The sequence below is a fragment of the Microbacterium oxydans genome (assembly GCF_000956405.1).
GTDB classification, from domain to species: Bacteria; Actinomycetota; Actinomycetes; order Actinomycetales; family Microbacteriaceae; genus Microbacterium; species Microbacterium oxydans_C.
The window spans coordinates 113,099-169,647 of record NZ_JYIV01000029.1 but is presented as its reverse complement, the minus strand read 5'-3'; the positions used below and the strand labels follow the sequence as shown (position 1 = coordinate 169,647).

55 protein-coding genes and 1 tRNA gene (2 of these 56 running past the window's edge) are annotated in these 56,549 nt (G+C 67.8%); 26 read left to right on the top strand and 30 right to left on the bottom strand.

Annotated features, from left to right (window positions below):
• Window positions 1-93 carry the end of a DsbA family oxidoreductase gene (locus tag RN51_RS15250; RefSeq protein WP_045264934.1) on the top strand. Its footprint begins 591 nt before the window's first position, so the window shows 93 of its 684 coding nt (coding positions 592-684); its start codon lies beyond the left edge, outside the window; its stop codon occupies window positions 91-93.
• Between the two features lie 62 nt (window positions 94-155).
• On the opposite strand, the gene RN51_RS15245 is transcribed toward RN51_RS15250, so the two are convergent.
• The 3 genes from RN51_RS15245 to RN51_RS15235 all read right to left on the bottom strand — a co-directional run bounded on the left by RN51_RS15245 (window position 156) and on the right by RN51_RS15235 (window position 3,985).
• On the bottom strand, window positions 156-1,349 hold the full coding sequence (locus RN51_RS15245) for a metallophosphoesterase family protein (RefSeq protein ID WP_045264886.1): 1,194 nt from the start codon (window positions 1,347-1,349) through the stop codon (window positions 156-158).
• A 215-nt stretch (window positions 1,350-1,564) separates the two neighbouring features.
• Window positions 1,565-2,938 carry a hypothetical protein gene (locus tag RN51_RS15240; protein ID WP_045264885.1) on the bottom strand — a complete coding sequence of 458 codons (1,374 nt, stop codon included), beginning with the start codon at window positions 2,936-2,938 and terminating at the stop codon, window positions 1,565-1,567.
• Window positions 2,939-3,490: 552 nt separating this feature from the next.
• On the bottom strand, window positions 3,491-3,985 hold the full coding sequence (locus RN51_RS15235; RefSeq protein ID WP_045264884.1) for a glutathione peroxidase: 495 nt from the start codon (window positions 3,983-3,985) through the stop codon (window positions 3,491-3,493).
• A gap of 59 nt (window positions 3,986-4,044) precedes the next feature.
• Here RN51_RS15235 and dusB point away from each other — a divergent pair, with 59 nt between their 5' ends.
• From dusB to RN51_RS15210, 5 genes are all read left to right on the top strand, one after another.
• Window positions 4,045-5,199 (top strand): tRNA dihydrouridine synthase DusB, encoded by a 1,155-nt coding sequence (dusB, locus tag RN51_RS15230; RefSeq protein ID WP_045264883.1) that lies wholly within the window; start codon window positions 4,045-4,047, stop codon window positions 5,197-5,199.
• Window positions 5,189-6,574 (top strand): deoxyguanosinetriphosphate triphosphohydrolase, encoded by a 1,386-nt coding sequence (locus tag RN51_RS15225; RefSeq protein ID WP_045264882.1) that lies wholly within the window; start codon window positions 5,189-5,191, stop codon window positions 6,572-6,574. The genes dusB and RN51_RS15225 overlap by 11 nt, the downstream gene beginning before the upstream one ends.
• Window positions 6,574-8,433, top strand: a complete 1,860-nt coding sequence (dnaG, locus tag RN51_RS15220; RefSeq protein ID WP_045264881.1) for a DNA primase — start codon at window positions 6,574-6,576, stop codon at window positions 8,431-8,433. Before RN51_RS15225 ends, dnaG begins: the two co-directional genes overlap by 1 nt.
• Before the next feature lie 36 nt (window positions 8,434-8,469).
• Window positions 8,470-9,243, top strand: coding sequence for an ATP-binding cassette domain-containing protein (locus RN51_RS15215; protein ID WP_045264880.1), 774 nt, complete (start codon window positions 8,470-8,472; stop codon window positions 9,241-9,243).
• Between the two features lie 97 nt (window positions 9,244-9,340).
• Window positions 9,341-9,416: transfer RNA gene (locus RN51_RS15210), tRNA-Asn, on the top strand.
• A gap of 128 nt (window positions 9,417-9,544) precedes the next feature.
• Here RN51_RS15210 and RN51_RS15205 read toward each other — a convergent pair.
• Both RN51_RS15205 and RN51_RS15200 read right to left on the bottom strand, forming a co-directional pair.
• Complete coding sequence (locus RN51_RS15205; protein WP_045264879.1) at window positions 9,545-10,981, bottom strand: APC family permease; 1,437 nt, start codon at window positions 10,979-10,981, stop codon at window positions 9,545-9,547.
• Window positions 10,982-11,025: 44 nt separating this feature from the next.
• A complete protein-coding gene (locus RN51_RS15200) occupies window positions 11,026-12,123 on the bottom strand; it encodes an alcohol dehydrogenase catalytic domain-containing protein (protein ID WP_045264878.1) in 1,098 nt (365 codons plus the stop codon).
• A gap of 113 nt (window positions 12,124-12,236) precedes the next feature.
• Here RN51_RS15200 and RN51_RS15195 point away from each other — a divergent pair, with 113 nt between their 5' ends.
• Window positions 12,237-13,655 (top strand): PucR family transcriptional regulator, encoded by a 1,419-nt coding sequence (locus RN51_RS15195; protein WP_045264877.1) that lies wholly within the window; start codon window positions 12,237-12,239, stop codon window positions 13,653-13,655.
• A gap of 60 nt (window positions 13,656-13,715) precedes the next feature.
• Here RN51_RS15195 and RN51_RS15190 read toward each other — a convergent pair whose 3' ends face one another.
• Together RN51_RS15190 and def are read right to left on the bottom strand one after the other, a co-directional pair.
• Window positions 13,716-14,231, bottom strand: coding sequence for a hypothetical protein (locus RN51_RS15190; protein ID WP_045264876.1), 516 nt, complete (start codon window positions 14,229-14,231; stop codon window positions 13,716-13,718).
• Window positions 14,232-14,351: 120 nt separating this feature from the next.
• Entirely contained in the window at window positions 14,352-14,918 is a 567-nt protein-coding gene (gene def / locus RN51_RS15185) for a peptide deformylase (protein ID WP_082066616.1), read from the bottom strand.
• A gap of 61 nt (window positions 14,919-14,979) precedes the next feature.
• On the opposite strand from def, the gene RN51_RS15180 reads away from it, so the two are divergent.
• Window positions 14,980-16,056 (top strand): DMT family transporter, encoded by a 1,077-nt coding sequence (locus RN51_RS15180; protein ID WP_045264874.1) that lies wholly within the window; start codon window positions 14,980-14,982, stop codon window positions 16,054-16,056.
• Window positions 16,057-16,098: 42 nt separating this feature from the next.
• Here RN51_RS15180 and pgl read toward each other — a convergent pair whose 3' ends face one another.
• The 6 genes from pgl to tkt are packed head-to-tail and all read right to left on the bottom strand — an operon-like array spanning window position 16,099 to window position 24,212.
• Window positions 16,099-16,878, bottom strand: a complete 780-nt coding sequence (gene pgl, locus RN51_RS15175) for a 6-phosphogluconolactonase (protein ID WP_045264933.1) — start codon at window positions 16,876-16,878, stop codon at window positions 16,099-16,101.
• Window positions 16,879-16,883: 5 nt separating this feature from the next.
• A complete protein-coding gene (locus RN51_RS15170; RefSeq protein WP_045264873.1) occupies window positions 16,884-17,819 on the bottom strand; it encodes a glucose-6-phosphate dehydrogenase assembly protein OpcA in 936 nt (311 codons plus the stop codon).
• Complete coding sequence (gene zwf, locus RN51_RS15165; RefSeq protein ID WP_045264872.1) at window positions 17,816-19,366, bottom strand: glucose-6-phosphate dehydrogenase; 1,551 nt, start codon at window positions 19,364-19,366, stop codon at window positions 17,816-17,818. Before zwf ends, RN51_RS15170 begins: the two co-directional genes overlap by 4 nt.
• Window positions 19,367-19,387: 21 nt before the next feature.
• Window positions 19,388-20,995, bottom strand: coding sequence for a glucose-6-phosphate isomerase (locus RN51_RS15160; protein ID WP_045264871.1), 1,608 nt, complete (start codon window positions 20,993-20,995; stop codon window positions 19,388-19,390).
• Complete coding sequence (gene tal / locus RN51_RS15155) at window positions 20,992-22,104, bottom strand: transaldolase (RefSeq protein WP_045264870.1); 1,113 nt, start codon at window positions 22,102-22,104, stop codon at window positions 20,992-20,994. Before tal ends, RN51_RS15160 begins: the two co-directional genes overlap by 4 nt.
• Window positions 22,101-24,212 carry a transketolase gene (tkt, locus tag RN51_RS15150; RefSeq protein ID WP_045264932.1) on the bottom strand — a complete coding sequence of 704 codons (2,112 nt, stop codon included), beginning with the start codon at window positions 24,210-24,212 and terminating at the stop codon, window positions 22,101-22,103. Before tkt ends, tal begins: the two co-directional genes overlap by 4 nt.
• Before the next feature lie 203 nt (window positions 24,213-24,415).
• Between tkt and RN51_RS15145 the strand changes: the two genes are divergently transcribed.
• Window positions 24,416-25,336, top strand: a complete 921-nt coding sequence (locus tag RN51_RS15145) for a heme o synthase (RefSeq protein WP_419865801.1) — start codon at window positions 24,416-24,418, stop codon at window positions 25,334-25,336.
• Window positions 25,337-25,426: 90 nt separating this feature from the next.
• Here the strand turns inward: RN51_RS15145 and RN51_RS15140 are convergent, their stop codons facing one another.
• Window positions 25,427-25,912 (bottom strand): hypothetical protein, encoded by a 486-nt coding sequence (locus RN51_RS15140; RefSeq protein ID WP_045264868.1) that lies wholly within the window; start codon window positions 25,910-25,912, stop codon window positions 25,427-25,429.
• Window positions 25,913-25,979: 67 nt separating this feature from the next.
• Entirely contained in the window at window positions 25,980-27,086 is a 1,107-nt protein-coding gene (locus RN51_RS15135) for a COX15/CtaA family protein (RefSeq protein WP_045264867.1), read from the bottom strand.
• Window positions 27,087-27,319: 233 nt separating this feature from the next.
• Here RN51_RS15135 and sufB point away from each other — a divergent pair, with 233 nt between their 5' ends.
• The 7 genes from sufB to RN51_RS15100 all read left to right on the top strand — a co-directional run bounded on the left by sufB (window position 27,320) and on the right by RN51_RS15100 (window position 33,986).
• Complete coding sequence (gene sufB / locus RN51_RS15130; protein ID WP_045264866.1) at window positions 27,320-28,738, top strand: Fe-S cluster assembly protein SufB; 1,419 nt, start codon at window positions 27,320-27,322, stop codon at window positions 28,736-28,738.
• On the top strand, window positions 28,739-29,938 hold the full coding sequence (sufD, locus tag RN51_RS15125) for a Fe-S cluster assembly protein SufD (RefSeq protein ID WP_045264865.1): 1,200 nt from the start codon (window positions 28,739-28,741) through the stop codon (window positions 29,936-29,938). It abuts the gene before it with no gap.
• Window positions 29,935-30,261 carry a non-heme iron oxygenase ferredoxin subunit gene (locus RN51_RS15120; RefSeq protein ID WP_045264864.1) on the top strand — a complete coding sequence of 109 codons (327 nt, stop codon included), beginning with the start codon at window positions 29,935-29,937 and terminating at the stop codon, window positions 30,259-30,261. The genes sufD and RN51_RS15120 overlap by 4 nt, the downstream gene beginning before the upstream one ends.
• A 3-nt stretch (window positions 30,262-30,264) precedes the next feature.
• Window positions 30,265-31,035: a Fe-S cluster assembly ATPase SufC gene (sufC, locus tag RN51_RS15115; protein ID WP_045264863.1), complete on the top strand. Its 771-nt coding sequence runs from the start codon at window positions 30,265-30,267 to the stop codon at window positions 31,033-31,035.
• A gap of 9 nt (window positions 31,036-31,044) precedes the next feature.
• Complete coding sequence (locus RN51_RS15110; RefSeq protein ID WP_021200756.1) at window positions 31,045-31,374, top strand: metal-sulfur cluster assembly factor; 330 nt, start codon at window positions 31,045-31,047, stop codon at window positions 31,372-31,374.
• 90 nt (window positions 31,375-31,464) lie between these two features.
• Window positions 31,465-32,619, top strand: coding sequence for a MalY/PatB family protein (locus RN51_RS15105; RefSeq protein ID WP_045264862.1), 1,155 nt, complete (start codon window positions 31,465-31,467; stop codon window positions 32,617-32,619).
• Window positions 32,616-33,986: an MFS transporter gene (locus RN51_RS15100; protein WP_045264861.1), complete on the top strand. Its 1,371-nt coding sequence runs from the start codon at window positions 32,616-32,618 to the stop codon at window positions 33,984-33,986. Before RN51_RS15105 ends, RN51_RS15100 begins: the two co-directional genes overlap by 4 nt.
• On the opposite strand, the gene RN51_RS15095 is transcribed toward RN51_RS15100, so the two are convergent.
• Window positions 33,949-34,536 carry a TetR family transcriptional regulator gene (locus RN51_RS15095; protein WP_045264860.1) on the bottom strand — a complete coding sequence of 196 codons (588 nt, stop codon included), beginning with the start codon at window positions 34,534-34,536 and terminating at the stop codon, window positions 33,949-33,951. The genes RN51_RS15100 and RN51_RS15095 overlap by 38 nt on opposite strands.
• A 79-nt stretch (window positions 34,537-34,615) precedes the next feature.
• Here RN51_RS15095 and RN51_RS15090 point away from each other — a divergent pair, with 79 nt between their 5' ends.
• Together RN51_RS15090 and RN51_RS15085 are read left to right on the top strand one after the other, a co-directional pair.
• The gene (locus tag RN51_RS15090; RefSeq protein ID WP_082066614.1) at window positions 34,616-35,314 is read left to right on the top strand and encodes an energy-coupling factor ABC transporter ATP-binding protein; all 699 of its coding nucleotides are present in this window, start codon (window positions 34,616-34,618) and stop codon (window positions 35,312-35,314) included.
• Window positions 35,311-35,904: a CbiQ family ECF transporter T component gene (locus tag RN51_RS15085; RefSeq protein WP_045264859.1), complete on the top strand. Its 594-nt coding sequence runs from the start codon at window positions 35,311-35,313 to the stop codon at window positions 35,902-35,904. The genes RN51_RS15090 and RN51_RS15085 overlap by 4 nt, the downstream gene beginning before the upstream one ends.
• 1 nt (window position 35,905) lies before the next feature.
• Here the strand turns inward: RN51_RS15085 and RN51_RS15080 are convergent, their stop codons facing one another.
• The 4 genes from RN51_RS15080 to RN51_RS15065 all read right to left on the bottom strand — a co-directional run bounded on the left by RN51_RS15080 (window position 35,906) and on the right by RN51_RS15065 (window position 39,937).
• Window positions 35,906-37,231, bottom strand: a complete 1,326-nt coding sequence (locus RN51_RS15080) for an acyltransferase family protein (protein WP_052674746.1) — start codon at window positions 37,229-37,231, stop codon at window positions 35,906-35,908.
• 137 nt (window positions 37,232-37,368) lie between these two features.
• Window positions 37,369-38,040 (bottom strand): response regulator, encoded by a 672-nt coding sequence (locus RN51_RS15075; RefSeq protein WP_045264858.1) that lies wholly within the window; start codon window positions 38,038-38,040, stop codon window positions 37,369-37,371.
• Entirely contained in the window at window positions 38,037-39,314 is a 1,278-nt protein-coding gene (locus RN51_RS15070) for a sensor histidine kinase (protein WP_045264857.1), read from the bottom strand. The genes RN51_RS15075 and RN51_RS15070 overlap by 4 nt, the downstream gene beginning before the upstream one ends.
• 5 nt (window positions 39,315-39,319) lie before the next feature.
• Window positions 39,320-39,937 (bottom strand): DedA family protein, encoded by a 618-nt coding sequence (locus RN51_RS15065; protein WP_045264856.1) that lies wholly within the window; start codon window positions 39,935-39,937, stop codon window positions 39,320-39,322.
• 163 nt (window positions 39,938-40,100) lie between these two features.
• Here RN51_RS15065 and RN51_RS15060 point away from each other — a divergent pair, with 163 nt between their 5' ends.
• The 4 genes from RN51_RS15060 to RN51_RS15045 all read left to right on the top strand — a co-directional run bounded on the left by RN51_RS15060 (window position 40,101) and on the right by RN51_RS15045 (window position 45,868).
• Window positions 40,101-41,699, top strand: coding sequence for an ABC-F family ATP-binding cassette domain-containing protein (locus tag RN51_RS15060; protein WP_045264855.1), 1,599 nt, complete (start codon window positions 40,101-40,103; stop codon window positions 41,697-41,699).
• Between the two features lie 92 nt (window positions 41,700-41,791).
• A complete protein-coding gene (locus tag RN51_RS15055; protein ID WP_045264854.1) occupies window positions 41,792-44,959 on the top strand; it encodes an InlB B-repeat-containing protein in 3,168 nt (1,055 codons plus the stop codon).
• Between the two features lie 25 nt (window positions 44,960-44,984).
• Window positions 44,985-45,608, top strand: coding sequence for a pyridoxamine 5'-phosphate oxidase family protein (locus RN51_RS15050; protein ID WP_045264853.1), 624 nt, complete (start codon window positions 44,985-44,987; stop codon window positions 45,606-45,608).
• Window positions 45,605-45,868: a hypothetical protein gene (locus RN51_RS15045; RefSeq protein WP_231579318.1), complete on the top strand. Its 264-nt coding sequence runs from the start codon at window positions 45,605-45,607 to the stop codon at window positions 45,866-45,868. The genes RN51_RS15050 and RN51_RS15045 overlap by 4 nt, the downstream gene beginning before the upstream one ends.
• Window positions 45,869-45,930: 62 nt before the next feature.
• Here the strand turns inward: RN51_RS15045 and RN51_RS15040 are convergent, their stop codons facing one another.
• The 4 genes from RN51_RS15040 to RN51_RS18275 are packed head-to-tail and all read right to left on the bottom strand — an operon-like array spanning window position 45,931 to window position 47,933.
• The gene (locus RN51_RS15040) at window positions 45,931-46,743 is read right to left on the bottom strand and encodes an SURF1 family protein (protein ID WP_045264852.1); all 813 of its coding nucleotides are present in this window, start codon (window positions 46,741-46,743) and stop codon (window positions 45,931-45,933) included.
• Entirely contained in the window at window positions 46,740-46,934 is a 195-nt protein-coding gene (locus RN51_RS15035) for a hypothetical protein (protein ID WP_045264851.1), read from the bottom strand. Before RN51_RS15035 ends, RN51_RS15040 begins: the two co-directional genes overlap by 4 nt.
• Entirely contained in the window at window positions 46,931-47,278 is a 348-nt protein-coding gene (locus RN51_RS15030) for a DUF3099 domain-containing protein (protein ID WP_045264850.1), read from the bottom strand. Before RN51_RS15030 ends, RN51_RS15035 begins: the two co-directional genes overlap by 4 nt.
• 55 nt (window positions 47,279-47,333) lie before the next feature.
• Entirely contained in the window at window positions 47,334-47,933 is a 600-nt protein-coding gene (locus RN51_RS18275) for a DUF4190 domain-containing protein (protein ID WP_231579317.1), read from the bottom strand.
• A gap of 139 nt (window positions 47,934-48,072) precedes the next feature.
• Between RN51_RS18275 and RN51_RS15020 the strand changes: the two genes are divergently transcribed.
• Entirely contained in the window at window positions 48,073-48,783 is a 711-nt protein-coding gene (locus RN51_RS15020; protein ID WP_045264849.1) for a beta-ketoacyl-ACP reductase, read from the top strand.
• Window positions 48,784-48,798: 15 nt separating this feature from the next.
• On the opposite strand, the gene RN51_RS15015 is transcribed toward RN51_RS15020, so the two are convergent.
• The 3 genes from RN51_RS15015 to glgC are packed head-to-tail and all read right to left on the bottom strand — an operon-like array spanning window position 48,799 to window position 51,466.
• On the bottom strand, window positions 48,799-49,494 hold the full coding sequence (locus RN51_RS15015) for an alpha/beta fold hydrolase (RefSeq protein ID WP_045264848.1): 696 nt from the start codon (window positions 49,492-49,494) through the stop codon (window positions 48,799-48,801).
• A gap of 46 nt (window positions 49,495-49,540) precedes the next feature.
• Window positions 49,541-50,176, bottom strand: coding sequence for a phosphoserine phosphatase SerB (serB, locus tag RN51_RS15010; protein WP_045264847.1), 636 nt, complete (start codon window positions 50,174-50,176; stop codon window positions 49,541-49,543).
• 48 nt (window positions 50,177-50,224) lie between these two features.
• Window positions 50,225-51,466 (bottom strand): glucose-1-phosphate adenylyltransferase, encoded by a 1,242-nt coding sequence (glgC, locus tag RN51_RS15005; protein WP_045264846.1) that lies wholly within the window; start codon window positions 51,464-51,466, stop codon window positions 50,225-50,227.
• A 46-nt stretch (window positions 51,467-51,512) separates the two neighbouring features.
• Between glgC and glgA the strand changes: the two genes are divergently transcribed.
• The 3 genes from glgA to RN51_RS14990 all read left to right on the top strand — a co-directional run bounded on the left by glgA (window position 51,513) and on the right by RN51_RS14990 (window position 53,849).
• Window positions 51,513-52,697, top strand: a complete 1,185-nt coding sequence (glgA, locus tag RN51_RS15000) for a glycogen synthase (protein ID WP_045264845.1) — start codon at window positions 51,513-51,515, stop codon at window positions 52,695-52,697.
• Between the two features lie 17 nt (window positions 52,698-52,714).
• The gene (locus tag RN51_RS14995; RefSeq protein ID WP_045264844.1) at window positions 52,715-53,500 is read left to right on the top strand and encodes an ABC transporter ATP-binding protein; all 786 of its coding nucleotides are present in this window, start codon (window positions 52,715-52,717) and stop codon (window positions 53,498-53,500) included.
• Window positions 53,501-53,591: 91 nt separating this feature from the next.
• Window positions 53,592-53,849, top strand: coding sequence for a type B 50S ribosomal protein L31 (locus RN51_RS14990; protein ID WP_021200734.1), 258 nt, complete (start codon window positions 53,592-53,594; stop codon window positions 53,847-53,849).
• A 99-nt stretch (window positions 53,850-53,948) separates the two neighbouring features.
• On the opposite strand, the gene RN51_RS14985 is transcribed toward RN51_RS14990, so the two are convergent.
• The 3 genes in view from RN51_RS14985 to RN51_RS14975 are tightly spaced (at most 56 nt apart) and all read right to left on the bottom strand, a layout consistent with a single transcriptional unit that may run on beyond the window.
• Complete coding sequence (locus RN51_RS14985) at window positions 53,949-54,233, bottom strand: hypothetical protein (RefSeq protein WP_231579316.1); 285 nt, start codon at window positions 54,231-54,233, stop codon at window positions 53,949-53,951.
• A 56-nt stretch (window positions 54,234-54,289) separates the two neighbouring features.
• Entirely contained in the window at window positions 54,290-55,543 is a 1,254-nt protein-coding gene (locus tag RN51_RS14980) for an alpha/beta fold hydrolase (protein ID WP_156149200.1), read from the bottom strand.
• Window positions 55,540-56,549, bottom strand: the 3' portion of a protein-coding gene (locus tag RN51_RS14975; protein WP_045264842.1) for a DUF262 domain-containing protein. 994 nt of this gene lie beyond the right edge of the window; 1,010 of the gene's 2,004 nt are visible here — the last part of the coding sequence; its start codon lies off the right edge, out of view; it ends in the stop codon at window positions 55,540-55,542. Before RN51_RS14975 ends, RN51_RS14980 begins: the two co-directional genes overlap by 4 nt.

Here is a 56,549-nt window from a genome sequence, read left to right as displayed (position 1 = left end):
ATCAGCGGCGCGCAGCCGCCTGCGGCCTTCGAGAACGTGCTCCGCGACCTCTGGGCCAAGCGGAATGAGCCGGTCGAGTCTGTCGAGGCCTGAGTCGACCTGACAGGACGCACGGCGGGAACCCGATCGGGTTCCCGCCGTCTCTGTGCGTCGGCTCAGACCCGCTGCTGTCGCGGGCCGAGCGGCACCGGCTCCATGGGCTGGTCGTTCGCGGTGAGATCCATCCCCAGGTCGCGCGCATAGACCACGCGCGTCGCCATCGCCACGTCGTCGCCGGCTTCCGTCAGCTCGAAGACGCGTCCGCCGCGCATGCGATTGCGCTCCGCGCCGGCGAGGCCGTACGCGCCAAAGCCGGTGCCGGGGGCGTAGCCGAGCTGGACGCCGTAGTAGTCGCCGACGTAGTCGTTGATGTGGTCGTGTCCGACGAACACGCCCTTCACATCGCCGCGCTCGAGGATCGCGTTGAACATCCCCGAGTTGAACGGACCGGGGCATTCCTCCTCGTTGCGCTCTCCGATGATCCTGTGGCGGGCACGGCCGCGCGCGGCATCGGCCTCGCTGCGCGTATCCACGCCGCCCCACCACATGAAGCGGTGCTCCCACAGTGCGATGTGCAGGAACATCAAGCCGGGCACCTTGCGGCCGCGGCGCTGCTCCAGACGCTGCGACTGCTCGCGGTACCAGGCGACCTGGTCCATCCGCAGCCAGTCCCATGCCGGGTAGCCCGAGAAGTCCTGGCCGGCGAGCGCGTCGGGCGCGTAGCGACCGGAATCCATCAGCCACAGCGCGAACGCCTCGCGGTTCTTCTTTGCCGAGGACCCGATCGTGACGATCGTGTTGCTCGTGCCCGTCACGCCGCGGGTGTCCTCGGCGTTCACGTTGTGCTCGTAGGAGCGGTAGATCTTCAGCATCCCCGCCTCGTCTACCCCCGACTGCGGCAGCGAGTCCTCGTCGTGGTTGCCGTACGTGACCGCCCACGGGATGCGGCGGGACTCCATCGGCATGACGACGTTGTTGATCGCCTGCTTCACGGCCAAGCGGGTCTCGCAGCCGCCCGTGATCACGTCGCCGTTGATGACCGCGAAGTCCGGCTTCTCCTGGTCGAGCACCTTCTCCATCAGCTCCACGGTCCGGCGGTCGGTGAGCTCGTCATCCTGCGTGTCGTTGAACTGCACCACCTTGAAGGTGCCGTCGGCTCGGAACCGCAGGCCGCGCGCGGCACCAGCTCCCGCGGGTGACGCCGGGACATCCGCGGAGGCGGCGGCGCCGAGGGGGAGAGCGGTGCCGAGAGCGCCCAGGGCTCCCGCGGTCAGGATGGTGCGGCGGCTGATCGGGAGTCGGTCGGGCATGCGTGGTCTCCTTCGTCTTCGGGCGATGTTCGCCGCGGCGAGACTAGGGGCGCGCGATGACGGGGGAACGACCGCCAGGTGAACGAGGCGCGCGGTGGCGCGCACCGCCGGAGCGAAAACGCGGGCATGGGCTCAACGGCCCAGAGCTTGGGGCGACCTCACCGATTCGCTTCGGCCCAGTGCGGTCCTCTAAGGGGCACTGCAACGAACTTGACCTACCTCATCTCCGGCCGGTTATCGGTAGCGGCGGCACTCATGGCTGCGCCCAGTTGAGCCTTTCCTAGTTCGAACTCGTGTCGCGCGTATGCGTCGTTCACGCGAATGACGAAGCGGGCCACGGTGAATACGCCGGGCCAGAAGGATAGGAAGAGGGTCAGTGTCGCGAGCGTGGCTACGGCAGTGAAAGGCAAGTAGTACGGCGTATCGTTCAACGCTGGGTACGCAAGCGGCGGAATGGAGGCGAGGGCGGACAGTACAATCGCAATGCTGAACCATGTCCACAGAATCCACCATCGGAACCAGCCTCGTCGTATCTCGATGCCCGATTGGCGAAGCGCTGTGTACTTTCCGATCCAGCCGACAACACTGAAGATCGCGTTCAGCAAGCCTAAGAAGGCGATCACATGCCCGGTGGCGTAGAGCATGGGCAGCGCGACCTCTTTCGGGGCATCGAAGATGAAGAGGATAAGCAGTGCGCCCGTCGTGGTGAATGCGATTGCGACACCTACAGCAGTGATGCGGTCACTCACCTTGATGCTCTTTGCTCGTGCCCACCGAAGAGCGCGATAGATCATGAAGATGATCACGGCGACGAGGAGAATCTTCCCGACCCAGTCGCCCACGTGAGTATCAGTCAGCACTTCTGTGAGGAACTTGCCTGCATCGCGTTGCCACTGCTCCCACGCTCCGGTCCTGACCAGGGTGATCATTCCGGCCGCGAACCCGAAGAGAAGCGTGGCGCTTAGGATGCCCTTTTTCGTCCACGTGCGAGCTGGGCCGATTGCAGCGACGGCGACCTGCCAGAACTGTCGGCCCACAGCAAGAACCAGAGCGACGACGGTGCCCACGGTCACGACGACGCCGACGAAGTTCACCCATGCGATTCCGCCTTCCTTTGACTCTCCGAGGTCGCGGCTGAATCCCCACACGAGTAGTCCACCTGCGATTCCCAGGATGGTTGCTGCGGCCATGTAGCGTTCGATCACCCTCGCGACCTGCCTGAAACATCGAGGGAGGAACCACTTCAGACCGTGCCAGAGCACAACTGACAAGGCGGCCCGACGACGAAGGACCCACACCCGGCTCGCTACGTTGAGATTGGAAATGTTCTCGACCGACTTGAAGACATCGGTGAGTGCCGTCATGAGTAACTCCTCGCTCCGCGTGTCGAGCTGCGCCTGGAGAGCGTCGTGGTCGTCGGCTCCGATGAGCACGGTGATGGTTCGTACTATTCGCGCTCGTTCTTCAAGGTCCGGTTCTTCCGCCACCTGCTTCTGCCCGATGTACCGCCGCAGGTGCAGCTCCTCGGACGTCGATAGTTTCCGGTCGTCGAGCCGACGTCTGGTCCAGTCGTGGTAAGCGAGCGCCAAGAACTCTAAATCCTAGTTGGGTGCTTTCAAGGCCAGTGAGCCGAACAGGCTGATGACGACCATGAAGAATAGAACCACGAGGGTGCAGAACCAGCCGATCCAGAGCAGAACGTCCATGCGAGGAAGATAGTGGCCGCATACGACATCCATCTCGGATACAGATCTGCAATTATGTCGTGGGACAGGTGCGAGGGTTGCCGAGAGCTACTGGTCCTCAGCGCATTGCGTAGAGTGCGGTAGGGATTCGGTCGACCGTCGGAGGTTCCCTGGTCGTGGTCCGCTGGCCGCGTGTTGAGAGACGGCACTCGACAGCTACGGAAGCGCCTCATCGACACCTCGTCGAGGCGTCAGGTACTGGGGGGCGACGCGTTCCGCGGCGCCGTCGGCTTCGATCACGACGCGTCGCCCCCCGCACGAGGACGGCCCTAAAGCGCTGGGCGGCCATTGACAGGGAGACAAACCGGGAGGGAGCGGTAGCTGCCGGGGGTCGATGAGGCGCTGACCAGCCCACGCTAGAGCCGCGAGCAGCGCCCGCCGAGCTGAGATACGGGCCTAGCGGGTCAGTGCCGCTTCGATCGCGTTGACGATCTCGGGGGCGTCCGGCTTCTGCTTCGGACGGAAGCGCAGGACGTCCCCGTCCGGCAGCACGAGGAACTTCTCGAAGTTCCACTCCACGCGTCCGGCTTTACCGCCCGCGTCGGGCGTCTCCTTGAGGGCCTTGTAGAGCTCGGCGGCGTTCTTGCCGTTCACCTTGACCTTGTCGTTGACGGGGAAGGTCACGCCGTAGGTCGTCGAGCAGAACTCGAGGATGTCGTCGACCGAGCCGGGCTCCTGACCGAAGAACTGGTTGCACGGGAAGCCGACGACGGTGAACCCGCGGTCGCCGTACAGACGCTGCAGCTCCTCCAGCTGCTCGTACTGCGGGGTCAGCCCGCACTTGGACGCGACGTTGACGACGAGAACCACGTCGGCGCCGAGATCGTCGAGCGTCTTCTCCTCGCCCTTCGCGTCGGTGAACGGGATCGTACGGAGCGAGGATTCGGTCATATGCACAGCTTAGATCGCCGCATCCCTCCGGGCTCCGCGTCTGGGAGAATGAAGAGGACATGACTCTCGCCACCGCACCCGCCCGCCCCCTTCGCATCGGCCCGATCGATCTCGACGTGCCGGTCGTCCTCGCACCCATGGCGGGGATCACCAACACCGCCTTCCGGCGTCTCTGTCGCGAGTACGGCGCCGGTCTCTACGTCAGCGAGATGATCACCTCGCGCGCGCTGGTCGAACGCAACGAGACCACCATGCGGCTCATCCGGCACCACGAGTCCGAGACACCGCGGTCCATCCAGCTCTACGGTGTCGACCCGAAGACCATCGCCGAGGCCGTGCGGATCATCGTCGCCGAGGATCACGCCGACCACATCGACCTGAACTTCGGATGCCCGGTGCCGAAGGTCACGCGCCGCGGCGGGGGAGCGGCGCTGCCGTGGAAGTCGAAGCTGTTCGCCGACATCGTGGATCAGGCCGTCAAGGCCGCCGGCGACATCCCGCTCACGGTGAAGATGCGTAAAGGCATCGACAAGGATCACCTCACGTTCCTCGACGCAGGGCGTGCGGCCGAAGACGCCGGGGCCGCCGCCGTGGCGCTGCACGCCAGGACTGCCGGAGAGTACTACTCGGGGTTCGCGGACTGGAACGCGATCGGGGAACTGAAGCAGGCTGTCACGAGCATCCCGGTGCTGGGAAACGGCGATATCTGGTCCGCCGACGACGCGGTGCGGATGATGGCGCAGACCGATTGCGACGGCGTCGTGGTCGGTCGCGGATGCCTGGGGCGCCCGTGGCTGTTCGGCGAGCTGGCGACGGCCTTCGGTGGAGAGGGCAAGACCGTCGATGCGACGCTCGGTTTCGTCGCGAACGCCTTCCGTCGTCATGCCGAGCTGCTGGTCGAGTTCTTCGAGGACGAGGACCGAGGGTGCCGAGACATCCGCAAGCACGTGTCCTGGTACTTCAAGGGCTACCCCGTCGGGGGCGACATCCGCACCGGATTGGCCACGGCCTCGAGCCTCGCCGAGATCGACGACCTGCTCGGACGCCTCGATCACACCGCGCCCTATCCTGGTGCGGATGCCGAGGGGCAGCGCGGGCGGGCAGGGCACCCGAAGCGCACGGCCCTGCCGGACAAGTGGTTGGAGTCGAGGGAGATCGCGTCCGATACTTCCGAGATGATGCGTGGAGCGGAGATCGAGAACAGTGGCGGTTGACCCCCAGGGCGGCCTGCGCGCCGACGGCTACGACGCACGGGACGCCGAACGCTTCTTCGCCGAGACCCATCGTTCGGAGCGCAACGATTTCGCTCGCGATCGCGCCCGGGTCCTGCACTCGGCTGCGCTGCGCCGACTCGCCGCCAAGACGCAGGTGCTCAGCCCTGCCAGCACCGCGGACTTCGCACGCAACCGCTTGACGCATTCGCTCGAGGTCGCTCAGGTCGGGCGAGAGCTCGCGGTCGCTCTCGACGTGTCGGCTGACGTCGTCGACACGGCGTGCCTGAGTCACGACCTGGGGCATCCTCCGTTCGGACACAACGGCGAGCGGGCATTGAACGAGTGGGCAGAGCCGATCGGCGGGTTCGAGGGGAACGCCCAGTCGCTGCGTATCCTGTCTCGGCTCGAGGCGAAGGTCCTCGACGACCAGGACCGTTCGGTGGGCCTGAACCTGACCCGTGCGAGCCTCGACGCGACGTGCAAGTACCCCTGGACGGTCGACAGTCCCATCCCCGATCCCGGCGGACGTCTGAAATTCGGCGTGTACCCGGAGGACGAGGCGGTGTTCCGCTGGATGCGAGAGGGTGCCCCCGGGCGGCTCCGGTGCATCGAGGCCGAGATCATGGACCTTTCGGACGATATCGCCTACTCGGTCCACGACTTCGAGGACGCGATCGTCAACGGCTACGTCGACGTCGCCCAGCTCGCCGACCCCGCTCAGCACGACGCGCTCGTCGGGCGTATCCAGCAGTGGGTCGGGTATGACTTCACGCGGGACGAGCTCGCCGATGCGCTCTACCGTCTCGCATCGCAGCCGATGTGGCTCTCGTCGTTCGACCGCTCGCGCCAGGCTCTCGCGCGCCTCAAGAACCTCACGAGTGACCTGATCGGACGCTTCGCCCGTGCCTCGGTCTCCGCCACGAGGGAGGCGTATGGTGCCAAGGCTCTGGTTCGCTACAACGCCCACGTCATCGTCCCGCGCGTGATCGAGGTCGAGATCGCCGTGTTGAAGGGCATCATGGGCCAGGCGATAGTCACGATCGAGGCGCGCAAGGGCGTGTACAAGGAGCAGCGGCGAGTGCTCAAGCGGCTGGCCGACGCGCTCTGGTCGACCGATGCGCTGTGGTCCGCCGGCTCCGATGTGCTCGAGCCCGCGTTCGCCGCCGACTTCATCGCGGCGGAGAGCGACGCGGAGCGTGCCAGGGTCGTGGTGGATCAGATCGCGAGCCTCACGGACCAGAGTGCGATCGACTGGCACAACCGTCTCGTCGGCGAGATCGATCCGGCAGAGGTGGGCATCTGGACGCCCCGTCACGCCCGGCCAGGAGCGCGGCCGCACACCGAGCGCGTGCCGGTCGCTGAAAGAGCGCACTGATGCCGCGGATCCGTCAGGCCGATGTCGACGAAGTGAAGGCGCGGACGAACATCGCCGACATCATCGGTGAGCGCGTGGCGCTGAAGCCGGCCGGGGTCGGGTCTCTCAAGGGGCTGTGCCCTTTCCACGACGAGAAGAGCCCGAGTTTCCATGTGCGGCAGCAGGTGGGGTACTACCACTGCTTCGGCTGCGGCGAATCTGGGGACGTGTACTCCTTCCTGCGGGAGATGGACCACGTCAGCTTCACGGAAGCGGTCGAGCGTCTCGCCGGCCGCATCGGGTACACGTTGCACTACGAGGACGGCGGAGCCGCCCCCGAGACGAGCGGGCGCAGTCGCCTGTACGCGGCCAACACGGCGGCCGCGGAGTTCTTCCGCGCACAGCTGCTCACCCCGGACGCTGAGGCAGGACGCCGTTTCCTCGGGGAGCGCGGGTTCGACGCAGGTGCTGCCGCGCACTTCGGAGTCGGCTTCGCTCCGCGCGGCTGGGACGGCATGCTCAAGGCGCTCACCGCGCAGGGGTTCACCCGCGAGGAGCTCAGCAACGCCGGCCTCGTCTCCACGGGACAGCGCGGCGTCTACGACCGATTCCGCGGGCGTCTGGTGTGGCCGATCAGGGACGTGTCGGGGCAGACGATCGGCTTCGGTGCACGCAAGCTGTTCGACGACGACCAGGGACCGAAGTATCTGAACACCCCGGAGACGCCGATTTACAAGAAGGCGCAGGTGCTCTACGGACTCGACCTCGCCAAGCGCGACATCGCCAGAGGTGATCCTCGCCGAGTCGTCGTCGTCGAGGGCTACACCGACGTGATGGCCTGCCATCTCGCCGGCCTCACGACGGCGATCGCGACCTGTGGAACGGCGTTCGGCACCGAGCACATCAAGGTGCTGCGCCGCGTGATGGGCGATGACAACGCGTCAGGCGAGGTGGTCTTCACCTTCGACGGTGACGAGGCCGGTCAGAAGGCTGCGCTGCGCGCCTTCACGGAAGACGATCGGTTCAACGCGCAGACGTTCGTCGCCGTCGCGCCCGACGGCCTCGACCCGTGCGATCTGCGCCTCCAGCGCGGAGACGCCGCCGTTCGTGGGCTGATGGACACCAAGCAGCCGATGTTCGAGTTCGCGATCGATCGCAAGCTCGGCGGCTTCGACCTCTCCACCGTCGAGGGGCGGGTCGGCGCTCTGCGCGCGGCGGCTCCGATCGTGGCCGAGATCCGGGACCAGCTTCTGCGCCCGGGATACGAGCGTGTGCTGGCCCGCCGGCTCGGCATGGACCCCACCGAGGTGCGCAGCGAGGTCGAGCGTGCAGCGCGAGGCGGTTCGGCGCCGCAGCAGGCGCGACGGGAGACTCCGCAGATCGATTCGACGACCGGCGCGCCCGTCGTCGCTCCGGTCACGTTGGCGAGTCTGCCGCGCAGCCCCGACGTCGCCGTCGAGCGCGATGCGCTCATGGGCGCCCTCCAGTACGGGCACCAGGTCGATCAGGGTCTTCTCAACAGGGCGCTCGAGGCCCCGTTCCGCACTCCCGGTCTGGACGCGGTCCGTGAAGCCGTGGCCGCCGCTCCCGACCGCACCAGGGCAGGCTGGGTGACCGAAGCCGTCAACAGCGTCCGGGAGCCATACCGTTCTCTCGCGGGGGAGCTGCTGATGACCCCTTTCCCGGAGCGCACGGAGGAGCGCGCTGTCGCCACCGTGGCCGACCTCGCGCGGCGGCTCGTGCTCCGGCAGCTCGAGCACGAGAAGCAGGAGCTCCTCGGCGCGGTGCAGCGGGTGCCCGCCGACTCCGACGGCGGTCGTGCACTGCGGATGCGCCTGCGTGATATCGACGCAGAGCGTCAGCGCTTCACCGAGTCGTAACGCCGAGCGGCATCCCGCAGGCGGCAGTATGGAGTCATGTCCCGCAGGCCCGAATCAACGAACGCGATCGATTGCTCCGATCTGGTGATCGATCGCATCGGCCACGGGATGCCGACGCGCGCCGTCGACGGCGTCACCTTCTCGCTCGCTCCCGGCGGGCTCATCTGCGTCGCCGGTCCCACCGGTTCGGGCAAGTCAACACTGGTCGCAGCCCTCGCGGGTTCCACCGATCCCTCGGTGAAGGTCGTAGGAGGCAGGGCGCAGGTCTGCGGCGTCGATGTTCGTCGTCCTGGACGCAAGCACCGCATCCTCACCTATCGCACCGGCTTCGTGCCGCAGGGTGCCGGGGCCGACCTGCCACCACGCCTCACCGTGAACGAGGTGATCGCGGAGCCGATCCTCATCCGCGAGCGACGGGTGAACACCAAGGCCCTGTCGATCCGCGTGGCCATGCTGCTCGACGAGTTGCACCTGCCGTTGGGCACGGCGACGAAGTTCCCCTACGAACTCAGCGCCGGCATGCGCCAGCGTGTGGCCATCGCCCGGTCGTTCGTGCTCGAGCCGAAGGTTCTCATGGCGGACGAGGTGCTCGCGAACCTCGACCTCGAGGTGCGACCGGTCGTCTTCGACGCGATCACCCGTCGGCGCAAAGAGCAGTCGATGGCTGCCCTTCTCGTGACCAACGATGCCGATTTCATCCGCGAGTTGAACGCCGAGACGCTCATGCTCCGCAGCGGACACGTCGTCGCGCGCGGGGTCGGCAAGGATCTGCTCTGGGTGCCGAACGCGGAATCGGATTCGCGGCACTGACCCCGACACGCCCGGCAACCCGGAACGGCGCTCTCGTGTCGTGAACACCTCCGGGAGTTTGCTAAGCTTGTCGAGTTGCCCGCTCAGCGGTGCACATTCCTCGGTAGCTCAATTGGCAGAGCAGCCGGCTGTTAACCGGCAGGTTCTTGGTTCGAGTCCAAGCCGGGGAGCCAACGAGAAAAGCCCCCTCCACGGAGGGGGCTTTTCTCGTTCTCCGTTGCGCTGACAGATCGTGTCGAATGCCGAATCGACAGAAGGAGCCCCTCCCGATGGAGGGGCTCCTTCTGTCGGCGACATCGGTTCAGCCGACGCCCTCCATCGCGCTCGTCTCGGTGTTGCCGATGCGGGCGATGACGTCAGGGCGACGTCGTGCCAGGTAGGCGTACCGGGTGAGCGCCAGGGCCACCGTCACGAGGAATACGTAGGGGATCACGTTGTACGGGAACGCCGGCACCGGCCACACGTTCGCGAAGAAGACGTAGCCCATGGTGCCGACCGCGACGGTCGCGCACACCTTCACCAGGCCGTTGCGCATCTTCGCCCGCTGCGTGTAGACCACGCAGGCGATCGCGACGAGCGCGTACGCCACCATGTAGCCGTACGTGCCCCAGGTGTTCACCCAGACGAGGATCTCGCCGGTCGCCGCGCCCGAGAGCAACAGCACGATGTCGACCGCGACGGCCGCAGAGCCGGCGATGATCAGGACGCGGTGGGGGGTCAGATGCTCCTCGTGCGTGCGTCCGAATCGTTCGGCGACGACGCCCTCCTTGCCCATCACGTAGACGATGCGGCCGATCACGTTGAGGGGTGCGACGACGACGGCGAAGAACGATGCGGAGACGCCGAACGTGAGCACGGCGGCGAACCAGCCGGGCATCCCGATCAGAGCCGACATGCTCTCCAGCGGGCTGGACGCGGTGGCGAGATCGTCGCCGAGCACCGTGATCTGCGTGTAGGCGGCGAAGACGTAGAGCACGCCGACACCGAGGGCGCTCCACATGATCGCTCGGGGAATGGCCTTATACGGCTCCTTGGCCTCGCGGCCGAGCGCGTCGGCGGACGAGAATCCGACGAAACCGAGGATGCCGAGCACCATTCCGGAGGCGATGCCCTGGAACGACGAACCGGTCGCGAGCACCTGAGCGGGGTCCCAGGCGGCGGGACCGGCCCAGACGAGCGCGGCGATCAGAAGCACCAGGATGATGCCGACGGACACGAGCTCGAGGACGAGCGACACTCGTGCGGACAGGCGGATGCCGCGGATGGTGAACAGTGTGGCCAGGCCGCCGAGCACGATCGCGAGGCCGATGTCCCAGCCGAGTCCCTGGGCGGGGAGGCCGAGCATGCTCAGGAACTGACCCATGTAGCTGACCGAACCGCTGAGGGAGGCCGCCGCGATGCCGAAGCAGCCGATCAGCAGGGTCACCCCGGCGAGGAATGCACCGAACGGACCGAGGCCCTTCGACACGTAGGTGTAGAGCGAACCGGCGGAGGCGTGCTTGCGGGCGAACACCACCACGCAGTAGCCGACGCACAGGATCACGATCGTGGCGAGGGTGAAGGCGTAGATGGTGCCGTTGCCCGCACCGAGGAAGATAGCGGCCGCCGTGAAGGCGATGACGGCACTGGGGGCGATGTTGGCGATGGCCTGGGCGGCGAGTTCGGGCCCGCTCATGACGCCGGTGCGAAGACCGGCATCCCTGGGCGCGCCAGGCGGGGCGACGACGGTGTCTGACATGGTTCTCCTGGATTCGGGTTTCAGGGGGAGGGGATGGCGAGTGGTCAGGGGATGAGGAGGGTGCGCAGAGCGGAGCCGGTCTCGAGGTCATCGAGCGCGGCGGCGGCCTCGGACAGAGGGCGGCGTCCCGAGATGAGCGGGTCGATCTTGAGCTGTCCGTCCATGTAGCGGTCCACGAGGGCCGGAACATCGATGGAAGGGCGGACCGAGCCGTAGTTCGAGCCGAGGATGCGCTGGTCGGCCTCGGCGAGCACGAGGGGCTCGAACGACGCGCGGGCGCCCGTGGGAGGAAGTCCGACGATGACGGCCGCGCCGCCGAGGCCGAGCATCTGGATCGACTGCTCGGTGGTGGACGTACGGCCGATCGCGTCGAACGCGTAGTCGACACCGTCCGGGATGAGCTCGCGCAGCTGTGCCACCGCGTCGCCCTGGGAGGCGTCGATGCGGTCGGTGGCGCCGAACTGCAGCGCCATCTGCGTCTTCTCCGGGCGCACGTCGATCGCGACGATGCGCTCGGCTCCGGCGAGCCGTGCTCCCTGGACCACATTGAGGCCGACGCCTCCGCAGCCGATCACGACGACGGTCGATCCTGGTTCGACGGCGGCCGTGTTGAGAACGGCGCCGACACCGGTGGCGACGGCGCATCCGACGACCGCGACGACATCGAGCGGGGCGTCGTCGCGGACCTTGACCGCACCGGACGCGGGAACGACGACCTCCTCGGCGAACGAGGAGACGCCGAGGTAGTGGTGAAGCTGCTCGCCGTTGCGGCTCAGGCGCGATGTGCCGTCGAAGAGCACGCCCAACGGAGCGACCACCGTGGCGACCTTCTGACAGCGGGCCTCGTGGCCGGCGCGGCAGTAGCGGCACTCGCCGCACGGCGGTACCCAGCTCAAGACCACGTGGTCGCCGACGGCGAGGGTCGTGACGCCCTCGCCGAGTTCGGTGACGACGCCGGAGCCCTCGTGCCCCATCACCAGGGGAGCGGCAGCATCCCACTCTCCGCGTTTGACGTGCAGATCGGAGTGGCACACCCCCGCAGCGGCGATGCGCACCCGCACTTCACCGGCGCGGGGCGGAGCGAGGTCGACATCGACGAACTCGATCGGAGACTGCGGATCGCGGAAGACAACAGCTTTCATGACATCCTTCGGGTAAGAGGGGATGCCGACGATGCTAGGAGACCGAGACTCCGGCGGCATTCGACGAATGTGTGGATTGGGTGTCCGTCGATCACACTTTGTATGATCGACGAGTGGCTCGTGATGTCGCCTCCGTGGCGCGATACCTCCGGGGACGGCTTCTGGACGGCGCGGTGCCCAGCTCGCGGCACGTGAACTCCGTCGTCGTCTTCGACTCCTTCAGCGCTCCCACCGAGCTCCTCTTCACCACCCTGGTCGTCGTCGACGAGGGGCAGCTCGGCGAACTCGTCGACGACCCGGAGCGGCTCGCATCGCTCCAGGACGTGGTCGTGGTCACGGCTGCGGACATGCCCACAGCGCGCCGGGCACTGGACGATGCCGGCATCACCGCGATCGTGGCCGCGGGTGTCGCTCACGACCTCCTGACGCCGACGCTGACCGCTCTGCTCGCCGTCGACCAGGCAGCCGAAGCCAGGGCGATCACCTCGGCGATGCGAGTGCTCACCCTCGCCGCGCGACGGAGCGGGGTGACCGGCGTCATCGCGGAGCTCGCTCACCGGATCGACGGTTGGGCGGTGCTGCTGGATCGACACGGCGAAGTCATCACGACGGCCGGCGCGGGAAGTCTGCACATCGACGACGCGATCGCCGTGGCGGTCGGCCGTCCCGTCAGGGTGCGCCATCGCGCGCTGCAGGTGCACCCGGTCGGCCCTGGCCAGGACATCACCGCGCAGCTGGTGACAGCGCCGCGCAACGACAGCTCAGGGCGTGGAAGGGAGCTCAGCTCCCAGGCCGCGGCTCTGCTCGACCTGCTGATGCGCACCCGTGACAGCAGCCACCTCGAACGCCTCGGACGATCGATGATGTTGGAGACCGTGCTCGAGGGAGGAGAGGCGGCGACGCGGCTTCTCCGGCGCTGGGGTGTGCACGAGAGAAGCCTCATGGGATTCGCCCTCGTCTCGCGCACCAGCGGCGTCGACACGGAGCATCTGCTCGCGCTGTGGCTCGACGAGCTCGGGGCTGAGCACGTCTTCGCTGCTCAACGGGGGCTGATCCGCGGTGTCATGCGGGAGGAGCACGCGCAGGAGATCGCGCACCGCGTGCAGACCTTCGCCTCGACGCTCTACCTCGGACTCGGCCGGCCGACCACGACCGACTCGCTCGCCCGCAGCGTCGACGAAGCCCGCCAGGCATGCGAGACGGCGCGAGCGGGCGGAGAGCGCGTCGTCCGGTACGAATCGATCCCGACGGTGTCCTTCGTGCTCGGGCAGCTGGGCGCGGATCAGACCCAGCGCATCGGACGGCTCCTGGACCCGTTGAGGGGCGGTGACCAGCACTCGGAGCTGATCGAGACGCTGCGCGTCTTCCTCGCCACGAACAGTGCCTGGGGCGAGAGTGCGACGCGCCTGCGAATCCATAGGCAGACCCTTGCCGCGCGGATCAGACGCATCGAGGATCTGATCGGGCTGTCCATGACAGACCCTGATGACCGAGTGGCGGCCTGGCTCGCATTGCGCGCCTCGGACGAGTGAGGGTCGCCGGCACGAAGAAGGGCCCCGCCGGATGGCGAGGCCCTTCTCAACGGCTGTCGATCAGCGCGCGGCTCCCGCGAGTGAACCGGTGGTCTGTGCTGCCGGGTCCACGATGATGCACTGGATCACGCGGTCGTTGTTCTGCTCCCAGGAGTCCTTGGTGGGAACGAGCGTCGTGACGGCGAGCTCGGAGTCGTCGTAGGCGACACCGACGAACGAGGTGTAGGCGTCGCCGATGCACTCCTGGGTCGCGGCGTCGATGTCGGCGTCGGAGAACTCGCCATCGGGCATGGTGATCTCGTAGTACACCTCCTGGTCGTGCGGTTCGCTGCACGGGAGGATGTCGGCGTTGGTGAGGGAGCCGGTACCGCCGTCGAGCATGCAGTCGCCGAGCTTGACCGAGAACACGTTGACGTTCGCGCTCTCCGTGACCTGGCCGCTCTCCTCGTCGCGGTTGGCGTCGCCGGAGCCGCTGCCGAGGATGCTGTTGATTGCGCTGCAGCCGCTCAGGGCGACGGACAGCGCCACTACGGATCCCGCGAGCACCAGAACACGTCGCGTACGCATCTTCATCATGTTTTCTTCCCCTCCGAAGCGTGTTGAGGAGGCACGATGAAAGCCCCCGCCGCGATTACGTTAGCGGCCGCCGAGTCTATGTTGCAACTCGGAGGGGGCTGTGGTTCGGCTGGGAGCGACTCACCCCTCGAGGTCGTCGACGCCCGGCATCCAGCTCGCACCGGGTCGGCCCCAGCCGCGCTTCTTGGCGATCTTCTGTGCGGTCTTCCAGTCGCTGTCCGAGAGGCGGTCGACGTAGAGGATGCCGTCGAGGTGGTCGAACTCGTGCTGCATGATACGGGCACGCCACCCGTCCACGTCGATCGAGACCGGGTGTCCGTCGAGGTCCGTCGCCGTCACGTGCACGCGATCGGAGCGACGGAGGGGGAACCGCTCGCCCGGGAACGACAGGCACCCCTCGGACTCGAGATCCGGGTCCGGGTCGCCGGGCTCGAGCGGCACCATCCACAGCACCGGATTGATGAGCACGCCACGCCAGGGCTGGTCGTCGTCATCGACGTATGCGTAGGTGTAGATCCGAAGCGGAACGCCGACCTGTGGGGCAGCCAGACCCACTCCCGGTGCCGTGTCCATCGTCTCGAACATGTCCGCGACGAGCCTGCGGATGTCGTCCGTGATCTCGTCGACGGGGGATGCGGGGGAGTGCAGGACGGGATCGCCCATGATGCGAATCGGAAGTACAGCCACGTCACAACCCTAGTCGGCGGTGCTCGCCAGGTAGTGTCGTACTGTGAATGCTGGGGTGTGGATGAATGCGGTCGAGGACGTCGGTGATCAGCTCGTCGGTGCGTTCCAGAACCCCGGTCTGTTGCTCGGCATCCCTCTCGCCCTCGCCGGCGCCGTGTTCATGTCGCTCGGTGCCCAGTATCAGCACCGCGGCGTCGAGAAGGTCGAACGGCTCAGCGGAGCCACCGGTGCCTCGGGCTTGAGCTTCGACCAGCTCAAGCGTCTCCTGACTCGGCCGTCGTGGCTGATCGGCACGCTCATGCTCGGCCTCGCCGTCATCTGTCAGCTCGCCGCTCTCGTGCAGGCACCGCTGATCGTGGTCCAGCCGCTCGGAGCGATCGCGCTCGTGATCACGACGCTGCTCAACGCAAGGATCTCCGGCCACTCGCCCACACGACAGTCGTTGACCGCCATCGTCTGCTGCGTCGGCGGCATCTTCCTCTTCGTCTTCTTCGCTGCGATCTACGCGACCGAGCAAGAGGTGACCGACCGCGAGCTCTTCACCATCCTGGCGCTTCTGCTCGCCGTCATCATCGTCCTCGGAGCGTGCTGGCTGATCCTCCGTCGCCGGATGCGTGCGCTGTTCTACGTGATCGGCGCCGGTATCCTCTACGGGTTCGTCGCGACCCTCGCCAAGGTCGTCATCAAGCGCATCGAGGCCGGCCAGTTCGAGTGGATCACGGCCATCTGCGTGCTCGCTCTCGTCTCGGCAGCAGCCGTCGGCGCGTACTTCGTGCAGACCGCCTACAGCTCCGGCCCTCCCGATCTCGTGATTGCGGGCCTCACCGTGGTCGACCCCCTCGTCGCGGTGCTCATCGGAATGGTCGTGCTCGGCGAGGCCGCCGCCGCACCGTGGTGGGTGCTCGTGATCTTCGCCGTGGCCGGCGGGATCGCCGTGTGGGGCGTCGTCGGACTCGCTCGATACCATCCTCAGGTACTGAGCGACAGCCAGGACCTCGGGATCCCGCGCGGCAGCACACCGACCGGAGCGGGGGACGCGACGACCTCGCCGTCGGCGACGGACGCTCCGGAGCGCAGCGACGGGTCGGCCGGCCCCGGCACGGCATCCCGGCGCGACGGGTCGCCTGAGCGCCCCTGATCCACCGGGATCCTCCGGGACCTCGGTCCGTTCTCGCTGGATTCAGTAGGCCTGGTCGATCAGGTCGACGGAGACCTCGGAGGCGGCAGCGTCGTCCACGAAGAACACCGTGCGCTTGCGGCCCTTCGCACCGGCGGCGGGGACACTCGTGTAGCTGGCGCCCGCGAGAGCGAGTCCCAGGGCCGAGGCCTTGTCCGCGCCGGTCAGCACGAGCCACACGCGCTTCGACGAATTGAGCACTGGGCGGGTCAGGGTGACGCGCTCCGGCGGCGGCTTCGGGGAGTCGCGCACGGCGAGCACAGCGGCGTGCGTCACCGTGACCTCTTCGCGATCAGGGAAGAGAGAGGCGATGTGACCGTCGGGGCCGACACCGAGGAAGCACACGGCGAACGAGGGCCAGGCGTGTTCCTCGCTGCGGAACCGTGCGAGCTCGTCGGCGTATGCTGCCGCGGCCTCGTCGAGGGTCAGTCCGCTCTCGGGGCCGGCGACCTCGTGCACGTTCTCCGCGGGCACCGGGATGTGGTCGAGCAGAGCCTGACGCGACTGCAGTGAGTTGCGGTCGGCATCGTCGCGCGGGACGAAACGCTCATCCCCCCACCAGAAGTGCACGAGCGACCAGTCGATGTCGCCCACTCGCGGGTGTTCGGCAGCGGCACGCAGCACTGCTCCACCCATCGATCCTCCCGTGAGGGCGATGTGCGCGATGCGACCGTTGCGTGTGCGTGCTCGCACCCGCGTCAGGAATCGGTCGGCCACGCGGGTGGCGAGGGCAGCGGGGGTGGCTTCCACCACCACCCGCTTCTCTGCGGACGATGTCGTCATCGACGTCACTCTCCAGTCTCGGGCGGACCCAGCTTCTCCCAGCCCTCGGTGATCACTCGACCGTACAGGACGTCGGGATCGAGCCGACGCAGCTCCTCTGCGAGGCACTCGCGAAGCGTGCGGCGGGGGAGGTGCAGGTCGTGGTTCGGCTGCCCGGGCTGCGTGAGCACGGCGACTCCCGGCGTCGGACGCTCCAGGAGGATGTCTCCGGACTCGCGCGTCAGGCGCACCGACTTGATGCCCTCCGCCCAGCGGTCGGGGTCTTCGTACGACCACTGCACGGGCACGTCGAGGGCCATCTGCAGCCAGGCGGCCAGCAGGGCGGTGGAGGGCGAGGCCGAAGCTCCGCGCACCTCGACGCCGGTGATCGGCTCGTACGGCGGCTGGTCGAGCACGGCGGCGAGCTGCTCGCGCCAGTGGGTCAGTCGCGTCCACGCCAGGTCGGTGTCGCCGGGGGCGTGGGTCTCACCGAGAAGGGCGAGCCGGTCGCGGACATCGTTCGCCGTCGCAGCATCGGTGATCCGGCGCTGAGCGATCTTGCCGAGCGGGGACTGCGCAGGGGCGGCAGGCGCGGACTCGGGCCACCAGGCGACCACCGGAGCGTCGGGCAGCAGCAGGCCCGTGATCAGGCTCTCCTCATTGCTGGCGGCGTCTCCGAAGGCGCGGAGGACGACGACCTCGCTCGCACCGGCGTCTCCGCCGACGCGGATCTGCGCGTCGAGCCGCGAGTCGCCCTCACCGGTCGTGATCACGATCACGCGCATCGGGTGCTCTCGCGAGGCGTCGTTCGCAGCATCGATCGCGGCCTCGGCCACGCCGTTGCGGGCGGCGATCACGAGGGTGAGCACGCGCCCGAGTGCGACGGCTCCGCCCTCTTCGCGCACCTTGACCAGCTGCTTCGCGACCTGGCTGACGGTCGTGTCGGGAAGGTCGATGATCACGGGCGTCTCCAGACTCGTCCATCGCGGGCCAGCAGGTCGTCGGCGGATGCCGGACCCCACGAGCCGGGCGCATACTGCTCCACGGGGCCGCCTTCGGCCGCCCAGTACTTCTCCACCGGGTCGAGGATCTTCCAGGAGAGCTCGACCTCCTCGTGCCGGGGGAACAGCGGCGGGTCGCCCAGGAGGACGTCGAGGATCAGGCGTTCGTAGGCCTCGGGGCTCGCCTCGGTGAAGGCGTGGCCGTAGCCGAAGTCCATCGTCACGTCGCGGACGTTGGAGCCGCTGCCCGGCACCTTCGATCCGAAGCGGATCGTGACGCCCTCATCCGGCTGGACGCGGATGACGAGTGCGTTCTGGCCGAGCTCGGAGGCGTTGCCGCGGCCGAAGAGATGCTGAGGAGCGCGCTTGAAGACCACGGCGATCTCTGTCACACGGCGTCCGAGGCGCTTTCCCGTGCGCAGGTAGAAGGGCACGTCCGCCCAGCGGCGCGTGTCGATCTCGAGCTTGATCGCAGCGTACGTCTCCGTGGTCGACTCGGGGTTCATCCCCTCCTCTTCCAGGAAGCCGGTGACCTTCTCGCCGCCCTGCCATCCGCCCGCGTACTGACCGCGGGCGGTCGCGAGGGAAAGGTCGTCCGGCACGTGCACGGCCGCGAGGACCTTCTCCTTCTCCGCGCGCAGGTGCTCCGCTGACAGGCTGATCGGCTCTTCCATCGCGGTCAGAGCCAACAGCTGCAGCAGGTGGTTCTGGATCACGTCGCGTGCCGCGCCGATGCCGTCGTAGTAGCCGGCACGCCCGCCGACGCCGATGTCCTCGGCCATCGTGATCTGCACGTGGTCGACGTAGTTGCGGTTCCAGATCGGCTCGTACAGCTCGTTGGCGAAGCGCAGGGCCAGGATGTTCTGGACCGTCTCCTTGCCGAGGTAGTGGTCGATGCGGAAGATCGAGTCGGCAGGGAAGGCCACCTCGAGAGCGGCGTTCAGTGCCCGTGCGGACTCGAGGTCGTGTCCGAAGGGCTTCTCGATCACGACGCGACGCCAGCGCTCGTCGTCGTCGCTGTTCTCGCCGACGAGACCGGACTCCTTGAGCTGCTTCGCGACCAGCGGGAAGTCCTTCGGCGGGATCGACAGGTAGAACGCGTGGTTGCCCATCGTCCCCCGTTCGACGTCGAGCTTCTCGATGGTGTCGCGCAGCTTGCGGAAGGAGTCCGGGTTGTCGAACTCACCCGAGACGAAGCGGATGCCCTGCAGCAGCTGGGTCCACGTCTCCTCGCGGAACGGCGTGCGTGCATGCTCCTTCACGGCGTCGTAGACGACCTGGGCGAAGTCCTGGTCCTCCCAGTCGCGTCGGGCGAAACCCACCAGGGCGAACCCGGGAGGGAGCAGACCGCGGTTGGCGAGGTCGTAGACCGCGGGCATCAGCTTCTTGCGTGAGAGGTCTCCGGTGACGCCGAAGATCACGAGGGCGCTGGGCCCCGCGATCCTGTTGAGACGGCGGTCATCGGGGTCACGCAGCGGGTTGTGCCCGCGCGAGATGGGAACAGACATCGGTGGGGGATTCTCCTGCTGTTACTTCTGTGCGGCTTCGAAGAGGGCGAGCACGTCGTCCGAGGACTCGGTGATCGTCAGCGTGACGACGGGACGTCCGTGCTCGGCGAGCACGGCTGCGTCACCCGCGGCCTGCGCTTGGATGAGCTGCCCGAAGGTGAAGGGGCGGTCCGGGATCTCCAGGTCGACCTCGGTGCGCTCCAGGATCTGCACGAAGACGCCCTGGGCGGGGCCGCCCTTGTGATACTGCCCTGTCGAGTGCAGGAAGCGGGGTCCCCACCCGAACGTGGTCGGGCGTCCGGAGTCTGCGGCGACGAGTTCACGCAGGCCCTGGAGCTGCGGGACCTCGAGACGGTTGACGTAGGCCTGGATGGACACGTAGCCGTCGGCGGGGAGCTGGGCCCAGAGCGCGTCCAGCACGCCTTCGACCGTGCCAGACGCGGCGAGGGCGGGGTCGGAGACCCGGACCTCCACGCCGTTCTCGACGAACGCCGGCGCCGTGGGCTCGGGGCGTGCATCGAGCAGACCTCGGGCGGCGACCTTGGCCGACTCCACGTCGGGCTGATCGAACGGGTTGATGTGCAGCAGGTGTCCGGCGATCGCGGTCGCGTACTCCCAGACGATGAGCTGGGCGCCCAGTGTCCCGCTGACGAGGATCTCGCCCTCATGACGCTCGTGGAGATGGAACTCGTTGGCGTCGTCGACCAGCCGCACGATCTGCAGGTCGGCCGGCACGGGGTCGAGCTCGGGGGAGACGGGGAGCAGGACCACGGGGAGGATCCCGGTGCCCTCCTTGCCGGTCGACTCCGCGATGAGCTGCTCGATCCAGTCGGGCAGGCCCTTGATGTGCGTGCCGTCGGTGATCAGTCCGAGCTTGTCGCGTCGCGGGGTGGTGGCCGCGATCGCCGCGCCCAGGCGAAGGGCGGGGTTCTCGGCCGAGTCGACGGCGACCTCGAGCAGCGAGGCCTCCGCTTCGTTGAGCAGCTCGTCGATGTCGACACCGGCGAGCCCGGAGGGCACCAGGCCGAAAGCGGTGAGAGCCGAGTAGCGTCCGCCGACGTTCGGATCCGCGTTGAAGACGCGGTATCCTGCCTCGCGGGCGGACGCGTCGAGCGGCGAACCGGGATCGGTGACGACCACGATGCGCTCGACGGGGTCGATGCCGAGATCGCGGAACGCGGCTTCGAAGGTGCGGCGCTGGGAGTCGGTCTCGACGGTCGAGCCCGACTTCGACGACACGACCAGCACCGTGTCCGCGAGCCCTTCGTCGAGGGCGGCGAGCACCTGGCCGGGAGCGGTCGAGTCCAGGATCGTCAGCGGCACGCCCGCCGTCTGCGCGATCACCTCGGGCGCGAGCGAGGAACCGCCCATGCCTGCCAGCACGACCCGGGTGACACCCTTGGCGTTGAGATCGGCGCGCAGAGCGACGATCTCGGCGACGAGCGGACGCGAGACCGATACGGCCTCCACCCAGCCGAGTCGGACGGAGGCCTCGGCTTCCGCCGCGGGGCCCCAGAGGGTTGCGTCGCCACTGGTGATGCGGGAGGCGACGAGGTCGTGGACGAGGGCGGGGACCGTCTCGTCGATCGCGGCGCGCGCGGCACCCGACGTGTGGATCGAGAAGGTCATCGCTGCGACTCCAGTGCCTCGGTGACCTGCGTGAGCAGGTCGTGCCAGGAATCGATGAACTTCGCGACCCCCTCGTCCTCGAGCACCTGGGTCACATCGGTGAAGTCGATGCCGAGTTCGCTGATTCCCGCGAAGACGGCGCGTGCGTCCTCGTAGCCGCCGGTGATGGTGTCACCGGTGATGACACCGTGGTCGAAGGTGGCATCGAGCGTCTTCTCGGGCATGGTGTTGACGACACCCTGGGCGACGAGCTCGGTGACGTAGAGGGTGTCGGGAAGTGCCGGGTCCTTGACCCCGGTCGACGCCCACAGCGGTCGCTGCAGGTTCGCCCCCGCCTCGATCAGCGCCGTGGCGCGGTCGCCGGCGAACGTCTTCTCGAACAGCTCATAGGCGAGGCGGGCGTTGGCGAGACCGGCCTTGCTCTTGAGGGCTTCCGCCTCGGGAGTGCCGATCGCGGTGAGGCGCTTGTCGGTCTCGGTGTCGACGCGCGACACGAAGAACGACGCGACCGAGTGGATCGTCGACAGGTCGATGCCCGCAGCCTTCGCGGTCTCGAGGCCGGTCAGGTACGCCTCGATGACCTCGGCGTAGCGCTCGAGGCTGAAGATCAGCGTGACGTTGACACTGATGCCGGCGCCGATCGCCTCGGCGATGGCCGGGAGCCCCGCCTTCGTCGCGGGGATCTTGACGAGGAGGTTGGGGCGGTCGATCTTGGCCCACAGCTCCTTCGCCTGCGCAACGGTACCGGCGGTGTCGTGAGCGAGGTCGGGGGAGACCTCGATCGAGACACGGCCGTCGACGTGGTCGGAGGCCTCCCAGACGGGGCGGAACACGTCGAGTGCTGCGGCGACATCCTGCGTGGTGGCGGCGAAGACCGCCTCCTCGGCGGTCGCACCGGAGGCTGCGAGCTCGGTGACCTGCGCGTCGTAGGACGTGTCGTTCTTGTCGGTGATCGCGTTGGCGAAGATCGTCGGGTTCGTGGTGACCCCGACGACGTTGCGCGAAGAGATCAGCTCGGCGAGGTTGCCCGAGGAGATGCGGGTGCGGGAGAGGTCATCGAGCCAGATGCTGACGCCGGCGGCGGCGAGCTGTGCGGTGGGGGTGCTCATGCGTTCTCCTTGGTGCTGTTTGCCGCGATGGTCTCGCGGGCGGCCGCGATGACGGCCTCGGTGGTGATGCCGAACTTCTCGAAGAGGGTCTTGTAGTCGGCGGAGGCGCCGAAGTGGTCGATGCCGACCGAGCGGCCGCGGTCGCCCACGATGCCGCGCCAGCTGAGCACGGAGCCCGCCTCGACGGACACGCGGGCGGTGATGGCTGCCGGGAGCACGCTCTCGCGGTACTCGGCGTCCTGCTCGTCGAACCACTCCAGCGACGGAGCGGACACCACGCGCACGTTCACGCCTTCGGCGGCGAGGGCCTCGCGGGCGTTGACCGCCAACTGCACCTCGGAGCCCGTGGCGACGATGATGACGTCGGGGGTGCCGTTCGGAGCCTCTGCCAGGACGTAGGCGCCCTTGGCAGCGTTGTCCGCGGAGGCGAACGTGTCGCCGGAGGCCGCGCCGTCGCCGCGCTCGAACACCGGGATGTTCTGTCGGGTCAGCGCGATACCGGCCGGGCCCTCGTGACGACGGAGGATCTCCAACCAGGTCGCAGCGGTCTCGTTCGCGTCAGCCGGGCGCACGACCGTGAAGTTCGGGATCGCACGAAGAGTGGCGAGCTGCTCGATCGGCTGGTGGGTGGGGCCGTCCTCACCGAGTGCGACCGAGTCGTGGGTCCAGACGAAGATGCTGGGCACGTTCATGAGCGCTGCCAGACGAACGGGCGGACGCATGTAGTCGCTGAAGATGAGGAAGGTTCCGCCGAACGCGCGAGTGGGGCCGTGCAGCACGATGCCGTTGACGATGGCGCCCATGGCGTGCTCGCGGATGCCGAAGTGCAGCACACGACCGTAGGGGTTGCCCGACCACTCGTGCGTCGACCACTCGGCCGGGATGAACGACGGGGCGTCCTTGATCGTGGTGAGGTTCGACTCGGCGAGGTCCGCCGAACCGCCCCACAGCTCGGGGAGCTCTGCGGCGAGGGCGTTGATGACCTGACCGGACGCGGCGCGGGTCGAGACCTCCTTGCCTGCCTCGAACACGGGGAGCGCGCTGGTGATGTCGGCGGGGAGCTCGTGTGCCTCGAGACGGTCGAGAAGAGCCTTCTTCTCCGGGTTCGCTGCAGCCCATGCGTCGAAGGACTCCTGCCAGGACGCACGCACCTCGGCCGCACGGGCGGCGAGTCCGCGAGTGTGCTCGATCACGTCGTCCGCGACCGCGAAGTGCTCCTCGGGATCGAAGCCGAGGACCTTCTTGGTCGCGGCGAGCTCATCCGCACCGAGGGCGGATCCGTGGATCTTCCCGGAGTTCTGCTTGCCGGGCGACGGCCAGCCGATGATCGTCTTGAGGATGATCAGCGAGGGCTTCGACGTCTCGCCCTTCGCAGCCTCGATCGCCGCGTAGAGCTCGGCGACGTCCTCGACGTACTCGCCGGACTTCTTCCAGTCGACGACCTGTACCTGCCAGCCGTAGGCCTCGTAGCGCGCGGCGACGTCCTCGGTGAAAGCGACGTTCGTGTCGTCTTCGATGGAGATCTGGTTGGAGTCGTAGATCGCGATCAGGTTGCCGAGCTGCTGGTGTCCCGCGAGCGAGGAGGCCTCGCTGGTCACGCCCTCCTGCAGGTCGCCGTCGCCGGCGATCACGTACACGAAGTGGTCGAACGGGCTCGTTCCCTCCGCTGCCTCGGGGTCGAAGAGGCCGCGCTCGTACCGGGCGGCGTAGGCGAAGCCCACGGCGGAGGCCAGACCCTGCCCGAGAGGACCGGTGGTGATCTCGACGCCCTTGGTGTGGCCGTACTCGGGGTGGCCGGGGGTGAGGGAGCCCCAGGTACGGAGGGCCTTGAGGTCGTCGAGCTCGAGACCGAAGCCGCCGAGGTACAGCTCGACGTATTGGGTGAGCGACGAGTGACCGGCGGAGAGGATGAACCGGTCGCGTCCGAGCCAGTCGACGTCGGTCGGGTCATGGCGCAGCACACGCTGGTAGAGGAGATAGGCGGCCGGAGCGAGGCTCATCGCCGTGCCGGGGTGACCGTTACCGACCTTCTCGACGGCATCGGCCGCCAGGATTCGTGCGGTGTCCACCGCGCGTCGATCGATCTCATCCCACTGCAATTCCGACACGTTCATGCCCTTTCCGACAGTTTCGAGGGCGCCCGTATTCCCTGGCAGTCCCGCATCATCACGGTGAGGTGCACATCGCCGGGCGCGCGAGTGGTTTCAGCATAGCGGTGACGTGCCTCGCGCTACGCGGGCCCGCGAGCCGGAACACGTCATCCCGTGTCATACACTGGAGAGGTTGTCCGGTCACACGTGCGGAGGAGGCGATCGAGATCTCGACGATGTCTGATCAGACCGTGAGGAAGTCGTCCATCGGTCGCACGGTGAAGGCCTACGTCACCCTGACCAAGCCGCGTGTCCTCGAGCTTCTGCTCGTGTCGACCGTGCCGGTGATGTTCCTGGCCCAAGGAGGCATGCCGAACCTGTGGCTCGTGCTGGCCACCGTCATCGGCGGCTCGCTGAGCGCTGGTTCCGCCGCATCCTTCAACATGTACCTCGATCGCGACATCGATGCGCACATGCACCGCACCGAGAACCGTCCGCTCGTCACGGGCGAGGTCAGTCCCCGCGGCGCGCTGATCTTCTCCTGGACGCTGGCGATCGCTTCCACGGTGTGGCTCCTGCTCACGACTAACTGGCTCACCGCTGCGCTGTCGGCGACCGCCATCTTCTTCTACGTCGTGATCTACACGATGATCCTCAAGCGCCGCACAGAGCAGAACATCATCTGGGGTGGCATCGCGGGCTGCTTCCCGGTGCTGATCGGCTGGTCCGCCGTCACGGGTTCGCTCGACTGGCCGGCCTTCATCCTCTTCCTCCTGGTCTTCCTCTGGACGCCGCCGCACTACTGGCCGCTGTCGATGAAGTACAAGGACGACTACGAAGACGTCGACGTGCCCATGCTCGGTGTCACGCGCAACGCCTCCCAGGTCGGTCTGCAGGTGATCCTCTACGCGTGGGCCACGGTCGCCTGCTCGCTCCTCCTGGTGCCGATCGCGGGAATGGGGCTCGTGTACACGGTCTCCGCTGCGGTGTTCGGCGGATGGTTCATCTATGAGTCGCACCGCCTCTACAACCGTGCCGTGCACGGGACCGAGCCGCGTCCGATGCGCGTGTTCCACGCCTCCATCACGTATCTGACGCTGATCTTCGTGGCGGTCGCGGTCGACCCGCTGCTTCCGTTCTGACCGGAACCGCAAGACGACGGAGCGGCGCCGAGGATTTCCTCGGCGCCGCTCCGTCGTGTTGTACCGGCGATCAGCCTGAGCTGAAGCGGGTCAGCGGGTGATCGACGGCGATTCGTCGGCGTCGTCCGCGCGTGCCCCGTCGTGCGTGACCGCGGCCGCCGCATCGTCGGAGTCAGCTGTGGCGTCCGTCGCGGTGACGACGGCGGGGGAGGTGTCGCTCGCCGTCGTGGCGAGGGGAGCGTCCGAGTCCGCGACAGGCGCGTGCGTCTGCTCGGGAGCGGCGGTCCAATCGATCGCTTCGACGACCGCGGTGGCGGGCGCCGGAACGAGTGCGCGGGCGGCGACGAGACCGAGCGTGAGCAGGATGCCGACGATTCCGGCGGCGAGCACCCCGGCACCCACGACGACGAGAGACTGGCCGACGTAGACCTCGACGCCGGTGGCGGTGCCATCGAGCAGCGTGGTCGTCATCGTGGCGATCTGACCGGAGATCAGCCAGGCACCGACGGCTGTCGTGGCGAGGGAGACGATCAGCAGCAGCCAGAAGCCGATGCTTCGTGTGAGTGACTTGTTCATGACGCCCACTCTTGCGGATACGGTGATGAGCCCGCGATGTGGAAGCTATGAGTGAACTGTGTGGCGATCAGTCCTCGACGGCGACAGTGCGCTTCAGATGCAGCACGACCACCGTGTAGGTGGCGGCCGAGAGGGATGCCAGCACCATGTGGATCCCGACGAGCAGCGGGGGGAGCCCCTCCCGGGCCTGCCACACCCCGACACCGACCTGCACGAGGATCGCGAACACGAGCACGAGCAGCCAGCGGCGGGGTTCCAGACGCTGCACCCAGGCGGCGACCGTCAGGAAGACGACCAGGGCGGCGAGGATGTAGCCGGGCCAGGAGTGCACATGGGCGAGGACGGTCGCGTCGAAGCCGTGGCGCAGCACGTCGGCGTCTCCGGAGTGCGGTCCCGATCCCGTCGTGAGCACCCCGAAGACGATCGTGACGGCCAGTGCGAGGCCCGTCACGTGCGTCACCGCCGCGAACCACGTGGGCACGGCGCGCTCCCTGGGTCCCTCGGGCGTCCTGAGGCGCACCAGGAAGGCCGCGGTGATGCAGACGAGGAGCAGCGACGAGGTGTAGTGGAACCCGACGATGAACGGGTTGAGTCCGGTGAGGACCGTGATGCCGCCGACGAGGGCCTGCGCCACCACTCCGATCAGCACGAGCCATGCGAGGAGGACGAGGTCCCGTCTGGCGGGAGTCGTGCGCACGGAACGGACGGCCGCCGCGATGACGGCGATCAGCAGCACGCCGAGGGCGATCGGCGAGGCCGGGAAATGCAGGGGAGCGGCGATGGCGAACGCGGCGACGGCTGCGACGATCCCGCCCAACGCGAACCAGAGCGAGGTGACGAGACCGCGCCTCCCGGTGAACAGGTGCAGCACCAGCAGCACCACGACGAGGGCGATGATGCCGACCACCCCGGTCATGAGGCGGTTGCCGAACTCGATGATGCCGTGGATGCCCTGCACCTCGAGGATCGGGACCAGCGAGTCCGGGGTGCACAGCGGCCAGTCCGAGCAGCCGAGGCCCGAGCCCGTGAGGCGCACGGCCCCACCTGTGCCGATGATGATCGTCTCGCTGAGGAACGACAACCACGCGAAGACGGTCAACGCACGCCCCCAGGACGCGGAGCGAGGGACGGTCCCTCGCGTCGTCGAGGTGGCGGGGATCAACGTCTCGGGCATAAGTCCTCCGGACCGCACGGGACGCGGCGGGCATGGCCCGTCCGTCAGGCGGAACCTGTAGAATCGGATTGTTGCGATGAGCGCTGACAGCGCTGAAGCATCGTCAACAGTTTAGGCGCGATGGAAGCGCCGGTGATGAGGGCCCACCAACGGCACCCGCTCCCGCAGACTCGACGGGGATCAGGTGTGTCGGGGCGGATGACACCGTTTGGGACCTGTGAGGAGAGTGTTGGATGTCGGATGTGCTGATCGACCGCCCGGAGCTTGACGGTCTGGGGGTGTACGAATTCGGCTGGCACGATGAGGATGCTGCGGGTGCCGTCGCGAAACGCGGTATCTCGGAGGAAGTGGTCCGCGGTATCTCGGCCCTCAAGAACGAGCCGGAATGGATGCTGAAGACCCGTCTCAAGGGCTACCAGCTCTTCGGGCGCAAGCCGATGCCGACGTGGGGCGCCGACCTCAGCGACATCGACTTCGACAACATCAAGTACTTCGTCCGCTCCACCGAGAAGCAGGCGCAGAGCTGGGAAGACCTCCCGGAGGAGATCCGCGAGACCTACGAGCGTCTCGGCATCCCCGAGGCCGAGCGTCAGCGCCTGGTCGCCGGCGTCGCCGCGCAGTACGAGTCCGAGGTCGTGTACCACCAGATCCGTGAGGACCTGGAGCAGCAGGGCGTCATCTTCATGGACACCGACACCGCGCTGCGCGAGCACCCCGAGTTCTTCGAGGAGTACTTCGGCACGGTCATCCCCGCCGGTGACAACAAGTTCGCCGCGCTGAACACCGCCGTCTGGTCGGGCGGCTCGTTCGTCTACGTCCCCAAGGGCGTGCACGTCGAGATCCCGCTGCAGGCCTACTTCCGCATCAACACCGAGAACATGGGCCAGTTCGAGCGGACCCTGATCATCGCCGACGAGGACAGCTACGTCCACTACATCGAAGGCTGCACGGCTCCGATCTACAAGTCGGACTCCCTGCACTCGGCCGTCGTCGAGATCATCGTCAAGAAGAACGCCCGCGTGCGCTACACGACGATCCAGAACTGGTCGAACAACGTCTACAACCTGGTCACCAAGCGGGCCGTGGCCTACGAGGGCGCGACCATGGAGTGGGTCGACGGCAACATCGGCTCCAAGGTGACGATGAAGTACCCGTCGATCTACCTGATGGGCGAGCACGCCAAGGGCGAGACCCTGTCCGTCGCTTTCGCCGGTCCCGGTCAGCACCAGGACGCCGGCGCGAAGATGATCCACATGGCGCCGTACACGCAGTCGTCGATCGTCTCGAAGTCGATCGCCCGTGGCGGTGGCCGTGCCGGCTACCGCGGCGAGGTCCGTGTCGACGCCGCTGCCCACCACTCCGCGAACACGGTCCGGTGCGACGCGCTGCTCGTGGACACCAAGTCGCGCTCCGACACGTACCCGGCGATCGACATCCGCGTCGACGACGTCCAGCTGGGTCACGAGGCCACGGTCTCGAAGGTCAGCGAGGAGCAGCTCTTCTACCTGCAGTCCCGCGGCATGCCCGAGGACGAGGCGATGGCGATGATCGTGCGCGGCTTCATCGAGCCGATCGCGCGCGAGCTGCCGATGGAATACGCCATGGAACTGAACAAGCTCATCGAGATGGGCATGGAAGGATCGGTCGGCTAAATGGCGGCCTCGACGACAGCGCCCAGTGAGGCGCAGCACACGAACGCGCACATCGATCCCGCCGCTCAGGTGGCGGACGCCGGATTCGTCCCGGTGCAGACCCGCTCCGAGCGTCCGCACTCGTTCGACCCGGACGACTTCGGAGCCCCGACCGGGCGCGAGGTCAACTGGAAGCACACGCCGGTCGCGAAGCTCGGCGGGCTCTTCGCCGACGAGCCCGGTGACGACGATGCCGTGACCTACGATCTCGACGCGGTCGAGGCGTTCCTCGAGCCGTCGGAGGAGGGCCCGTACGGGGAGTTCTTCCGCCCCGAGGACCTCCCCAGCGCTCTGGCGTGGAAGCGCGGACCGCGCGGCCTGCACATCCAGCTTCCGGCTGAGGCAGAGCTCGACGAGCCGATCACCGTCCCGATCAAGGGCACGAGTGCCGACAAGCGTGCGTTCGGACAGATCCTCATCGAGGCGCAGCCGCACTCGCGGGGGACCATCGTGCTCGACCACTCGGGTTCCGCGCAGTACGCGCAGAACGTCGAGATCATCGTCCGCGACGGTGCGAGCCTCACGGTCATCAGCCTGCAGCGCTGGGATGACGACGCGGTGCACGCCTCCGCGCACCAGGCCACGGTCGGGGCAGACGCCACCCTGAAGCACTTCGTCATCAGCTTCGGCGGCGGCGTCGTGCGCGTGAACCCGAGCGTCGAGCTCACGGGCGCCGGGTCGGAGGGGTACCTCTATGGCCTGTCCTACGCCGACGGCGGTCAGCACCTGGAGAGCCAGGTCTACCTGCACCACAAGGGTGCGCACACGAAGGGCGATGTCCTCTACAAGGGTGCGCTCCAGGGCGAGGGCGCGCACAGCGTCTGGATCGGCGACGTGCTGATCGGCGCGGACGCCACCGGCACCGACTCCTACGAGGCGAACCGCAACCTGGTGCTGACCGAGGGTGCACGAGCCGACTCGATCCCGAACCTCGAGATCGAGACCGGCGACATCCTGGGTGCCGGACACGCGAGCGCCACCGGACGCTTCGACGACGAGCAGCTGTTCTACCTGCAGGCGCGCGGTATCACCGAGGAGGAGGCGCGACGCCTGGTCGTGCTCGGATTCCTCACCGACATCGTGCAGCGCCTCGGCATCCCCGCCCTCGAGACCGAGTTGCTGGCGGCCATCGAGGCGGAGCTCGCCGAGGTGAGCGCATGACCGCCGAGCGCGTCTGCGGCGTCTCCGACCTGGAACAGGACACGCCGCTGCGCGTGGACCCGAGCGGCGTACCTATCACGGTGATCAAGGACGGCGATGGAGTGATCCACGCCATCGGCGACACCTGCACCCACGGCGACATCTCGCTGTCCGAGGGCTTCGTGGAAGGGGACACCGTCGAGTGCTGGGCGCACGGCTCCGCGTTCTCGCTCCTCACCGGCAAGCCCCAGAATCTCCCCGCGTATGAGCCGGTACCGGTCTACGTCGTCCAGATCGACGGCGACGACGTGCTCATCGATCCGACTGTGATTAAGGAAGTCTGAAGAATGTCTGTTCTCGAGATCCGCGACCTGCATGTGACGGTCGAGACCGAGGCGGGAACCACCCCGATCCTCAACGGAATCAACCTCACCATGAACACGGGTGAGACCCACGCGATCATGGGCCCCAACGGCTCGGGCAAGTCGACGCTGGCGTACACGATCGCCGGTCACCCCAAGTACACGGTGACGTCGGGTTCCATCACGTTCGATGGTCAGGACGTGCTGGAGATGAGCGTCGACGAGCGCGCCCGTGCCGGACTCTTCCTCGCGATGCAGTACCCGGTCGAGATCCCCGGTGTGACGGTGACGAACTTCCTCCGCACGGCCAAGACCGCCCTCGACGGCGAGGCGCCGGCGATCCGTGGCTGGACCAAGGACGTCAAGGAGGCCATGTCGAACCTGCGCATGGACCCGAAGTTCGCGCAGCGCAACGTCAACGAGGGTTTCTCCGGTGGTGAGAAGAAGCGCCACGAGATCCTGCAGCTCGAGGTGCTGAAGCCGAAGTTCGCCGTGCTCGACGAGACCGACTCCGGTCTCGATGTCGATGCGCTCAAGATCGTCTCCGAGGGCGTGAACCGCGCCAAGGAGGCCACGGGCCTCGGCGTGCTGCTCATCACGCACTACACGCGCATCCTCCGTTACATCCGCCCCGACTACGTGCACGTGGTCGTCGCGGGCAAGATCGTCGAAGAGGGTGGCCCCGAACTCGCGGACCGGCTGGAGAACGAGGGATACGACCGTTTCCTCGACCCTGCAGCCCCCATCGAGGCGTAGGCTGATCGCATGACAGCGACCCTGACGGACGAGAAGTACGACGCGGTCACCGAGGCTCTCAAGGACGTCATGGACCCCGAGCTCGGGATCAACGTCGTCGACCTCGGCCTCATCTACGACCTCGCCTGGGATGACGAGAACGATGCTCTCGTCATCCACATGACGCTGACCAGCGCGGGCTGCCCGCTCACCGACGTGCTCGAGGACCAGACCGCCCAGGCGCTGGACAGCGTGGTCGACCGCTTCCGGATCAACTGGGTCTGGATGCCACCGTGGGGTCCGGAGCGGATCACCGACGACGGGCGCGACATGATGCGTGCTCTCGGATTCGCGATCTGACGGCAAGAACTCAGGCAGGACGAAGCGGGCGCGATCACGCGCCCGCTTCGCTGACTCCGCACCGATGCGGAGCGAGATTCGGGAGAACGAATGCTTCAGGTGAGAGCCCTGTCCTTGACCGAGCTCCGCGAGCGGACGAGTGAGAAGTGGCGGGAGTACCCGCCGGATGTGCTTCCGCTGTTCGTCGCCGAGACGGACTTCCCGCTCGCTCCCGCCATCACGGCGACGCTGCAGCGCGCGGTGGAGATCGGCGACACCGGCTACATGGCGTCGAAGACCCCTCTCGCCGTGGCCTTCGCGGGATTCGCGTCGCGACGCTACGGTTGGGAGCCCGATCCGGCGCGGATCCGCAGCACGGCGGATGTGAGCATGGGGATCGTCGAGATCCTGCGCCGTGTCACGCAGCCGGGGGAGCGCGTGGTCGTGACGCCGCCGGTCTATCCGCCCTTCTACGATCTGGTCGCAGAAGCCGGTGCAGAGGTGGAACGGGTTCCTCTCCGCGATACCGGAACCCGGTGGGAGCTGGATCTCGACGGGATCCGCGCTGCTTTCGAAGACGGTGCGACGGCCATCCTGCTCTGCAACCCGCACAACCCCACAGGGACGGTGCACGACCGCGACAGCCTCGCCGCCCTCGCGGAACTCGCCGATGAGTTCGGCGTCGCGGTGGTGTCGGACGAGATCCACGCCCCGCTCGCGCAGCCGGGCACCGGATTCACGCCGTTCCTCGCCGTGAGCGATGCGGCGCAGCGGGTGGGGTACGCACTCGTGAGTGCGAGCAAGGCGTTCAATCTCGCCGGACTCAAGTGCGCCCTCATGGTCACCGCGGATGACGAGACGAGCGCCGTGGTGCGCGGACTTCCCGTCGAGGTCGAATGGCGCACCGGGCAGTTCGGGCTGCTGGCCGCTGTCGCCGCGTTCTCGGAGGAGAGCGACGAGTGGCTCGACGGGTTGCTGCGCACTCTCGATGAGAACCGGGTGCTGCTCGAGGACCTGCTCGCGGCCCACCTCCCCGGAGCGCGGTACCGCATCCCTGATGCCGGCTACCTGGCGTGGATCGACCTCACGGCATTGGAGTGGGGCGACAACCCGGCCAGACGGATCCTGAAGGATGCCAAGGTCGCCCTGCACTTCGGACCCGCCTTCGGGGCAGAGGGCGCGGGCCACGTGCGGTTGAACTTCGGCACCAGTCCGGAGATCCTCACCGAGGCCATCGAGCGCATCGCGTCGCTCGTCGGCCGATGACCGCCCAGGCCGACGCCGCGACGATCTGGGATCGCCACCGCATCTGGGTGACCCTCGGAGCGGTCGCTCTGATCTTCCTCGCGGCGATCGAGGCTCTCGCCGTCACGACCGTGATGCCCATCGTCAGCGAGGCTCTCGATGGGGAGGCTCTGTTCGCCGTCGCCTTCGCCGGGACGCTGGCCACGAGTGTGATCGGCATGGTCGCGACCGGGGCGTGGTCGGACGCCCGGGGTCCTCGCGGTGCTCTGTACGTCGCGGTGTCGCTCTTCATCATCGGTCTGCTGATCTCGGGCTTCGCCGTCACGATGCACCAGTTCCTGATCGGCCGGCTGGTGCAGGGGCTCGGGACGGGCGGACAGACGGTCGCGCTGTATGTCGTGGTCGCGCGGCTGTATCCACCCCACCTGCACGGGCGCATCTTCGCCGCCTTCGCCGCAGCCTGGGTCGTGCCGTCGATGGTCGGGCCCTTCCTGGCGGGAGCCGTCGCCGAGTACCTTGACTGGCGCTGGGCCTTCCTCGGCGTGGCGGTGCTCACGGCTTCGGCCTTCCTCATGATCGCGGTCCGCCTCCGTGGAGTCGACCTCGGGCAGGGGGAGCCGCAGGATCGCAGGGCTCTGGTCGTCCGGCTGCTGCTCGCGGTGGTCGTCGCGGTGCTCGCGGTCGTGGTCGGCTTCTCGGCCGAGATGGAGCCGTCGATCGGGTGGCCCGTCGCGATCGGAGCCGTGCTGGCGATCGGCTTCGCTGTGCTGCCGCTGTTGCCGCCGCGCACGCTTCGAGCCGGACCGGGGCTGCCGAGCGTCGTGCTGATGCGCGGCATCGTCGCGGGGGCGTTCTTCGCCGCCGAGGCCTACATCCCGTACCTGCTCATGAGGAAGTTCGACTTCTCTGCGACTTGGGCCGGTATCGCGCTGATGCTGGCGGCGCTGGCGTGGGCGGGGGCTTCAGCCCTGCAGGGCCGGTTCGGAGAGCGTCTGGGCAACCACCGCATCACCGCGATCAGCCTGAGTGCGCTGCTGATCGCGCTGGTGTGCGTGCTCCTCGCCGCGGTGTTCGACGTCTCGCCCGTCGTGGTGGTCGTCGGGTGGGCGTTCGCGGGCGGAGGCATGGGATTGCTCTACCCGCGCCTCACGGTGCTGACGCTCGCATACTCCAACGAGACCAACCAGGGGTTCAACTCGTCAGCGCTGTCGATCTCGGATGCGTCCGGATCGGCCGTTGCCATCGCCCTCGCGGGTCTCGGAGTGGCGACGCTCGGTGGCGAGGCCGGGGCGTTCAGCGCGGTCTTCGCGTTCTGCATCGCCCTCGTGGTCGTGGCTGTGGTGCCCGGGCTCAGGCTCGGGCACGCGGCGGAGTCTCCGGCGACCTGAGCGCTCCTGCGAGAGCGCCGACCCCGAGGTCGAAGACGCGGTCGAGTCCGGCGGTGACATCGACGTCCGCGTCCGCCGGGAGGGCACCGTGGCTGTCGGCGTGCATGCGCTGCTGCACGAGGGTTGCGTGTCCCAGGACGAAGTGCAGGATCGCGGCGCCCCGATCGTCGGCGTCCGATGCACCCTGCGCGCGCAGCGCGTCGACCAGAGCGTTCTGCGCGGTGGAGGAGCCGAGCTGCAGCGCGTAGGTGCTGAGGACGAGTTCTGCCCCGTCGCGATAGGCGAACAGGGCATCGCGGATGCCGCGCGCCGTATCGATGATGTCGGTTCCGCCGCGAGGGATCGACGCGGTGATCCGGTCGGCGAGCTCGGCGAGCAGCTCCTGCTTGTTCGCGAAGTGCCAGTAGAGCGCGCTCGGCTGCACGTCGAGTCCCGCGGCGATACGTCGCATCGAGAGGTCGGCGAGCCCGACCTCATCGAGCAGGGCGAGTGCCTTGCGTGCCACGCTGTCGCGGTCGTGCCTGGCGGCCTGATTGGGCTCGGGACTCATGCTCCGATTATAGTGAACGACGTTCAGGTGAACACTGTTCAGGTGAGCACTGTTCAGATGATGCCGAGAGGAAACAGTCGTGACGAGTTCCGTGCCGGTCGGCTTCGCTCCGATCTCGCTCGACCGGGTGTCGGTGGAACTCGATGGTCGCACCGTGCTGCGCGAGGTCAGCGTCGACCTGACCGCGGGGACGACCGCCGTGATCGGGGCCAACGGCTCGGGCAAGTCGACATTCGCACGACTGCTGAACGGCCTCATCGTTCCTCGAGACGGCACGGTGTCGGTCCACGGGCTCGACACCGTTCGCGAGCGCGCCGCGGTGCGCAGGCTCGTGGGGTTCGTGTTCACCAATCCGGACGCGCAGATACTCATGCCGACGCCCGCCGAAGACCTTGCGTTGTCGCTGCGCGGACTCTCGAAGACCGAAGTGGCCGAACGCGTGCAGGAAGCGCTCGAGGTGCACGGGTTGGCGGAGCACGCCGACGTCGCGGCATCCGCGCTGTCCGGTGGGCAGAAGCAGATGCTCGCTCTGGCGTCGGTGCTGATCTCCGATCCACGCATCGTCGTCGCCGATGAGCCGACGACCCTGTTGGATCTGCGCAACTCCCGTCGCATCGCCGAACTGCTGCTCGGGCTTCCGGCACAGGTCGTGCTCGTGACACACGACCTCGAACTGGCTTCGCGCTGCGACACAGCTCTGCTCTTCGACGACGGACGGATCGTGGCCTCGGGTCCGCCGTCGCAGGTGATCGCTGCGTATCAGCAGGCGTGTGCATGATCGCGCTGTATCACCCCGGAACGGGGATCGTGCACCGGGCGCCGGCCGCGCTCAAGCTCGGGCTACTGGCCGTCGGGGCCCTCGTCCTGTCGCTGTATCCGCACGACGCGGTGAGCATCGCCGTCGCGCTCCTCGTGGTCGCGGGCCTCTACGTCGTGAGCGGGCTTGGGTTCCGTGTGCTCCTCGCCGAGATGTGGCGCCTGCGTTGGATCGTGATCGTGCTCGCCGCGGCCCTCCTGATCTTCGTCTCGCCCCAGGCCGCGTGGATCAGCACCGGGCGAGTGGTCGCTGTGCTCCTCCTGGCAGGTCTGCTCACTCTGACCACCCGGATGTCGGCACTGCTCGATGTCCTGCAGAACCTGCTGCGACCGGTGCGACGGCTCGGCGTCGATCCGGAGGAGGTGGCACTGACGATCTCCCTCACTCTCACGACCGTCCCGGTGATCGCAGGATTCGCCGCGCGCGTGCGGGAGGCGGAGCTGGCCCGCGACGCGCGACTCGGCATCCGCACGGTGGTGCCGCTGCTCGTGCTCGCGCTCAGGCACGCGGATGATGTCGGAGACGCGCTGGCGGCCAGGGGCCTCGGCTGACTCAGGCGGGAACGGGTGCGGCCGGGCCGGGAGCCTGTCGCTGCCGTGCCGACCGCGGCGCCGGGAGCGACGCCAGACGCAGGGAGGCCGCGATCAGCGCGAGTGCGATCAGCGCGGTGGCGACGGATGTGCCGAGCACCAGCAGCAGGACGATTCCGACCAGGCCGCTGAGTGCACTGCAGATGATGCGGCCGGGAGAAGCGGGCGAGGCGGGTGCGGGCTGTGATTCGAACCGTGTGAACGCGACGGCGACGACGGCTGTGAGAGCGAGCGCGACCGCGAGCCACAGCGGTCTTCCCGCCCACCACGCCGCGCTGTCCAACTCCGGGAGCGTGGTGCCGGAGAGGAGCGCGAACACGGCCGTCGACCCCGCCATGAACAGCAGCACGGGCATGTGCCACAGATAGATCGTCATCGTCCGCGCCGTCACGAAGGCGGTGAAGGCGGCAGCGCGCGAGCGCCGGCTGAACCGCTCCAGACGCGCGCGGTGCAGGGACAGCAGACTCGTGTGCACGACCCCCACGAGGAGGAGGGCGGCCGTGGGCGGATTGATGTTCGCGATGAGATCAGGCGAGTAGACACCGACGGCGAAGGCCACGATGAGCAGGATCAGGGCGGCGAGGCCTGCAGCGGCTCGGAGGCGTCGGCTGAGGCGCTCGATGCGTCCGTCGGCGAGGAAGAAGCCGAGCTGCTGGAGGGTCATCCAGACGAAGAGGAGGTTCAGGAAGCCCAAGCCCTGGATGCCGGAGACGCCTCGCACGACATCGACCGCGATCGCTGCAACCGCCAGAGCGCTGATCGTCCGCAGCGGGGCACGCTGGTGGGCGGCGGCGAAGAGGGGGAGAAGCGCCTGGCAGAGGAGGAAGACCCCGAGGAACCAGAGGGGCTGGCCATAACGGAAGCCTGCTGTCGCGATGAGGTCGGCCGGAACACCGGAGATCGTGAGCAGAGCCAGCGCGATACCCACGACCGCGATCGTCACTGTTGCAGGCCGCAGCAGCCGGTGTACGCGGCCGGCGACGAATCCGACCGCCGTCTCCCCGCGCATCCGCATCCGCTGATAGGCGAGGAACCCGGAGAATCCACCGATCACGAAGAACAGCGGCATCACCTGCAGAAGCCAGCTCAGCGGAGCGATCCACGCGGTGCCGTCGCTGGCGTTCTCGAAGATCGGACCGGAATCGCCGACAGTGACACCCACCATGATCGCGTGCAGCAGCACGACGCCGAGCACGCAGAGCGCCCGCAGGAAGTCGATGCCCGTGTCGCGGGATGTGCGCGGTCCTGTCGTGACGACGGCGGCGGGCGGTGCCTGGACGATGGCCATGAGTCCTCCTCGGAAGCGGTGTTCCAGGAGACTAGGGACGCGGTGTGGGCGGAGGCATCACCCTCGGGTGCCGTCGTGACCCCCTACGACGGGGTGAGTCGACGTGGCGAACAGACGGGGTGAATCGTCGGGGAGGGTCAGGACGACGGCTCGACGAGCCCGGTGTCGTAGGCCAGGATCACGGCGTGCACGCGGTCGCGGAGGTTCAGCTTCGCGAGCACCTTGCCGACATGGGTCTTCACGGTCTGCTCCGCGATGAACAGATCGGCGGCGATCTCGGTGTTCGAGCGGCCGCGGCCGATGAGCACGAGCACTTCGCGTTCGCGGTCGGTGAGTTCGGCGAGCGCCGTCGCCGCGCGCGGGGTCCGGGGTCGTCGCCCGGCGAACTGCTCGATCATTCGTCGCGTGACGCTCGGGGCGAGGAGGGCATCTCCACCGGCGACGACGCGCACCGCGTGTACGAGTTCCTCCGGCAGCGCATCCTTCAACAGGAAACCGCTGGCACCGGCCTCGAGCGCGTCGTACACGTAGTCGTCGATGTCGAATGTCGTGAGCATCAGGATGCGGGGGACGTGCGCCGCCGGATACGACGGCCCGAGGATCCGACGCGTTGCTTCGATGCCGTCCATCTCCGGCATCCGCACGTCCATGAGGATCACATCGGGATCCAGTCGTGCCGCAAGCGCGACCGCCTCCGCACCGTTGGCGGCTTGGCCGGCGACCCTGATGCCGTCATGGGCGTCGAGCAGTGCCCCGAATCCCGCACGGACCATGGCCTGGTCATCGGCGATGAGCACGGTGATCGTCACGAGTGTTCCTTATCGAGAGGGGTGGGCGATGGCGTGAGGTCGCGCGACGATGGATCGCTCGTGTCGACCGGGAGGATGGCATCGACTTCCCAACCCCCGTCGGTCGCCGGGCCGGCGGAGAGGCTCCCACCCAGGAGCTCGGCGCGCTCCCGCATGCCCCGGAGTCCGTATCCGCCGCCGTGACCTTCCGGAATGCGGGGCGGCGCGGTGTTGCGCACCGCGATCCGGATCGATCGGTCCTCGGCGCGCACCCGCACGGCGATACGCGCCCCCGGGGCGTGACGGACGGCATTGCTCAGAGCCTCCTGGACGATGCGGAAGGCGGCGATCTGGACGGCGGGCGTCGCTGCCGCGGCGGCATCCCCACCGTCCAGGACGAGTCCGACCTCGACACCGGCGCGGCGGATGCTGTCGACCAGGGAGGCGATGTCCTCGATGCCCTGTTGCGGCGCGAGCTCGGCACTCTGGTCCTCGGTGCGGAGCACACCGAGCATGCGCCGCATCTCGGTGAGCGAAGTCCGCGCCGTCGCTGCGATGTCCTCGAACTCCGCCGAGGTCGCGTCATCCAGGTCGGGGATGCGGTACTTCGCGGTCGACGCCTGCACCTGGATCACCGACATGCTGTGCGCCACGACGTCGTGAAGCTCCCGAGCGATCCTCGTGCGCTCTTCGACGAGCGCACGTCTGGCCTCCTCGAGCGCGCTATGCTCCTTCTCCCGCGACAGCTCGGCGGCCACCCGGACGCGTCCGGCGACCAGCGAGGCGATCAGGAACATGGCAGAGGCGAGGGAGGTCGTCACGATGAGGTCGGCCGTTGCACTGGCCGATGATTCCGGCACAGCCACCATGTCGGGCCGGAGCAGCGGTGAGACGAGCGAGGCGATCGCACCGAGGATCAGGGCGAAGGCGCCGAGCCGCGCACCGTGGAGGAACGTGACGACGCCGACGAACAGGACGAACGTGAGAAGGGCGGGGACGGACCACGGCCACGGGGACTCGATCGCGAGCTCGGGGACAACCGTGAGCGGAAGAGTGAGTGCACCGGCCGTGAAGAGCCCGACGGCCCATCGCGGGTGCGAGATCGCCAGCAGCGGAGAGACGCAGAGGGCCGCTCCGAGGATGAACGACAGGGGGACGGGCGTGCCATACAGGACGCTCTGCAGCGAGACGAGCACCGTGAACAGCGCCACCAGCGCCGCGCACAGGGCCACGAAAGCGGCGGTGCGACGGCTGATGCGTGATCGGCGAGGTGAACGCTCGCGACGGCGTGCCATGGCTCTCATCCTGCCAGTTGAGGCGCCGCTGCACGGCGGCGGCGGGCGGCGGCGATCCGGTCGATCACCAGACCGATGAGCAGCGCGACGACGATGCCGAGCCCCGCGCTGAGCAGAGGCTGATCCTTGATCCACGCCCCGGCGAGCAGACCGATCGCGAGGCTGAACACGCTCCAGCTGACTCCGGCGATCAGGCTCAGCGGGAGGAAGCGCCGCCAGGGGAACGCGAGAGCCCCAGCCGACATGTTGACCGCCACTCGTCCGACGGGGATGTACCTGGCGCCGAGGATCAGCGTGGCGCTGCGTCGATCGAGTGCACGTTGGGCATGCGCGAATGCCGCGGCGACTCGCGGGCGGCGCATCCATGCGAAGCGGGTGGTGCCCAGTCCTCGTCCGATCAGGAACGCGACGTTGTCGCCGATCGCGGCTCCGATCGCGGCGACGGCCCCGAGGAGGAGGAGGTTCCCCTCGCCGGTCGAGGCGGCGACGGCGGCTGCGGCCACGAGCACGGTCTCGCTGGGCACCGGGGGGAAGAAGCCGTCGACGATGGTGACGGCGAACAGCACCAGGTACAGCCAGGGCGAGGCGATCGCCTGCATGATCAGGTCGTTGAGGATGTCCACTCCGGCACGTTATGCGGCGGGCGAGGGAGGTGGCATCCCACCGGAGTATCGGTGTGCTCACTCTCCGGGTTGATCTTGCTGACCGCAGCTCCCGGCGACGCGGCTTATACTGGGAGGCTGGCCGATCGGCCGAACACCCTCCCCGAAAGAACGGACGTCCGCTGTGCTTGCCGTGCACGACCTCGAGATCCGCGTTGGCGCGCGCCTGCTGATGGAGAACGTCTCGTTCCGTGTCGCCGACGGAGACAAGATCGGACTCGTCGGCCGCAACGGGGCCGGGAAGACCACGCTCACCAAGGTGCTCGCGGGCGATGTCCTGCCGTCCGGCGGAAGCGTCACCCGCTCCGGCGAACTCGGCTATCTTCCGCAGGACCCGCGTTCGGGCAACCCGGAGGACCTCGCCAGGACCCGCATCCTCGATGCTCGTGGACTCGGCCAGCTGAACCTCGGCATGACCGAAGCCGCCCTCGCGATGGGATCGGACGACCCTGCGGTGGCAGACAAGGCCATGAAGCGCTACGCCCGCCTCACCGAGCAGTTCGAGGCCCAGGGCGGCTATGCGGCGGAGGCGGAGGCGGCGTCCATCGCCAACAACCTCTCGCTTCCCGACCGCATCCTCGATCAGCCGCTGTCGACGCTCTCCGGTGGACAGCGTCGCCGCATCGAGCTCGCACGGATCCTCTTCTCCGACGCGCAGACGATGATCCTCGACGAGCCGACGAACCACCTCGACGCCGACAGCGTCGTGTGGCTGCGTGAATTCCTCAAGGGCTACAAGGGCGGACTGATCGTGATCAGCCACGACGTCGAGCTCGTCGGGGAGACGGTCAACCGCGTCTTCTACCTCGACGCGAACCGTCAGGTCATCGACACGTACAACATGAACTGGAAGAACTACCTGCGTCAGCGGGTCGCCGATGAGGACCGCCGCAAGAAGGAGCGCGCGAACGCCGAGAAGAAGGCCACGACCCTGCAGCTGCAGGCTGCCCGCTTCGGTGCGAAGGCCTCGAAGGCCGCTGCGGCGCATCAGATGATCGCGCGCGCGGAGAAGCTGCTGGCGGGGCTCGACGAGGTGCGCCAGGAACACCGGGTCGCGAAGCTGCGCTTCCCGAAGCCGGCGCCCTGCGGCAAGACTCCGATGATGGCGTCGGGCCTCTCGAAGTCGTACGGGTCGCTCGAGATCTTCACCGATGTCGACCTGGCCATCGATCGCGGTTCGAAGGTCGTCGTCCTCGGTCTCAATGGTGCGGGCAAGACCACGCTGCTGCGGATGCTCGCCGGCGTCGACAAGCCCGACACGGGGCAGCTCGAGCCGGGACACGGCCTCAAGGTCGGCTACTACGCCCAGGAGCACGAGAACCTCGATGTGAAGCGCTCCGTGCTCGAGAACATGGTCTCGGCCGCTCCTCACATCACGGAGACCGAGGCGCGCAAGGTGCTCGGGTCGTTCCTGTTCACGGGCGACGACGTGCTGAAGCCGGCGGGTGTGCTGTCGGGTGGGGAGAAGACGCGTCTGTCGCTCGCGACGCTCGTCGTGTCTTCGGCGAACCTGCTGCTGCTCGATGAGCCGACCAACAACCTCGATCCCGCTTCCCGCGAAGAGATCCTCGGCGCGCTCGCGCACTACGAGGGTGCTGTCGTGCTCGTGTCCCACGACCCCGGTGCCGTGCAGTCGCTCAACCCCGAGCGTGTGCTGATCCTGCCCGACGGTGTCGAGGACATCTGGAGCCAGGAGTACCAGGACCTCATCGAGCTCGCCTGACGTCGGGGTCAGAGGCACCCTCACCCACTGAAGACCAGGGCCTCTAGCCGTCCACCCGCCCCGGTGGCACACTGTAACGATCTGTTCGTGCGGTGACGTCCGGGGGAGGTGACGGCATCAGGTTCGCGAGACATCGTCTGAGAGCGGCTGCCGCCGCTCTCGCGATCGCGCTGATCTCTCCCGCGGTCGTCGCCCTGCCTGCGTTCGCGGCCGCTCCGGTCGGCGGACCTTCCACCCCGGGGATCTGGAACTACCACACGGTCATCTTCCGCTCGCTCGACGCCGAGGTCTCGCGCGTCGACGTCGCGGACGGTGGTCTCGTGCCCCGCCAGCCCGCGCCTCCCGCGGCCGACGGCATCTTCGACGGCTGGGTGACGCAGTCCGGCGGCGTCGAGGTGCCGTTCGAGTTCGAGACCACCGTCATCACGGCCGACCTCGTGGTCGACGCCCGGTTCGCCGACGTCTGGACCGTCCAGTTCCTGGCGGGACCGAGCGGGAACGACGCACGCCGGGTCATCGACGCCGACGAAGTGAAGAACGGGCAGCCACTCGGGGAGATCGCTCCGGACGTCGTGCACGTCCCCGACGGCCAGGTCTTCACCGGGCAGTGGTATCGGCAGGGCGACGGCACTCAGGCGCCGTACGACTTCTCCGCCCCGGTCACGTCCGATCTGCGGCTCATCCCGAAGTTCGCCTCCGGTTTCGCGGTCTCCTTCATCACCGATGGCACGGCGGTGAATCCCGTGTTCGTGATCGAACCGGATACGGAGTTCACGGCTGCGGATCTGGCCGCCGTCCCGGAGCCGACCCGCACAGGCTATGAGTTCGACCGGTGGTGGGCGGACGAAGCGCGCTCCGTGCCGTTGACGTTCCCGATCACCGCGACGACCACGCTCTACGCGGGGTGGACCGGCCAGGACGTGGAGTACCACATCAGCTACTGGCTGGAGAAGGCGAATGTCGTGCCCGACGTCTACCCGGCCCCGGTCTTCAGCCCGGCGGGGAGTCCGGCTCCCGACTGGAGCGCGGCGGACGGCGCCCTGAGTCCCGCGCAGCTCGCCGACCCCGCGACCTACACCTTCCTGGACGACATCGCCTCCACCGCGATCGCGGGATCGACAGTCGGAGGTCCGACCACGAAGGGGGACATCCCCCTCGGCATCCAGGAGCTGGTGCGGGCTCAGCTCGATCCCGCGCTCGTCCAGCCCGATCCGCTCGCCTTCGCCGATCTCGCGGTGAGCCAGCAGGATGTCTCCGTGCGCGGTGATGGATCGACAGTGGTGAACGTCTACCTGACGCGGTCGTTGTGGAGAGCAGACTTCGTGCTCATCGCGCCGGGCAGTTCCCTGAACGTCCCGGCTGCGTGCAACGCGGCGGGCACCTACGACGTGACGATGGATGTGAGCGGCACGGACTACTTCCGATCGACCGTCCCCGGCGGAGGACAGCTGTTGGGCACTTTCTCGGTGCGCGAGAAGATCGGGTTCAACATGCAGACAGCGGGCGTGGCACCCGTTCCGCTCTCGCAGTCGGACGGGTCCGGCATGATCACCGCATACGATGCCGGCACGCAGAACCAGAGCTGCGTGCTGCGCGGCTGGGGACCGCAGCAGATCACCCCGGAGACCTTCACGGCGAACTACACCGGAGCATCAGCCGATGCCGGCTCGGTGGACCTCGGCTCGCGCACCACGACGATGACCGGCAAGATGGCGGCGTCGAGCACCCAGGTCCTGACGCAGCGCTACGACTTCGTGGAGTCGCTGGACCAGTCGCAGAACGCGCCGGACGTGGTCCTCGGGCCGGACGGCACACCCAATGACCCCGTGCGCGTGGCGACGCTCTACAACAACGACAAGACCACGGTGCGGCAGGCGATCGACCCGGGGCATCAGATCTTCGGTACCTACCGCACGCCCTGGTACTGGGCGTCGGTGGGGGACCGTCAGGTCGCCGGCGTGATCGACGGATACTCCTCCTTCGTCGGCTACGGGACCGGTGTCAACACGCACGGCAACTACTTCCAGCTGGACGCGGCCTCGGGGCACCTCTATCAACTCAACAACAGCCGGAACACGAATGACGCGTATCGGTACCAGTTCTACAGCCGCAACACCTATGCCCTCACCTTCGTCACGGGCGGAGGAACCGCGATCCCGCCCGTGAGCGCGATCCCGTACGAGAGTCCGCTGGAGGCGACAGCTCCCGCTGACCCGACCAGAGGGCGCGACATCTTCCTCGGCTGGTTCACCGATTCGGCCTTCAACGTGCCGTTCACCTTCGAGGGCGCGACGATGCCGGCGAGCAACCTCGCGCTGTATGCGAAGTGGTTGACCGACCCGCACACCGTCGAGTTCTTCGACCATCCGTCATCCCCTGCGCCTCTGGCGGACCTCACCCAGACGGTCGAGGATCAGGCGACGGTCGCGGCACCGGATCCGTTGCCGCCGCAGCCGGACGGCCAGACCTTCGTCGGCTGGTACGAGCGCACGGACACCGGCTACTTCGTCCCGTACGATTTCGATACCCCCGTGGGATCAGACCTCATGCTCTACGCCCGCTGGCAGCAGCCGATCGGGGCTCCCTTCACGATCACCTACGACGGGGCGGGGAACACTGGTGGCACTGTGCCGGTCGATCCGGACAGGTACGACACCGGTTCGAGCGCCATCGTCGCCGACGGCTCCTCCCTGACTCGCGGCGACGAGGTGTTCGTCGGGTGGAGCAAGCCCTCCATGGCCGTCGCCCGCATCATCACGAGCCCCGTTCCCCGAGACGGGTTGTATCAGGTCAAGCGCACGATCCGATTCTCGGGCGCCGACCTCACACTGGTCGCGATGTACGCCGATCCGGATCCTCGATTCACGATCACCTTCCACGAGAACGCCGGAGAACGCGGGGAGAGCGAGTGGGATGGACCACCAGGGGCGTCCGTCACATACCCCGGAGCGTCAGACCTCGGATTCGCCGGCACCGGCACCACCTTCCTTGGCTGGTCGACATCGCCGACCGCGGTCGAGGCCGATCCAGCCTTCGACCGCCTCACGGTCTCCGGTCTGAGCGACGACCTGGTGCTCTATGCGGTGTGGGCGTCCGGCCCGCCATCGCCTTCTCCGACACCGTCCTCGCCCTCCACCGGCAGTCTGCCGGCCACCGGTGGAGAAGCCCCGTGGGGAGCGGCGTTGCTCGGACTGCTTCTGCTCATCGCCGGGGTCGGAGCGGTGATCGTGCGTCGTCGTAACCGTTCCGACGCCGAATGATCGGGCGCATGGCATAGTCGAGAACATGCCGACCGACTTCAGATCGCTCTCGTCCGACACCGGCAGCTGGCTCCGGGCACAGCCCGCGCTCACCGGTGTGGCGCCATCGATCGACCTCTCTGAACTCCCCGTCGACCCGGTTCCGCTCTTCCTGGACTGGATCCGACATGCGGCTGCCGTCGGAGTCGCCGAACCCCATGCGGCGACCCTGGCGACGGTCGACGGAGATGGCATACCGGATGCTCGGACGCTGATCCTCAAGAACGTCGATGAGCGAGGGTGGGCCTTCGCCGGTGCGCGTTCGTCTCGCAAAGGGTCACAGCTCGCGAGCGCCCCTGCCGGAGCGCTGAACTTCTGGTGGCAGCCGCTCGTGCGAGCCGTCCGTGTACGTGGACGGGTTCAGGAGGCCGGCGAATCCGAGAGCGCAGCCGATCTCGCGGGGCGGTCTGCGGTGGCCAGGGCAGGCATCGCGCCGGGGGATTGGGCTCTGTGGAGGCTCGTGCCGACGCGTGTCGAGTTCTGGCAAGGGGCGGCCGATCGTGATCACACGCGGATCGTGTATCGGCGAACGGAAGCCGCGTGGGATCTCACGGTGGCAGGGGCCGCGGCCGGGACAGAGACAACGGTCGGGGAGCGAGAGCACGCATGAGCGGCTATCAGGTGGTGGAGATCGGAGCGCTCGAGGAATGGCGCGCGCATCACGGCGGCTTCGACGCCGCGCGTTCGCGGGATGGGCGTCGCGTCGTGGATCACGAGCTGACGATGCAGTACATCGGGATGACCGCGAATGCGCTGCAGCCGGGGGAGGAAGCCGGGTACTGGCACGTACATCGCAAGATCGAAGAGGTGTACGTGTTCCTCCACGGGCGAGGGCAGATGGGTCTCGACGCTACCGCACCTTCCCGATGACAGCTCGCGGCTGCCCGAGCGTCCCATGCCCTGGTCGGTGGAGTGACCGCGGCGGACCGCGCTCAGCGCACGTCGAGGAGCTCGTCCTCCACGTCGGCGTCGTGGTCCTTGCGGCGGGGAACCTTGACCGGAGCCGGAACGCCTTCGACCTCTTCACGGTGCTTCACGATCTCCGTGCGGATGATGTAGCCGATGAAGATGAAGCCCATCAGCGCGAACAGGATCCACTGGATCGCGTAGGACAGATGCGGTCCGGGGTCATCGGTGGGGGAGTCGAATCCACCGAGAGCACTTTCCCCCGCCGGGGTCTCGCTGATGACGCGGCCGTAGGCGCCGGTGATCACGTCGCCGTCGACGAGCTTCGCGATGGCTGGAAGATTGATGGTCGGCACCTGGCCTTCGGGGGCGCCGCGACCCGATGCGGGGAGCTGCTCGCCCGGTCGAAGGCGCACAGTGACCTCGGCCTCGCCCGCGGGCGGGGCCGGCACGGAATCCGGAGCGTCGCCGTCGCCGGGCGGCACCCAGCCCCGGTCGACGATGAACACGCGCCCGTCGGCGTCGCGGAACGGCACCAGCACCTCGAAGGCACTCGTCCCACCGTGCGGGCGGTTTCTCACCAGCAGCTGTTCGTCGGCCAGGTACTCGCCCTGCAGGGTCACCGGGCGCCACTCGTCCGAGGGGTCGAGCGCGCCGTCCTCGCCGATGAGGTCGGCCAGGGGAACCGGCTTGGCGTCGTAGTTCTGCTCGACGAGCTCGATCTGCGCGGCTCTGGTCTCGTTGCGTTCGAACTGCCAGTTCGACAGGAACACGCACGCGATGGCGAATCCGATCGCGATCAGCACGTAGACGCTCCACCGGATCACCCGCTGACTCATGCCGGCACTCCGTCACGAACCGTCACCGGGAAGTCCCGCGCCGCGAGATAGTCGCGGAGGTAGTCCACGTGCTCATCGCACGCGAGCCAGATCTTCTCCCGGTCGACGGCGTGGATGCGGGGGTTCCGCCACACGACCTGTCTGGTCGCCGCGCTCCGGCAGCCGGCGCGCGAGCATTCGAGGTCAGTCATCGGTCCTTCGGGCCTTCGTGGATCGTGAATACCTGGGGGTTGGTGGGCTCGGTCTCGATCGGAGCAGGCCCAGGGCCTTCCAGCTCCTGTCGCGGCGACTCCGCGGTCGTCTCGGTGCTGTCGCTGCCCGCATTGGCGAACACCACGGCGATGTACGGGAGCACGGCCGCGCTGATTCCGAAGACCCAGGTGTACCACCCGTACGGCTGGACCAGCACCATCAGAGCGAAGCACACGATGCGGATGGACATCGTGAGCACGTATCGGCGCACACGGTGGTCACCCTCATCCTGCGGAGACTGCGGCAGTGAGGTGACGGCCGGGACTTGACGCGCGTTCTTCACGATGCCTCAAGCCTACGCCGGTGTCGGCCTCCCGGTATCCCGCTTCGGCTGCGGATCAGCGCGAGAAGATGAACGGGAGGCTGAAGGCTCCGACAAACAGGAAGCTGATGATGAGGCTGATGAGCGTGAAGGCGCCGATGGCGATCGCCGCATAGCCGAGGATCAGGCCGGCGATGGCCATCCCGCGTCCTCCGATGCTCGGATCCGCCTTGCTCTGCTTGAGCGCCATGTGACCGGTGATGACGGCGGCGATGGAGGCGAGGATCGGGATGAACGCCCAGATCAGGACGACACCGGCGATGCCGCACACCAGGGATGTGATGGCGAGTCCGCTCGTGGGGCGTGATGGTGCGACCGGGTAGGCGGGCGCGCCGTACGCCGCATAGGGGGTGGCGGTCCCGGGCGCCGGCTGTACCGGCCACGCCTGTGGTGCAGGCGCCCCATACGCGGGAGCTGCGCCGGGGTAGGGCTGGCCGGGCTGTGCGGGCTGACCAGCCGAGGGCGGCTGAGTCGGGTACGAAGGGGCGGTCGGGTACGAGGGGGCGCTCGGATACGCGGGGAGAGCGGGGGCCGCCTGCGGCGCGTTCGGCGGGGGCGGGGGCGCTGGCGAGAAGGGCGTTTCGCCGGCGGGAGGGGGCATGGGGTTGTCGCTCACGGTGAAGCCTTTCGTCTCGATCAGGGTTCCAGCACCATGCGCATGTGTCAACGTCGCGGCCGCGGCGCGCGCGGCATCGTCGGTAGGATCGATGGCGGTCCGGGAACTCGGGCCGCAGGCCCAGAGCAGGAGTGTCCCCATGAGCGCTGAGCGCGTCGTCCTCGTCACCGGCGGAAACCGCGGTATCGGCCGTGCCATCGCGGAGCGCTTCGTGCGAGACGGGTACCGGGTCGCGGTCACGGCGCGCAGCGGTGAAGGACCGGAGGGTACCCTCACCGTACGAGCCGACGTCACGGACGCGGCAGCGCTCGACGCGGCGTTCACCGAGGTGGAGCAGCAGCTCGGCCCGGTGGAGATCGTCGTCGCGAACGCGGGGATCACCAAGGACACCCTCCTCATGCGCATGAGTGAAGACGACTTCGACAGCGTCGTCGCGACGAACCTCGGCGGCACGTTCCGCGTCGTGAAGCGCGCCTCGAAGGGCATGCTGCGCGCACGGTTCGGCCGCATCATCCTGATCTCGAGTGTCGTCGGCCTGTACGGGTCCGCGGGCCAGGCGAACTACTCGGCATCGAAGAGCGCGCTCGTCGGCTTCGCCCGCTCGATCACACGCGAGCTCGGTGCGCGCGGCATCACCGCCAACGTCGTCGCTCCGGGTTTCATCGAGACCGACATGACCGCGGAGCTCCCCGAGGAGACTCAGAAGCAGTACAAGGCGAGCATCCCCGCTGGGCGGTTCGCGACTCCCGACGAGGTGGCGGGCGTAGTGGCGTGGCTCGCCGGTGACGACGCCGGTTACATCTCGGGCGCGGTCATCCCGGTCGACGGTGGACTCGGGATGGGGCACTGACCCCGACCGGGGCGCTCACTTCGCGATCGAGGCGGTGAGAAGCTCGCCGAGCCGGTCGGGCATGGAGAACTGCGGCCAGTGGCCGGAGCCGATGCGCACGACCTCTGCGTCGTCGATCGCACGGAACTCGTCGGCGTACTCGGCCCACTGGCCGATCATCTCCTCGAACGCGGCCTGATCCACTCCGCCCATGAGCAGGGTTGCGGGCGCACGGTACCGTGCCGGATTCCGCAGGACGATGCCATCGGTCGGGACCTTGGCTGGCACGCTCCGGGTGAGCGGTGTCGTGCGCGCGCGGGTCGTCTCATCGAGGTCGTGCACGTCTTCCTCCGGGAAGAAATCCCATCCGGGGAACGGCACCACGCCGTCGACGAGCGCGAACTCGCTGATGCCGCTTCCCGCGGGAGGAGGTGCCGTATCGACGAAGATGACACGGTCGACGCGGTCGGGGCGCGCATCGACGACACCCCAAGCGACGTTTCCTCCGCCGCTGTGACCGACGAGCACGACCTCACCGGGAAGCGCGTCGACCGCGTCGACGGCGGCATCGACCCAGTCGGAGATGCCGATCTCCGACGACTCCGGTGCGGGGACGCCGAGGCCGGGCATGGTGAGGGGATGAGCGCGGTGCCCTGCCGCTTCCAGAGCGGGGATGACGTCTTCCCAACTGGATGCGTCGAGCCAGAGCCCGGGGATGAGGATGATGTCCATGCGTCGACGCTAGCGGCGGCGTCGGACAACCTCCAGAGGGATCCGTCTACGGCAGCAGAGCGACGACTTCGGAGAGGTCCTGCGGGCCGATCACGAGCGCGGCGGTCTGCCGTACGGTGGGCTTCGCATTGAAGGCGATGCCTAGTCCCGCCACCGCCATCATGGGCAGGTCGTTGGCGCCGTCGCCGATGGCGATCGTGGCGCGTGGGTCCACGCCGAGTTCTGCGGCCCACTCCTGAAGGGACGCCGCTTTCGCGGCTCCGTCGACGATGTCGCCGTCGACGAGGCCGGAGAGGACCCCGTCCACGACATCCAGGCGGTTCGCTCGCCAGCGATCGACGCCGAGTTCCGGAGCCACTGCGTCGAGGATCTCGTGGAAGCCGCCGGAGACGACCCCGACGACACCGCCGCGATCGTGGACTGCCGCCGTGAGCTCGCGGACTCCGCGGGTGGGCTCGATTCGGGCGCGGACACGCTCGAACGCCGATACGGGCACTCCCTGCAGCGCCGAGACCCGGGAGCGCAGGCTCGTCGCGAAGTCCACTTCGCCGCGCATCGCGGCCTCGGTCGCCGCCTGCACCTCGGCACGGCGCCCTGCTTCATCGGCGAGGAGTTCGATCACCTCGTTGCGGATGAGGGTGGAATCGGCATCGAGGACGACGAGGAATCGCGCGGAGGTCACCCGTCGAGCCTAGCGATCGCGAGGGCCGTCCGAGCGCGGCATGACGTCTCAGCGCTCGATGAAGACGCCCTTGCCCACGACGGTGATGCCGGACTCGGTGACCGTGAAGCCGCGGGCCAGGTCGCGCTCACGATCCACGCCCACCGTCGCGCCGTCCGCCAGGACGACGTTCTTGTCGAGGATGGCTCGATGGATGCGGGCGCCCTGCCCGACCTGCACGTGATCGAACACGACGGAGTCGGTGATGGTCGATCCGCCCCCGGCCAGAGTCCACGGGCCGACGACGCTTCGTTCCAGGTGCGTGCCGGAGAGCACCGATCCGAGCGAGACGATCGAGTCGATCGCGTTGCCGATGCGACCGACGGAGTCTCTGACGAACTTCGCCGGCGGGGAGTTCACGGCCTGCGAGTGGATCGGCCACTCCATGTTGTACAGGTTGAAGATCGGCAGCGTCGAGATGAGGTCCCGGTGCGCGTCGAAGAACGAATCGATGGTTCCCACGTCTCGCCAGTAGGAGCGATCGCGCGGCGAGGAGCCGGGCACCTCGTTCTGCTTCATGTCGTAGTAGCCGGCTTCGCCACGCTCGACGAAGTACGGGACGATGTCACCACCCATGTCATGGCCGGACACGGGGGACTCGCCGTCTGCTTCCACCGCGGCGATCAGTGCATCGGCGTCGAAGATGTAGTTGCCCATCGAGGCCAGCACCTCGTTCGGTGAATCCTCCAGGCCGGCGATGTCGGTCGGCTTCTCCAGGAACTGCTTGATCCGGCCCGATTCCGCATCGGCGTCGATCACACCGAACTGCGACGCGAGCGCGAGAGGCTGACGGATGCCCGCGACGGTCGCCTTCGCCCCCGACTCGATGTGCGCCTCCAGCATCTGTCGGAAGTCCATCCGGTAGACGTGGTCAGCGCCGATCACGACGACGATGTCGGGCTTCTCGTCGTTGATGAGGTTCATGCTCTGCAGGATCGCGTCGGCGGAGCCCGAGAACCAGCGCTTGCCGAGGCGCTGCTGAGCGGGCACCGATGTCACGTACGAGTCGAGGAGAGCCGACATCCGCCAGGTCTGCGAGATGTGCCGGTCGAGGCTGTGCGACTTGTACTGCGTCAGCACGACGATCTGCCGGAGGCCGGAGTTGATGAGGTTCGAGATGGCGAAATCGATGAGTCTGTACTGTCCTCCGAAGGGGACTGCGGGTTTCGCTCTATCGGCCGTGAGGGGCATGAGGCGCTTGCCCTCGCCGCCGGCGAGGATGATCCCGAAGACCTTCTTTGGAGCGGACATGGCTCCACCATAGATGCCTTCCTCCTCGCTGTACTAGCGTTCAGACATGCGAGTTGAAATGATCACGAAGGAGTATCCGCCGGAGGTCTATGGCGGTGCCGGAGTACACGTCGCCGAGCTCGTCGCAGCGCTCCGGTCGCACATCGACGTGCAGGTCCGCGCGTTCGGATCACCGCGGGACGAGGCGGGCACCTTCGCGTACAGCACGCCTGCCGAGTTGGCCGGAGCGAACGCCGCGCTGCAGACGCTCGGCACGGACCTCGAGATCGTCTCGGCCATCGCCGACGCCGACATCGTGCACAGTCACACCTGGTACGCGAACTTCGCCGGCCACCTCGCCTCGCAGCTGCACGGCATCCCGCACGTCCTCACCGCGCACAGCCTCGAACCGCTTCGGCCGTGGAAGGCCGAGCAGCTCGGCGGAGGCTACGCCGTGTCGAGTGGGATCGAGCGGCTGGCGTATGAGAATGCTGCTGCCGTGATCGCGGTGAGCGCGGGAATGCGCGCGGACATCCTGCGCAGCTACCCGCAGGTGGATCCGGCGAAGGTGCGTGTGATCCACAACGGGATCGACGTGGAGCGCTGGCGTCCGGTGCACGATGAACCGTTCCTGCAGTCGATCGGGATGGATTCCGCACGTCCATCGGTGGTCTTCGTCGGGCGCATCACGCGACAGAAGGGCCTGCCCTACCTGTTGCAGGCGGCGCGGCTCCTCCCTCCCGAGGTCCAGCTCGTCCTCTGCGCGGGAGCTCCGGACACTCCGGAGATCATGGCCGAGGTCCAAGAGGGTGTGCGGCTGCTCCAGCAGGAGCGCGATGGGGTCATCTGGGTCGAGCGCATGCTTCCCCGCGACGAGCTCTCTGCGATCCTCACCGCCGCGACGACGTTCGTGTGCCCTTCGATCTACGAGCCGCTGGGGATCGTGAACCTCGAGGCGATGGCCTGCGGCGCTGCCGTCGTCGGAACGGCGACGGGCGGTATCCCCGAGGTCGTGGCGGACGGCGTCACCGGTCGGCTCGTGCCGATCGAGCAGGCGCAGGACGGAACGGGCACGCCGCTCGACCCCGAGCGCTATGTCGCCGACCTCGCCGCCGTGCTCACCGAGGTCGCGACGGACCCGGACCGCGCGCGAGCTTACGGCGAGGCCGGACGCGAGCGGGCGCGCAACGAGTTCAGCTGGGCGGCTATCGCCGAGACGACGCGCGCGCTCTACGCGGAGCTGACCGCCTGAGCCGATAGGCTGGGGGCATGCCGAGCGCTCTGGAATTCACCGACGTCGTCGTGCGCCGTGAGGGGCGCAACATCATCGATCACGTGGATTGGCGGGTCGATGACGATCAGCGATGGGTGATCCTGGGACCGAACGGCGCGGGAAAGACGACGCTCCTGCAGTTGGCCGACACGCTCATGCACCCGACGGCCGGAACCGTCACCGTGCTGGGGGAGACCCTCGGCCGGACCGATGTGTTCGAGGTGCGACCGCGCATCGGCTTCGCATCATCGGCGATGGCCAAGCGCGTGCCCCGCGACGAGACCGTGCTCAACACCGTGCTCACCGCCGCCTACTCCGTGCTCGGTCGCTGGAACGAGAACTACGAGGACATCGATGAGCGTCGGGCACTCCGCGTCCTCGGTGACTGGCGACTCGACCACCTCGCCGACCGGACGTTCGGCACGCTCAGCGACGGCGAGCAGAAGCGGGTCCAGATCGCGCGTGCGGTGATGACCGACCCCGAGCTCCTGCTGCTCGACGAGCCGACGGCCTCGCTCGACCTCGGCTCCCGTGAGGAGCTCCTCGCGCTGCTCAGCGGATACGCGTCCTCGCCGACGACCCCGGCCATGGTGATGGTGACGCACCACGTGGAGGAGATCCCGGTCGGATTCACGCATGTCATGCTGATCCGCGACGGTTCCGTGGTGGCGTCCGGACCCATCGCCGAGACGCTCACGGCCGAGACGCTCACCGACACGTTCGGCATGCCGATCGTGCTCAGCAGCGAAGACGGACGCTACGCCGCCCGCGCAGCGTCCTGATCAGGGTCTGATAGAATCGACCCTTGGTGCTCTCTGCACCGCAGACTTCCCTCGTCCCTGGCACAATCCAGGGCAGCAACTAAGGAATCCCATGAAGACTGACATTCACCCCGAGTACAAGGCTGTCGTGTTCCGCGACCTGGGTTCGGGCGAGACGTTCCTCACCCGTTCGACCGTCTCGAGCGACAAGACCATCGAGCTCGACGGCGTGGAGTACCCCGTCATCGACGTCGAGATCTCCTCGGCTTCGCACCCGTTCTACACGGGCAAGCAGCGCATCATGGACTCGGCCGGCCGCGTCGAGAAGTTCAACCAGCGCTTCAAGGGCTTCGGCGGCTCGTCCAAGTAACGACTGCCACGAAGAAGGCCCCATGCTCCTCGGAGCGTGGGGCCTTCTTCGTGCTCAGATGCTTCGTGCTCAGATGCTTCGTGCTCAGATGCTTCGTGTTCAGACGTCGATGACGATACGGCCGTCGTCGATAGAGCTCGGAGGACCGCCCGGAGAGGGCGCGGGGGCTGTGCGCTGCGTCTGGCGATCGCGCTCCTGTGCCGCCTCGTGCGCGGTCGGAGACCATACGCTGTCGAACACGCCGACGAGGCCGCCGTTCGCGACATGCTCGTACTTCTTCTCCACCGGCTTGCGCGAGAACGTGTGCATCATTCCGAAGATCAGCAGGGCAGGACCCACGGCGAGCACGAGGATCACCGTCGTCCACGCCATCGCATCCTTCACGAGGACAGGATAGGCACGTCGGCGAGCAGAGGACATCCTCCTCTCGGCGGATGCCGTCAGCGGATGCGTCGACCGTGAGCGAGGTCGATCAGGCGAGCGAGCACAGGGCCGGACCGCAGGCCGTTGTGCTCGTGTTCGCTCGTCTGCCAGAGCTGCACGCCCGGCATGAGCCTCGCGGTCTCGATCGAGAACTCGTAGGGCACGTAGACGTCGTTGACGTAGACCGCGGCGGCACCGGTGGCTTCCGATGCGGCGATCGCCTTCGCGTCGTAGATGCTCGGCCACTCGAACTCCGCCAGCTCGAGGGCGACATCACGCCACGGTTGGAATGCCGGCACCGTCTCGGTCCATTCGCGGCGGATGTGCTCGCCGGTGAACAGCGTCGGGTCGTCGCGGAAGTCGCTGGGCTCGGTGCGCTCGGCGGACCACCGAGTGGCGTGACCGTCGGCATAGCTCGACTCGTGGAAGGCGAAGTACAGCGGATTGCGGCCGTCGTAGGGCATCGCGTGCATAAGGTCGTGCCGGAAGGCGTTGGAGGCGGGGTCGCGCTCCAGGAGCGACCAGAGGGTCTGCCATCCGTCGTCGGTCCCGAGGGCCGATCCCACCGACCGTAGGCGCGAGCGGGAGACGACCTCCCCGTCCGGGAGGACGATGTCGCCCGCGTCCGCGAGGTCGACGAGTCGTCGCATCGTGTCGCGGTGTTCGGGGAATCGGCGATAGTAGCGCTCGGAGGCATCCCGCATCTTGTCGTAGCAGAGTGCATAGACGTCGTCGGGATGGCGTCCCACCGCGCTGAGCCCGCCGGTGATGAAGACGTCGTCGAGGGATGCGGCGTCGGTGGAGAGGTACGCCAGGGTGGTGAAACCGCCGAACGACTGTCCGAGCACGCTCCAGGTGGTGGCGCCCAGATGCTCGCGCACGGCCTCGCAGTCGCGGACGATCGCGTCGGCCCGCAGATGGGTCAGGTACTCGGCCACGGCCGCTGCACCGCGTTCGAGGTCCGCATCTCCCACCGGGGTCGAACGGCCCGTGCCTCTCTGGTCGAGGAGCACCAGGCGGTAGTGGGCGAGCGCCTGGTCGAGCCAGGCCGGTGACGTGGAGGAGTGGAAGGGACGCGGAGCCTCGTGCCCCGGCCCGCCCTGAAGGAAGACCAGATAGGGGAGGGCGTCACCTCCCTCGCGGGCCACGACGCGCGCGAACACGTCGATCGTGCGATGGTCCGTGGGGTCGCCCCACACCAGGGGAACCGTGAGCGTGTGCTCTTCGACGGTGAGATCCTGCAGCTTGCGCACGACGGTGCTCATATTCACATCACATTCCCGATGTAGGAGTACTTGACGAAGACCTCCGAGGCGATGCCCGACTCCTCGAGCACACCCTGCACAGCGGTCATCATGTAGTTGGAATCCCAGCCCATGTAGAGGAAGTGCCCCTCGCCGAGCTCATCCCACTGTCCCTTCCAGGCCATGTCCTGATAGATCGGGCCTCCGTGTGCGGCGCAGTAGGCGAGGGCCGCGTCTCTCGTGTCGGTCCAGGCGCGACGGAAGACCCGGTTGAAGAGGTACTTCACATCCGGCACCTCCCAGCGCTCACCGCGGTACTCGACGTAGTCGAACTCCCGCTCCCACCCGGTCGGCCACCCGCGGCGCCGCACGGCATCCAGGATCGGAGTGAGTCCGTCGTCGTCGATCTCCGGCAGGGCGGGTCGTGCCCAGATGCGGATCAGGTCGGAGGTGAGCGCGACCGTGCGACGCGTGATCGCGGCCGTGTTCCACGAGACGACGTCGGCCAGCGCTCGCGTCGCCGGCACCGCGCTGCGTGCGTACGCGTCCGAGCGCTTGACAGGGAACGAGGCGCCGAACACGCGCTCCGCGAGGTGCTCCTCGAGCAGGGTGAGGTTGCCGAGGGTCGGGGCGAGGGCGCGATGGCTGTTCTGCTCGTCCTCGGAGTACTCGCTCCAGGCGCGCGTTCCATCGCCCGACCATGCGTCACCCGGCACGGAGGGAACGATGTGCTCGATGTCGTAGGCGTCGAGGTCGTTCACGCCTTCCAACCGTCCGAGCACGTAGGCGGGGTGGGGGAGCTCGCTGTACTTCAGTACCGCGCTCACCCGCTCGTCCGACGGGGTGATGCGAGCGAACGCCCTCGCAAGCGGATCCCTGCCGTCACGGCGCGCCCGGCACAGTCTCGCGACGAGTCGTTCGGCCGGCAGGTTCACCAGCGCACGGCGCAGGTACAGGGCTTGCAGCCACTCCAGGGTCTCGATGAACTCTTCGCGGTCGATGACGCCGCGGACGTGGTCGCTGTACGCGCTCA

What these genes read in the sequence shown, in the direction of transcription:
- RN51_RS15245 (WP_045264886.1), bottom strand. Translation starts at nt 1,349, where the DNA reads ATGCCCGACCGACTCCCGATCAGCCGCCGCACCATCCTGACCGCGGGA.
- RN51_RS15235 (WP_045264884.1), bottom strand. Translation starts at nt 3,985, where the DNA reads ATGACCGAATCCTCGCTCCGTACGATCCCGTTCACCGACGCGAAGGGC.
- dusB (WP_045264883.1), top strand. Translation starts at nt 4,045, where the DNA reads ATGACTCTCGCCACCGCACCCGCCCGCCCCCTTCGCATCGGCCCGATC.
- dnaG (WP_045264881.1), top strand. Translation starts at nt 6,574, where the DNA reads ATGCCGCGGATCCGTCAGGCCGATGTCGACGAAGTGAAGGCGCGGACG.
- RN51_RS15215 (WP_045264880.1), top strand. Translation starts at nt 8,470, where the DNA reads ATGTCCCGCAGGCCCGAATCAACGAACGCGATCGATTGCTCCGATCTG.
- RN51_RS15205 (WP_045264879.1), bottom strand. Translation starts at nt 10,981, where the DNA reads ATGTCAGACACCGTCGTCGCCCCGCCTGGCGCGCCCAGGGATGCCGGT.
- RN51_RS15200 (WP_045264878.1), bottom strand. Translation starts at nt 12,123, where the DNA reads ATGAAAGCTGTTGTCTTCCGCGATCCGCAGTCTCCGATCGAGTTCGTC.
- RN51_RS15190 (WP_045264876.1), bottom strand. Translation starts at nt 14,231, where the DNA reads ATGATGAAGATGCGTACGCGACGTGTTCTGGTGCTCGCGGGATCCGTA.
- RN51_RS15180 (WP_045264874.1), top strand. Translation starts at nt 14,980, where the DNA reads ATGAATGCGGTCGAGGACGTCGGTGATCAGCTCGTCGGTGCGTTCCAG.
- pgl (WP_045264933.1), bottom strand. Translation starts at nt 16,878, where the DNA reads ATGACGACATCGTCCGCAGAGAAGCGGGTGGTGGTGGAAGCCACCCCC.
- zwf (WP_045264872.1), bottom strand. Translation starts at nt 19,366, where the DNA reads ATGTCTGTTCCCATCTCGCGCGGGCACAACCCGCTGCGTGACCCCGAT.
- RN51_RS15160 (WP_045264871.1), bottom strand. Translation starts at nt 20,995, where the DNA reads ATGACCTTCTCGATCCACACGTCGGGTGCCGCGCGCGCCGCGATCGAC.
- tal (WP_045264870.1), bottom strand. Translation starts at nt 22,104, where the DNA reads ATGAGCACCCCCACCGCACAGCTCGCCGCCGCCGGCGTCAGCATCTGG.
- RN51_RS15140 (WP_045264868.1), bottom strand. Translation starts at nt 25,912, where the DNA reads ATGAACAAGTCACTCACACGAAGCATCGGCTTCTGGCTGCTGCTGATC.
- RN51_RS15135 (WP_045264867.1), bottom strand. Translation starts at nt 27,086, where the DNA reads ATGCCCGAGACGTTGATCCCCGCCACCTCGACGACGCGAGGGACCGTC.
- sufB (WP_045264866.1), top strand. Translation starts at nt 27,320, where the DNA reads ATGTCGGATGTGCTGATCGACCGCCCGGAGCTTGACGGTCTGGGGGTG.
- sufD (WP_045264865.1), top strand. Translation starts at nt 28,739, where the DNA reads ATGGCGGCCTCGACGACAGCGCCCAGTGAGGCGCAGCACACGAACGCG.
- RN51_RS15120 (WP_045264864.1), top strand. Translation starts at nt 29,935, where the DNA reads ATGACCGCCGAGCGCGTCTGCGGCGTCTCCGACCTGGAACAGGACACG.
- sufC (WP_045264863.1), top strand. Translation starts at nt 30,265, where the DNA reads ATGTCTGTTCTCGAGATCCGCGACCTGCATGTGACGGTCGAGACCGAG.
- RN51_RS15110 (WP_021200756.1), top strand. Translation starts at nt 31,045, where the DNA reads ATGACAGCGACCCTGACGGACGAGAAGTACGACGCGGTCACCGAGGCT.
- RN51_RS15105 (WP_045264862.1), top strand. Translation starts at nt 31,465, where the DNA reads ATGCTTCAGGTGAGAGCCCTGTCCTTGACCGAGCTCCGCGAGCGGACG.
- RN51_RS15100 (WP_045264861.1), top strand. Translation starts at nt 32,616, where the DNA reads ATGACCGCCCAGGCCGACGCCGCGACGATCTGGGATCGCCACCGCATC.
- RN51_RS15095 (WP_045264860.1), bottom strand. Translation starts at nt 34,536, where the DNA reads ATGAGTCCCGAGCCCAATCAGGCCGCCAGGCACGACCGCGACAGCGTG.
- RN51_RS15085 (WP_045264859.1), top strand. Translation starts at nt 35,311, where the DNA reads ATGATCGCGCTGTATCACCCCGGAACGGGGATCGTGCACCGGGCGCCG.
- RN51_RS15080 (WP_052674746.1), bottom strand. Translation starts at nt 37,231, where the DNA reads ATGGCCATCGTCCAGGCACCGCCCGCCGCCGTCGTCACGACAGGACCG.
- RN51_RS15070 (WP_045264857.1), bottom strand. Translation starts at nt 39,314, where the DNA reads ATGGCACGCCGTCGCGAGCGTTCACCTCGCCGATCACGCATCAGCCGT.
- RN51_RS15050 (WP_045264853.1), top strand. Translation starts at nt 44,985, where the DNA reads ATGCCGACCGACTTCAGATCGCTCTCGTCCGACACCGGCAGCTGGCTC.
- RN51_RS15045 (WP_231579318.1), top strand. Translation starts at nt 45,605, where the DNA reads ATGAGCGGCTATCAGGTGGTGGAGATCGGAGCGCTCGAGGAATGGCGC.
- RN51_RS15040 (WP_045264852.1), bottom strand. Translation starts at nt 46,743, where the DNA reads ATGAGTCAGCGGGTGATCCGGTGGAGCGTCTACGTGCTGATCGCGATC.
- RN51_RS15035 (WP_045264851.1), bottom strand. Translation starts at nt 46,934, where the DNA reads ATGACTGACCTCGAATGCTCGCGCGCCGGCTGCCGGAGCGCGGCGACC.
- RN51_RS15020 (WP_045264849.1), top strand. Translation starts at nt 48,073, where the DNA reads ATGAGCGCTGAGCGCGTCGTCCTCGTCACCGGCGGAAACCGCGGTATC.
- RN51_RS15015 (WP_045264848.1), bottom strand. Translation starts at nt 49,494, where the DNA reads ATGGACATCATCCTCATCCCCGGGCTCTGGCTCGACGCATCCAGTTGG.
- glgC (WP_045264846.1), bottom strand. Translation starts at nt 51,466, where the DNA reads ATGTCCGCTCCAAAGAAGGTCTTCGGGATCATCCTCGCCGGCGGCGAG.
- glgA (WP_045264845.1), top strand. Translation starts at nt 51,513, where the DNA reads ATGCGAGTTGAAATGATCACGAAGGAGTATCCGCCGGAGGTCTATGGC.
- RN51_RS14995 (WP_045264844.1), top strand. Translation starts at nt 52,715, where the DNA reads ATGCCGAGCGCTCTGGAATTCACCGACGTCGTCGTGCGCCGTGAGGGG.
- RN51_RS14990 (WP_021200734.1), top strand. Translation starts at nt 53,592, where the DNA reads ATGAAGACTGACATTCACCCCGAGTACAAGGCTGTCGTGTTCCGCGAC.